The organism is Serratia rhizosphaerae, from assembly GCF_009817885.1.
Classification (GTDB): domain Bacteria; phylum Pseudomonadota; class Gammaproteobacteria; order Enterobacterales; family Enterobacteriaceae; genus Serratia_B; species Serratia_B rhizosphaerae.
Genome location: NZ_CP041764.1, coordinates 2,121,624 through 2,179,294 on the forward strand (window position 1 = coordinate 2,121,624; position 57,671 = coordinate 2,179,294).

Annotated in this window: 51 protein-coding genes, 1 tRNA gene and 2 rRNA genes (2 of these 54 cut by a window edge); 24 read left to right on the forward strand and 30 right to left on the reverse strand. The window is 56.6% G+C overall.

Going from position 1 to position 57,671, the window contains the following annotated elements:
- From gyrB to dnaA, 4 genes are all read right to left on the reverse strand, one after another.
- Positions 1 to 1,418, reverse strand: partial view of a DNA topoisomerase (ATP-hydrolyzing) subunit B gene (gyrB, locus tag FO014_RS09855; protein ID WP_160029328.1) — the 5' portion only. It extends 997 nt beyond the left edge of the window; the window shows 1,418 of its 2,415 coding nt (coding positions 1-1,418); its start codon is at positions 1,416 to 1,418; its stop codon lies off the left edge, out of view.
- 18 nt (positions 1,419 to 1,436) lie between these two features.
- Positions 1,437 to 2,525 carry a DNA replication/repair protein RecF gene (gene recF / locus FO014_RS09860; RefSeq protein ID WP_105229201.1) on the reverse strand — a complete coding sequence of 363 codons (1,089 nt, stop codon included), beginning with the start codon at positions 2,523 to 2,525 and terminating at the stop codon, positions 1,437 to 1,439.
- A gap of 161 nt (positions 2,526 to 2,686) precedes the next feature.
- Positions 2,687 to 3,787, reverse strand: coding sequence for a DNA polymerase III subunit beta (gene dnaN / locus FO014_RS09865; protein ID WP_015344002.1), 1,101 nt, complete (start codon positions 3,785 to 3,787; stop codon positions 2,687 to 2,689).
- Between the two features lie 4 nt (positions 3,788 to 3,791).
- Positions 3,792 to 5,183, reverse strand: a complete 1,392-nt coding sequence (dnaA, locus tag FO014_RS09870) for a chromosomal replication initiator protein DnaA (protein WP_105229200.1) — start codon at positions 5,181 to 5,183, stop codon at positions 3,792 to 3,794.
- A 736-nt stretch (positions 5,184 to 5,919) separates the two neighbouring features.
- Here dnaA and rpmH point away from each other — a divergent pair.
- From rpmH to FO014_RS09925, 11 genes are all read left to right on the forward strand, one after another.
- On the forward strand, positions 5,920 to 6,060 hold the full coding sequence (rpmH, locus tag FO014_RS09875; RefSeq protein WP_015842368.1) for a 50S ribosomal protein L34: 141 nt from the start codon (positions 5,920 to 5,922) through the stop codon (positions 6,058 to 6,060).
- A gap of 18 nt (positions 6,061 to 6,078) precedes the next feature.
- A complete protein-coding gene (rnpA, locus tag FO014_RS09880; protein ID WP_105233168.1) occupies positions 6,079 to 6,438 on the forward strand; it encodes a ribonuclease P protein component in 360 nt (119 codons plus the stop codon).
- Positions 6,402 to 6,659, forward strand: a complete 258-nt coding sequence (yidD, locus tag FO014_RS09885) for a membrane protein insertion efficiency factor YidD (protein ID WP_105233167.1) — start codon at positions 6,402 to 6,404, stop codon at positions 6,657 to 6,659. Before rnpA ends, yidD begins: the two co-directional genes overlap by 37 nt.
- A 2-nt stretch (positions 6,660 to 6,661) precedes the next feature.
- Complete coding sequence (gene yidC / locus FO014_RS09890; protein WP_160029330.1) at positions 6,662 to 8,299, forward strand: membrane protein insertase YidC; 1,638 nt, start codon at positions 6,662 to 6,664, stop codon at positions 8,297 to 8,299.
- Positions 8,300 to 8,431: 132 nt separating this feature from the next.
- Positions 8,432 to 9,796, forward strand: a complete 1,365-nt coding sequence (gene mnmE / locus FO014_RS09895; protein ID WP_105233165.1) for a tRNA uridine-5-carboxymethylaminomethyl(34) synthesis GTPase MnmE — start codon at positions 8,432 to 8,434, stop codon at positions 9,794 to 9,796.
- A gap of 46 nt (positions 9,797 to 9,842) precedes the next feature.
- The gene (locus FO014_RS09900) at positions 9,843 to 10,835 is read left to right on the forward strand and encodes a LacI family DNA-binding transcriptional regulator (RefSeq protein WP_160029332.1); all 993 of its coding nucleotides are present in this window, start codon (positions 9,843 to 9,845) and stop codon (positions 10,833 to 10,835) included.
- A 133-nt stretch (positions 10,836 to 10,968) separates the two neighbouring features.
- Positions 10,969 to 11,778 carry an inositol monophosphatase family protein gene (locus FO014_RS09905; RefSeq protein ID WP_160029334.1) on the forward strand — a complete coding sequence of 270 codons (810 nt, stop codon included), beginning with the start codon at positions 10,969 to 10,971 and terminating at the stop codon, positions 11,776 to 11,778.
- Positions 11,779 to 11,931: 153 nt separating this feature from the next.
- Positions 11,932 to 13,296 (forward strand): MFS transporter, encoded by a 1,365-nt coding sequence (locus FO014_RS09910; RefSeq protein ID WP_160029336.1) that lies wholly within the window; start codon positions 11,932 to 11,934, stop codon positions 13,294 to 13,296.
- Positions 13,297 to 13,344: 48 nt separating this feature from the next.
- Positions 13,345 to 14,625: a histidine-type phosphatase gene (locus tag FO014_RS09915; protein ID WP_160029338.1), complete on the forward strand. Its 1,281-nt coding sequence runs from the start codon at positions 13,345 to 13,347 to the stop codon at positions 14,623 to 14,625.
- Positions 14,626 to 15,040: 415 nt separating this feature from the next.
- The gene (locus FO014_RS09920; RefSeq protein WP_160029340.1) at positions 15,041 to 15,607 is read left to right on the forward strand and encodes an NADPH-dependent FMN reductase; all 567 of its coding nucleotides are present in this window, start codon (positions 15,041 to 15,043) and stop codon (positions 15,605 to 15,607) included.
- 94 nt (positions 15,608 to 15,701) lie between these two features.
- Entirely contained in the window at positions 15,702 to 16,754 is a 1,053-nt protein-coding gene (locus FO014_RS09925) for an alpha/beta hydrolase (protein ID WP_160029342.1), read from the forward strand.
- 40 nt (positions 16,755 to 16,794) lie between these two features.
- Here the strand turns inward: FO014_RS09925 and FO014_RS09930 are convergent, their stop codons facing one another.
- Positions 16,795 to 18,132, reverse strand: a complete 1,338-nt coding sequence (locus FO014_RS09930) for an NCS2 family permease (protein WP_160029344.1) — start codon at positions 18,130 to 18,132, stop codon at positions 16,795 to 16,797.
- Positions 18,133 to 18,327: 195 nt separating this feature from the next.
- Between FO014_RS09930 and yieH the strand changes: the two genes are divergently transcribed.
- Complete coding sequence (yieH, locus tag FO014_RS09935; protein ID WP_160029345.1) at positions 18,328 to 18,993, forward strand: 6-phosphogluconate phosphatase; 666 nt, start codon at positions 18,328 to 18,330, stop codon at positions 18,991 to 18,993.
- Between the two features lie 78 nt (positions 18,994 to 19,071).
- Here yieH and phoU read toward each other — a convergent pair whose 3' ends face one another.
- The 5 genes from phoU to pstS form a co-directional block, all read right to left on the reverse strand.
- Positions 19,072 to 19,815 (reverse strand): phosphate signaling complex protein PhoU, encoded by a 744-nt coding sequence (gene phoU / locus FO014_RS09940; RefSeq protein WP_160029346.1) that lies wholly within the window; start codon positions 19,813 to 19,815, stop codon positions 19,072 to 19,074.
- A 12-nt stretch (positions 19,816 to 19,827) separates the two neighbouring features.
- Positions 19,828 to 20,604 carry a phosphate ABC transporter ATP-binding protein PstB gene (pstB, locus tag FO014_RS09945; protein WP_105233151.1) on the reverse strand — a complete coding sequence of 259 codons (777 nt, stop codon included), beginning with the start codon at positions 20,602 to 20,604 and terminating at the stop codon, positions 19,828 to 19,830.
- A gap of 48 nt (positions 20,605 to 20,652) precedes the next feature.
- Positions 20,653 to 21,543, reverse strand: a complete 891-nt coding sequence (gene pstA, locus FO014_RS09950; protein WP_105233150.1) for a phosphate ABC transporter permease PstA — start codon at positions 21,541 to 21,543, stop codon at positions 20,653 to 20,655.
- Between the two features lies 1 nt (position 21,544).
- Positions 21,545 to 22,501, reverse strand: a complete 957-nt coding sequence (gene pstC, locus FO014_RS09955; RefSeq protein ID WP_105233149.1) for a phosphate ABC transporter permease PstC — start codon at positions 22,499 to 22,501, stop codon at positions 21,545 to 21,547.
- Positions 22,502 to 22,579: 78 nt separating this feature from the next.
- Entirely contained in the window at positions 22,580 to 23,620 is a 1,041-nt protein-coding gene (pstS, locus tag FO014_RS09960) for a phosphate ABC transporter substrate-binding protein PstS (RefSeq protein ID WP_160029347.1), read from the reverse strand.
- Between the two features lie 213 nt (positions 23,621 to 23,833).
- Between pstS and FO014_RS09965 the strand changes: the two genes are divergently transcribed.
- On the forward strand, positions 23,834 to 24,145 hold the full coding sequence (locus tag FO014_RS09965; protein ID WP_105233147.1) for a hypothetical protein: 312 nt from the start codon (positions 23,834 to 23,836) through the stop codon (positions 24,143 to 24,145).
- An 81-nt stretch (positions 24,146 to 24,226) separates the two neighbouring features.
- On the opposite strand, the gene FO014_RS23955 is transcribed toward FO014_RS09965, so the two are convergent.
- The 16 genes from FO014_RS23955 to asnC all read right to left on the reverse strand — a co-directional run bounded on the left by FO014_RS23955 (position 24,227) and on the right by asnC (position 39,908).
- Positions 24,227 to 24,388, reverse strand: coding sequence for a hypothetical protein (locus FO014_RS23955; protein WP_246168112.1), 162 nt, complete (start codon positions 24,386 to 24,388; stop codon positions 24,227 to 24,229).
- Positions 24,389 to 24,562: 174 nt separating this feature from the next.
- Complete coding sequence (gene glmS, locus FO014_RS09975; RefSeq protein ID WP_160029348.1) at positions 24,563 to 26,392, reverse strand: glutamine--fructose-6-phosphate transaminase (isomerizing); 1,830 nt, start codon at positions 26,390 to 26,392, stop codon at positions 24,563 to 24,565.
- A gap of 199 nt (positions 26,393 to 26,591) precedes the next feature.
- On the reverse strand, positions 26,592 to 27,965 hold the full coding sequence (gene glmU, locus FO014_RS09980; RefSeq protein ID WP_160029349.1) for a bifunctional UDP-N-acetylglucosamine diphosphorylase/glucosamine-1-phosphate N-acetyltransferase GlmU: 1,374 nt from the start codon (positions 27,963 to 27,965) through the stop codon (positions 26,592 to 26,594).
- A 278-nt stretch (positions 27,966 to 28,243) separates the two neighbouring features.
- On the reverse strand, positions 28,244 to 28,663 hold the full coding sequence (locus FO014_RS09985; RefSeq protein ID WP_004933814.1) for a F0F1 ATP synthase subunit epsilon: 420 nt from the start codon (positions 28,661 to 28,663) through the stop codon (positions 28,244 to 28,246).
- 20 nt (positions 28,664 to 28,683) lie between these two features.
- Positions 28,684 to 30,066 (reverse strand): F0F1 ATP synthase subunit beta, encoded by a 1,383-nt coding sequence (atpD, locus tag FO014_RS09990; RefSeq protein ID WP_105233143.1) that lies wholly within the window; start codon positions 30,064 to 30,066, stop codon positions 28,684 to 28,686.
- 156 nt (positions 30,067 to 30,222) lie between these two features.
- A complete protein-coding gene (gene atpG, locus FO014_RS09995; protein WP_160029350.1) occupies positions 30,223 to 31,086 on the reverse strand; it encodes a F0F1 ATP synthase subunit gamma in 864 nt (287 codons plus the stop codon).
- 57 nt (positions 31,087 to 31,143) lie between these two features.
- Entirely contained in the window at positions 31,144 to 32,685 is a 1,542-nt protein-coding gene (atpA, locus tag FO014_RS10000) for a F0F1 ATP synthase subunit alpha (RefSeq protein ID WP_111737988.1), read from the reverse strand.
- A gap of 12 nt (positions 32,686 to 32,697) precedes the next feature.
- On the reverse strand, positions 32,698 to 33,231 hold the full coding sequence (atpH, locus tag FO014_RS10005; RefSeq protein WP_160029351.1) for a F0F1 ATP synthase subunit delta: 534 nt from the start codon (positions 33,229 to 33,231) through the stop codon (positions 32,698 to 32,700).
- A gap of 14 nt (positions 33,232 to 33,245) precedes the next feature.
- Positions 33,246 to 33,716, reverse strand: a complete 471-nt coding sequence (gene atpF / locus FO014_RS10010) for a F0F1 ATP synthase subunit B (RefSeq protein ID WP_015962432.1) — start codon at positions 33,714 to 33,716, stop codon at positions 33,246 to 33,248.
- A gap of 59 nt (positions 33,717 to 33,775) precedes the next feature.
- Positions 33,776 to 34,015 carry a F0F1 ATP synthase subunit C gene (gene atpE / locus FO014_RS10015; protein WP_004093904.1) on the reverse strand — a complete coding sequence of 80 codons (240 nt, stop codon included), beginning with the start codon at positions 34,013 to 34,015 and terminating at the stop codon, positions 33,776 to 33,778.
- Between the two features lie 50 nt (positions 34,016 to 34,065).
- Positions 34,066 to 34,845 carry a F0F1 ATP synthase subunit A gene (gene atpB / locus FO014_RS10020; RefSeq protein ID WP_015962431.1) on the reverse strand — a complete coding sequence of 260 codons (780 nt, stop codon included), beginning with the start codon at positions 34,843 to 34,845 and terminating at the stop codon, positions 34,066 to 34,068.
- Positions 34,846 to 34,865: 20 nt separating this feature from the next.
- Positions 34,866 to 35,249, reverse strand: a complete 384-nt coding sequence (atpI, locus tag FO014_RS10025; protein ID WP_160029352.1) for a F0F1 ATP synthase subunit I — start codon at positions 35,247 to 35,249, stop codon at positions 34,866 to 34,868.
- A gap of 642 nt (positions 35,250 to 35,891) precedes the next feature.
- A complete protein-coding gene (gene rsmG, locus FO014_RS10030; protein WP_160029354.1) occupies positions 35,892 to 36,512 on the reverse strand; it encodes a 16S rRNA (guanine(527)-N(7))-methyltransferase RsmG in 621 nt (206 codons plus the stop codon).
- Positions 36,513 to 36,638: 126 nt separating this feature from the next.
- The gene (mnmG, locus tag FO014_RS10035) at positions 36,639 to 38,528 is read right to left on the reverse strand and encodes a tRNA uridine-5-carboxymethylaminomethyl(34) synthesis enzyme MnmG (RefSeq protein ID WP_160029356.1); all 1,890 of its coding nucleotides are present in this window, start codon (positions 38,526 to 38,528) and stop codon (positions 36,639 to 36,641) included.
- A gap of 381 nt (positions 38,529 to 38,909) precedes the next feature.
- The gene (gene mioC, locus FO014_RS10040; RefSeq protein ID WP_160029358.1) at positions 38,910 to 39,350 is read right to left on the reverse strand and encodes an FMN-binding protein MioC; all 441 of its coding nucleotides are present in this window, start codon (positions 39,348 to 39,350) and stop codon (positions 38,910 to 38,912) included.
- Between the two features lie 96 nt (positions 39,351 to 39,446).
- Positions 39,447 to 39,908: a transcriptional regulator AsnC gene (gene asnC / locus FO014_RS10045; RefSeq protein ID WP_015962426.1), complete on the reverse strand. Its 462-nt coding sequence runs from the start codon at positions 39,906 to 39,908 to the stop codon at positions 39,447 to 39,449.
- Positions 39,909 to 40,062: 154 nt separating this feature from the next.
- Between asnC and asnA the strand changes: the two genes are divergently transcribed.
- Positions 40,063 to 41,055, forward strand: coding sequence for an aspartate--ammonia ligase (gene asnA, locus FO014_RS10050; RefSeq protein ID WP_160029360.1), 993 nt, complete (start codon positions 40,063 to 40,065; stop codon positions 41,053 to 41,055).
- Between the two features lie 7 nt (positions 41,056 to 41,062).
- Here the strand turns inward: asnA and viaA are convergent, their stop codons facing one another.
- Together viaA and ravA are read right to left on the reverse strand one after the other, a co-directional pair.
- Positions 41,063 to 42,526, reverse strand: coding sequence for an ATPase RavA stimulator ViaA (gene viaA, locus FO014_RS10055; protein WP_160029362.1), 1,464 nt, complete (start codon positions 42,524 to 42,526; stop codon positions 41,063 to 41,065).
- Between the two features lie 2 nt (positions 42,527 to 42,528).
- On the reverse strand, positions 42,529 to 44,037 hold the full coding sequence (ravA, locus tag FO014_RS10060) for an ATPase RavA (protein WP_160029364.1): 1,509 nt from the start codon (positions 44,035 to 44,037) through the stop codon (positions 42,529 to 42,531).
- A gap of 279 nt (positions 44,038 to 44,316) precedes the next feature.
- On the opposite strand from ravA, the gene kup reads away from it, so the two are divergent.
- The 7 genes from kup to rbsR all read left to right on the forward strand — a co-directional run bounded on the left by kup (position 44,317) and on the right by rbsR (position 52,197).
- Entirely contained in the window at positions 44,317 to 46,185 is a 1,869-nt protein-coding gene (gene kup, locus FO014_RS10065; RefSeq protein ID WP_105233132.1) for a low affinity potassium transporter Kup, read from the forward strand.
- Between the two features lie 194 nt (positions 46,186 to 46,379).
- Positions 46,380 to 46,799: a D-ribose pyranase gene (rbsD, locus tag FO014_RS10070; protein ID WP_160029366.1), complete on the forward strand. Its 420-nt coding sequence runs from the start codon at positions 46,380 to 46,382 to the stop codon at positions 46,797 to 46,799.
- A gap of 7 nt (positions 46,800 to 46,806) precedes the next feature.
- Positions 46,807 to 48,312 carry a ribose ABC transporter ATP-binding protein RbsA gene (gene rbsA, locus FO014_RS10075; RefSeq protein ID WP_160029368.1) on the forward strand — a complete coding sequence of 502 codons (1,506 nt, stop codon included), beginning with the start codon at positions 46,807 to 46,809 and terminating at the stop codon, positions 48,310 to 48,312.
- A 6-nt stretch (positions 48,313 to 48,318) separates the two neighbouring features.
- Complete coding sequence (gene rbsC, locus FO014_RS10080) at positions 48,319 to 49,287, forward strand: ribose ABC transporter permease (RefSeq protein WP_105233129.1); 969 nt, start codon at positions 48,319 to 48,321, stop codon at positions 49,285 to 49,287.
- A 24-nt stretch (positions 49,288 to 49,311) separates the two neighbouring features.
- The gene (rbsB, locus tag FO014_RS10085) at positions 49,312 to 50,199 is read left to right on the forward strand and encodes a ribose ABC transporter substrate-binding protein RbsB (RefSeq protein ID WP_105233128.1); all 888 of its coding nucleotides are present in this window, start codon (positions 49,312 to 49,314) and stop codon (positions 50,197 to 50,199) included.
- A 62-nt stretch (positions 50,200 to 50,261) separates the two neighbouring features.
- Positions 50,262 to 51,188 (forward strand): ribokinase, encoded by a 927-nt coding sequence (gene rbsK / locus FO014_RS10090; RefSeq protein ID WP_160029370.1) that lies wholly within the window; start codon positions 50,262 to 50,264, stop codon positions 51,186 to 51,188.
- Positions 51,189 to 51,192: 4 nt separating this feature from the next.
- On the forward strand, positions 51,193 to 52,197 hold the full coding sequence (rbsR, locus tag FO014_RS10095; RefSeq protein WP_105233126.1) for a ribose operon transcriptional repressor RbsR: 1,005 nt from the start codon (positions 51,193 to 51,195) through the stop codon (positions 52,195 to 52,197).
- Here the strand turns inward: rbsR and mdtD are convergent.
- A complete protein-coding gene (gene mdtD, locus FO014_RS10100; protein ID WP_160029372.1) occupies positions 52,190 to 53,596 on the reverse strand; it encodes a multidrug transporter subunit MdtD in 1,407 nt (468 codons plus the stop codon). The genes rbsR and mdtD overlap by 8 nt on opposite strands.
- Before the next feature lie 35 nt (positions 53,597 to 53,631).
- Positions 53,632 to 54,333, reverse strand: coding sequence for a FadR/GntR family transcriptional regulator (locus FO014_RS10105; RefSeq protein WP_160029374.1), 702 nt, complete (start codon positions 54,331 to 54,333; stop codon positions 53,632 to 53,634).
- A gap of 478 nt (positions 54,334 to 54,811) precedes the next feature.
- Between FO014_RS10105 and FO014_RS10110 the strand changes: the two genes are divergently transcribed.
- From FO014_RS10110 to FO014_RS10120, 3 genes are all read left to right on the forward strand, one after another.
- A 16S ribosomal RNA gene (locus tag FO014_RS10110) occupies positions 54,812 to 56,353 on the forward strand.
- An 87-nt stretch (positions 56,354 to 56,440) separates the two neighbouring features.
- A tRNA-Glu gene (locus FO014_RS10115) sits at positions 56,441 to 56,516 on the forward strand.
- A 221-nt stretch (positions 56,517 to 56,737) separates the two neighbouring features.
- Positions 56,738 to 57,671 (forward strand): 23S ribosomal RNA (locus tag FO014_RS10120) (it continues 1,974 nt past the right edge of the window).
- Together the 16S and 23S rRNA genes with 1 tRNA gene alongside form the textbook arrangement of a ribosomal RNA operon.

The window sequence follows — 57,671 nt, forward strand, 5'->3', positions numbered from 1 at the left end:
GCGGTGATCAGGGTGGCCACTTCCTGCGAAGAGAGCATCTTGTCGAAACGCGCTTTCTCCACGTTGAGGATTTTACCTTTCAGCGGCAAAATCGCCTGGTTCTTGCGGTTACGCCCCTGCTTGGCAGAGCCGCCCGCGGAGTCCCCTTCCACCAGGTACAGTTCGGACAGCGCCGGGTCGCGTTCCTGGCAGTCCGCCAGCTTGCCCGGCAGGCCTGCCAGATCCAGCGCCCCTTTACGACGCGTCATCTCACGCGCCTTGCGCGCCGCTTCACGTGCGCGCGCCGCGTCGATGATTTTACCTACGACGATCTTCGCATCGGACGGGTTTTCCAGCAGGTATTCGCTCAGCAGTTCGTTCATCTGCTGTTCCACCGCCGATTTCACCTCGGAGGAGACCAGTTTGTCTTTGGTCTGGGAGGAGAACTTCGGATCCGGCACCTTCACGGAAACTACGGCGATCAGGCCTTCACGCGCATCGTCGCCGGTGGCGCTGACCTTCGCCTTCTTGCTGTAGCCTTCTTTGTCCATATAGGCGTTCAGCGTACGGGTCATCGCCGCACGGAAGCCCGCCAGGTGGGTACCGCCGTCGCGCTGCGGAATGTTGTTGGTGAAGCAGTAGATGTTTTCCTGGAAACCATCGTTCCACTGCAGCGCCACTTCCACCCCGATATCGTCTTTCACGGTGGAGAAATAGAACACGTTCGGGTGGATCGGGGTTTTGTTCTTGTTCAGGTACTCGACAAACGCCTTGATGCCGCCTTCATAGTGGAAGTGATCTTCCTTGTCGCTACGCTTGTCTTTCAGACGGATGGAAACGCCGGAGTTCAGGAACGACAGTTCACGCAGGCGTTTCGCCAGGATGTCGTACTCGAATTCCACCACGTTGGTGAAGGTCTGATGGCTCGGCCAGAAGCGCACCATGGTGCCGGTCTGCTCGGTCTCGCCGACCACGGTCAGCGGCGCCTGCGGCTCGCCGTGGCTGTAGGTTTGCTCGTGCACCTGGCCGTCGCGGCGGATAGTCAGCTCCAGCTTCTCGGACAGGGCGTTAACCACCGAGACGCCCACGCCGTGCAGGCCGCCGGAAACCTTGTAAGAGTTATCGTCGAACTTACCGCCGGCGTGCAGTACGGTCATGATGACCTGCGCGGCGGAAACGCCTTCCTCCGGGTGGATCCCGGTCGGAATGCCACGGCCGTCATCCTGCACCGACACGGAATTGTCGGCATGGATGGTGACCTGAATATCACTACAGTGGCCAGCGAGTGCTTCGTCGATAGCGTTGTCCACAACCTCGAATACCATGTGGTGCAGACCGGTGCCGTCATCGGTATCGCCGATATACATGCCCGGGCGCTTACGCACCGCATCCAGCCCTTTTAATACCTTGATACTTGAGGAGTCATAAGAATTCGACATCAACGTTTCTCGCTCATTTTAGTCCTGTGGTTGAACCTCTATTTTACCTTGTTCCACGCGGAACATCTTGCCCTTTTCACCGGCCATGTCGATTACTTGTTCAGCGCTCACCGCGCTGACAAAAACCTGGGCCTGGGTGGCTTTCAGGCGATCGGCCAGCAACCGGCGACGGCCGGTGTCCAGCTCGGAGGCAAAATCATCAATCAGATACAGGCAACGCCGCCCGCTCTGCCGGGTGAGAAACTCACCCTGCGCCAAGCGCAACGCGCACATCAGCAGTTTCAGCTGACCGCGCGATAGTAAATCCTCTACCGGCGTACCGTCGGCGCGAATGCGGAAATCCGCCTTATGCGGCCCCGACGCGGTATAGGTCAATGCTCTGTCGCGTTCAAACTGACGCTCCAGCAGTTCGCCATAGCTGCTCTCTTTGTCCCAACCGCGTTGAAACGAAAAACTGAGGGCGAACTCGGGCAGAAACTGCGCGCAGGTCGCGGTGATATCCGCGGCGATTGCGTCGCTGTAAGCCGCCCGCCATTCGCTGATGCGCTCGGCCAGCGGGATCAGTTCCTGATCCCAGGCGCGAATCTGCGCATAGCGGCTCACCTGGCGCAGCGCGGCATTGCGCTGCTTCAGCAACCGCTTCAGGTTGCTCCAGGCGGTGAAAAAACCGGGTTCGTTATGGAAACAGCCCCAGTCAAGGAAAGCGCGCCGGTACTTCGGCCCGCCGTTCAGCAGGGTAAAGCCTTCCGGCGTGATCAGCTGCATCGGCAACAGTTGGGCAAGTTCCGCCACTTTGTGGCCGTCGCTGCCGTCGATGCGCACTTTGCTGTCGCCCTGACGGCTTTTGCTCAGCCCGACCGACAGTTCACGCTCCGCGCCGTTGTCTATGCGGCCATGCAGCACAAACTCCGATTGCTCGTGGCGGATAACCCGTCCGGCCTGCAGGCTGCGAAACGCGCGCCCGTGGCCAAGGGTGTACACCGCCTCCAGCACGCTGGTTTTGCCGCTGCCGTTGGCGCCAACCAGGAAATTAAACCCCGGCGCCGGCGCCAGATCCGCCGCTTCAATATTGCGGAAATCTTTAATCAATAAACGCGTTAATGCCATGCCTATTCTATCACCGGGAAATGACGCTCAATGTGAGGGCGTTATCGGCGCAGGCAGTTTACGTGCGGACAGCGCGCAGCAACCGGAGCGTACGTCGAGTACGTGAGGATTGCGAGCACTGCCCAGACGTAAAATGGCAAGCAAGATAGCCCGGATGTCGATCACAACCGCATTGGCATGACAACGTAGGCCGCCGCCTGGCTCGCCGCGTCTTCAATCTGCACGCTGGATACCGAGTCGGTCAGCAGCAGGCGCACCTCTTCGCACTTGAGCGCGTTCAGTACGTCCAGCACGTAGCTGACGTTGAAGCCGATCTCCATCTCAGTGCCTTCATACGCCACGTCGAGGATCTCTTCAGCTTCTTCCTGCTCCGGATTATTGGCGGTGATCTTCAGCTGGTTATGACTGACATACAGCCGCACGCCGCGGAACTTCTCGTTCGACAAGATGGCCGCCCGGGCGAACGCCTGCTTCAGCAGATCGCAGCCGGCTTCCAGCGTTTTATCCGGATTCTTCGGCAATACGCGGCGATAATCCGGAAAACGGCCGTCAACCAGCTTGGAAGTGAAAATAAAGTCGCCGACGTGGGCGCGGATATTGTTGCTGCCGATCTGCAGCTGCAGCGGCGTATCGCCGCCGTCCAGCAGGCGCACCAGCTCCATCACCCCTTTACGCGGCACGATCACCGAATGCAGCGGCAGCTGCTGCTCGATAGGCATCGCGCAGACCGCCAGCCGGTGGCCGTCGGTCGCTACGGTGCGCAGCTCCGCGCCCTCGGTTTCAAACAGCATGCCGTTCAGGTAATAGCGCACGTCCTGGTGAGCCATGGAGAACTGGGTCGCTTCGATCAGCCGCTTGAGCGTCGCCTGCGGCAGGGTGAACTCCACCTCGCTTTGCCAGTCGTCCAGGTTAGGGAAATCCGCCGCCGGCAGGGTGGACAGCGAGAAGCGGCTGCGCCCGGAGCGCACCAGCATCCGCTCCCCTTCCAGGGTCACGGCGATCTCGGCGCCTTCCGGCAGACCACGGCAGATATCAAAGAATTTACGCGCGGGGACGGTAGTCGCGCCCGCTTCATGGGGTTGAGACAGGGCGACGCGCGCCACCATCTCCATCTCCAGATCGGTACCGGTCAGCAACAGGGAACCTTCCGTCACCTGCAGCAGCAGGTTACCCAGAATCGGCAGCGTTGGGCGGCCGCCCAGCGGGCTGCTCACCTGTTGCAACGGTTTTAGCAGATGCTCACGTTCGACGATAAATTTCATAGCGCTACGAAGATAATGTTCTGATTAAGTTGGAGAAATCTTCTTTGATGTCGTGACTTTCCTCACGCAACTGCTCAATCTTCCGGCAGGCGTGCAACACCGTGGTATGGTCGCGGCCACCAAACGCATCGCCGATTTCTGGCAGGCTGTGGTTGGTGAGCTCTTTCGCCAGCGCCATCGCCATTTGGCGCGGACGGGCGACGGAGCGCGAACGCCGTTTAGACAGCAGATCCGCGACTTTAATCTTATAGTATTCCGCCACCGTCTTTTGAATGTTGTCGATGGTGACCAGTTTTTCCTGCAGCGCCAGCAGATCGCGCAGCGCTTCACGCACGAAATCGATGGTAATGGCGCGGCCGGTAAAGTTGGCGTTGGCGATCACGCGGTTCAGCGCGCCTTCCAGCTCACGCACGTTGGAACGCAGACGCTTGGCGATGAAAAACGCCACTTCGCCCGGCAGGCGAATGTCGTTCTCGTCGGCCTTTTTCATCAGGATCGCGACGCGCGTTTCCAGCTCCGGCGGTTCGATCGCCACCGTCAGCCCCCAGCCGAAGCGAGACTTCAGGCGGTCTTCCACGCCGTTGATCTCCTTCGGGTAGCGGTCCGACGTCAGGATAATCTGTTGATTGCCTTCCAGCAGCGCATTAAAGGTATGGAAGAACTCTTCCTGCGAACGCTCTTTATTGGCAAAAAATTGAATATCATCGATCAGCAGCGCGTCAACCGAGCGGTAGTAACGCTTAAACTCTTCGATCGCGTTGTTCTGCAGGGCTTTGACCATGTCCTGCACAAAACGCTCCGAGTGCATATAGACCACTTTGGCATTGGCCTTGCGCGCCATAATGCCGTTGCCGACCGCGTGCAGCAGGTGAGTTTTACCCAGACCGGTGCCGCCGTACAGGAACAGCGGGTTATAGGCGCCGCCCGGGTTGTCCGCCACCTGACGCGCCGCCGCGCGCGCCAGCTGGTTCGACTTACCTTCAACGAAGTTATCAAACGTGTGCTTGGGATTGACGTTAGAGCGATAGGACAGCTCCGGCTGCGGGGCCGCGTTGTCCCAACTCGGCCGTGAAGGCGCAGCCGTGCGCGCCACCGGCGCCGCAGGGGCGCTGCGGCTTTCGGCCACCGCTTCGCTGACGGTTTGGCTGATGGGCTTGCTGCCGACTTCAAAACGCAGCAAAGGGGCATCCGTACCGCAGAAATCGTTCAGCAGTCCGTTGATATTGTTTAAGTATTTATCTCGTACCCAGTCCAGCACGAAACGATTGGGCGCATACAGCGCCAGGGTGTTGTCACTCAGTTCCGCCTGCAAGGGGCGTATCCACATACTAAATTCTGTGGCAGGTAACTCATCCTGCAATCGGGCAAGACACTGCTGCCAAAGCGAAAGTGACACGGCGGACTCCACTCGAACAAGATCAATAATAAAGAAAAGAATCGGGCTACTTTTTTATAACTCATGGTTTTTGACACAGGCCCGGTATCGGCTGACCGCCTGGGGGCATGCGAACCGCCTTTCACGGTTTATCCCTTCCACGCTGCCGTCGCACCCGGAGGAGGCGCGGCAAATTTCAGGGTCGCCCGGCCACGATCCCGGCATGGGAGATCGCGATCGGAACAACGGATCATAGCGCAAATAAAGCCAGAGATCCTCCCCTTCCTCACAGATTAGATCCATTTTATCCACAGACCCCGGCATGCGGCGATCTTTTCCACAAAATCCGGTCATTCACCGCATTATGTTGCCTGTCAGGGCGCAGTTTTTACATCGGTAACAGGTTATACCCGGTTATCCACCCGCGGATCTTGCGCTTTATCGTCAGGATCGCGCGCGGATCCTTGCGATTTAACCCTGAGTCCGTATAATCTTCGCCCTACGTGTGATGCCTGGTTCCTTCGATGGTGCGTTATTCGCCAGACGGGATTCTGCGTTGACCACGGGCCAAAGCGGATTTTATGCCGTATTGGCAAGCAACCAGGTAGGCTAACGCAATGCTAATTGACTCAGGACTGTACAATTATTACAATCCCGCCTCTTTATGTATTGCGATTGAGGCGTCGGTCGTCTTCACGCCGAGTAGCCAAACGCGTTTACTGATCAGTAATCAATTTAAGTTTAGGTAGAAATCGCCATGAAACGCACTTTCCAACCGTCCGTATTGAAGCGCAACCGTAGCCACGGTTTCCGTGCTCGTATGGCCACTAAAAATGGTCGTCAAGTTCTGGCCCGCCGTCGTGCGAAAGGCCGTGCTCGTCTGTCTGTTTCTAAGTAATAAAAGCTAACCCTCTGAGTGGTTAAGCTCGCTTTTCCCAGGGAGTTACGTTTGTTAACTCCCACTCATTTCACTTTCGTCTTCCAGCAGCCACAACGGGCCGGCACGCCGCAAATCACCATCCTCGGCCGCCTGAACCAGCTGGGGCATCCCCGCATCGGTCTTACCGTCGCCAAAAAACACGTCAAACGCGCCCATGAACGTAACCGAATCAAACGCCTAACCCGCGAAAGTTTCCGTTTACGTCAGCATGAGCTGCCGCCGATGGATTTTGTCGTGGTGGCGAAAAAGGGGATAGCGGATCTGGATAACCGCGCGTTGACGGAAGCTTTGGAAAAATTATGGCGTCGCCACTGTCGCCAGGCTCCCGCATCCTGATCGGGCTGGTGCGAGGCTATCAGCTCGTCATCAGTCCGCTGCTTGGGCCTCGTTGTCGCTTCCAGCCGACATGTTCTCATTACGCAATTGAGGCATTAAGCAGGTTCGGCATGATAAAAGGCAGTTGGTTGACAGTGAAACGCGTATTAAAATGCCACCCTTTGAACCCAGGTGGCGATGATCCCGTGCCGCCGAAAACCGACGATAACAGAGAACACTAACGATGGATTCGCAACGCAATCTTCTTCTCATCGCTTTGCTGTTCGTGTCTTTCATGATCTGGCAGGCCTGGCAGACGGACCACGCTCCGCAACCAGCCGCGCAGACCACGACGCAGACCACGAATTCCGCAACCGGTGATGCCACAAGCTCAGGCGTACCCGCCAGCGGCCAGGGTAAACTGATTACCGTTAATACCGACGTGCTGTCGCTGACTATCAACACCCGCGGTGGCGATATCGAGCAGGCTAAACTGTTGGCTTACCCGGATACCCTGGGTTCATCGACTCCATTCCAGCTGCTGGAAACCACACCGTCATTTGTTTATCAGGCGCAAAGCGGCCTGACCGGCAAAAACGGCCCGGATAACCCGGCCAACGGCGAGCGTCCTCTGTATCAGAGCACACAGGACAGCTATACCCTGGCCGACGGTCAGGACGAGCTGCGCATTCCGCTGACCTTTACCGGTAAAGACGGCGCCGTCTATACCAAGACCTTTGTCCTGAAGCGCAACCACTATGCGGTCGGCGTCGATTACAACATCGACAACAAAGGCTCAACCCCGCTGGAGCTGACCCTGTTCGGCCAGCTGAAGCAGACCACCGAACTGCCTAAGCACCGCGACACCGGCAGCAGCAACTTTGCGCTGCACACCTTCCGCGGCGCGGCGTACTCCAGCAGCGACACCAAGTACGAAAAATACGCGTTTGATAAAGACGAGAATCTGAGCGTCTCCACGCAGGGCGGCTGGGTTGCCATGCTGCAGCAGTACTTCGCTACCGCCTGGGTGCCGGCTACGCAGGGTACCAACACCTTCTATACCGCCAAACTGGGCAATGACCAGTCGGCCATCGGCTTCAAGTCTACGCCGGTAGTGGTGCAGGCCGGCGCACAACAGCAGCTGAACTCGACGCTGTGGGTTGGCCCGGAACTGCAGGACCAAATGGCTGAACTGGCGCCGCATCTCGACCTGACGGTGGATTACGGCTGGCTGTGGTTCATCTCCCAACCGCTGTTCAAGCTGCTGAAGTTCCTGCACAGCTTTATCGGCAACTGGGGCTTCTCGATCATCGTCATCACCTTTATCGTGCGCGGCATCATGTACCCGCTGACCAAAGCGCAGTACACCTCGATGGCGAAAATGCGCATGCTGCAGCCAAAACTGCAGGCGATGCGTGAACGTATCGGCGAAGACAAGCAGCGCATGAGTCAGGAAATGATGGCGCTGTACAAGGCGGAGAAAGTGAACCCGCTGGGCGGCTGCCTGCCTCTGCTGATTCAGATGCCAATCTTCCTGGCGTTGTACTACATGCTGATGGGCTCGGTAGAATTGCGTCACGCGCCTTTCGCGCTGTGGATCCATGACCTGTCGGCGCAGGACCCGTACTACATCCTGCCAATCCTGATGGGCGTGACGATGTTCTTCATCCAGAAGATGTCGCCGACCACCGTGACCGACCCGATGCAGCAGAAGATCATGACCTTCATGCCGGTGATCTTCACCGTGTTCTTCCTGTGGTTCCCGTCCGGTCTGGTGCTGTACTACATCGTCAGTAACCTGGTGACCATCATCCAGCAGCAGCTGATTTATCGCGGCCTGGAAAAACGCGGTCTGCACAGCCGCGACAAGAAAAAGACATAAGCGTATTGTAGGCGTTCGGTTGCCGAACGTTTGCAGTCATCCCAAAAGGCGGTCATGAGACCGCCTTTTTGTATCTGATATGATCAACAACAGGTTTTTAGCAGCGCAGCTGCCCGTTGAAGGATAAAGGCTATGAATACCACCGATACCATCGTCGCCCAAGCCACCCCGCCGGGACGCGGCGGCGTCGGCATTCTGCGTATCTCCGGCCAGAAAGCTGCCGAGGTCGCCCAGACGCTGCTCGGCAAGCTGCCAAAGCCGCGTTACGCCGACTATCTGCCGTTCCGCGACGCCGACGGCGCCACCCTCGATCAGGGCATTGCGCTGTGGTTCCCGGGGCCGAATTCGTTTACCGGCGAAGACGTGCTGGAGCTGCAGGGCCACGGCGGCCCGGTGATCCTTGATTTGCTGCTTAAGCGCGTGCTGGCGCTGCCCGGCGTGCGTATTGCGCAGCCCGGCGAATTCTCCGAGCGCGCCTTCCTGAACGATAAGCTCGATCTGGCGCAGGCGGAGGCGATTGCCGACCTGATCGACGCCAGCTCCGAGCAGGCGGCACGCTCGGCGATGAACTCGCTGCAGGGGGCTTTTTCCAGCCGTATCCACCAGCTTGTGGAAGCACTTACTCACCTGCGAATCTATGTGGAGGCTGCGATCGACTTCCCGGATGAGGAAATCGACTTCCTTTCTGACGGCAAAATCGAAGCCCAGCTGAACGCAGTGATCGGCGACCTTGACGAAGTACGCGGCGAAGCGCGTCAGGGCAGCCTGCTGCGCGAGGGCATGAAGGTGGTGATCGCCGGCCGGCCAAATGCCGGAAAATCAAGCCTGCTCAATGCGTTAGCCGGCCGTGAAGCGGCCATCGTCACCGATATCGCCGGCACCACCCGCGACGTGCTGCGCGAACATATTCATATCGACGGCATGCCGCTGCACATCATCGACACCGCCGGCCTGCGTGAGGCCAGTGATGAGGTGGAACGTATCGGCATCGAACGCGCCTGGAGCGAGATTGAACAGGCGGATCGGGTGCTGTTTATGGTGGACGGCACCACCACCGGCGCCACCGAACCCGCCGAGATCTGGCCGGAATTTATGGCGCGCCTGCCCGGTAAACTGCCGATCACCGTGGTGCGCAACAAGGCAGACATCACCGGCGAATCGCAGGGTATAACGGAAGTGAATGGTCACTCACTTATTCGCCTGTCGGCGCGAACCGGCGACGGTATCGAGGTGCTGCGCGACCACCTGAAGCAGAGCATGGGCTTCACCAGCAATATGGAAGGCGGCTTCCTGGCCCGCCGCCGCCATCTGCAGGCGCTGGAACTGGCGGCACAGCACCTGCTACAGGGCAAGGAACAGTTAGTGAGCGCTTACGCAGGTGAGCTATTGGCGGAAGAACTGCGGCAGGCGCAGCTGGCGCTGAGCGAAATCACCGGCGAATTTACCTCCGACGACCTGCTGGGGCGCATCTTCTCCAGCTTCTGTATCGGGAAATAATCAGCGCGCGCGGTCACGCCGCGCCAACCAGCGGGAAACGGCAGCCATGAGTGATGCAAAAAACAGTTGGGTTACCGCCAGCGACGTTGCGCGCCTGGCGGGCGTTTCACGCTCCGCCGTTTCACGCACCTTCACCCCCGGCGCTTCCGTCTCTGAAAAAACGCGCCAGCGGGTAGAAGCGGCCGCCGCCGAGCTGGGTTATCAGGTCAATATCATCGCCCGCTCGATGATTACCGGCAGCAGTAACTTCATCGGTCTGGTCACCGCCGGCTTTGACAATCCCTTCCGCAGTAAACTGCTGGCGCCGCTGACGCACCACCTGACCTTACAGGGGTTTATGCCGCTGCTGATCAATGCCGACGACCCTCAGCAGCTGGAGCCGCAGCTGCGCGAGCTGTTAAGTTATCACGTCGCAGGCGTGATCCTGACCTCCGGCGCCCCGCCGCTGTCGCTGGCGGAAGCGTATCTGTCACGCAAAATCCCGGTGACGCTGATCAACCGCCAGGCGGAGCTGGACGGCGCCGATCAGGTATGCAGCGATAACGGCGACGGCGCGCAGCAGGCCGCGCAGCGCTTGATGCAACATGGGGTAAAACATCCGGGGTTTATCGGCGAAGACGCCTCCTTCAGCAGCCATCAGCGGCAACAGGCGTTCACCCGTCGGCTCAGCGAGCAACAGTTGACGGTCACCAGCGCGATCTGCCCGCAAGGGGGTTACCAGGCCGGCTGGGAGGCGGCAGCCACGCTGTTGACGCAACAGCCGCAGCTCGACGCCCTGTTTTGCGCCACCGATATGCTGGCCATTGGCGCCATGGATTTTATACGCCGTCATCACCCCGCGCGCACGTTGCCGATTATCGGTTTCGACGATATCCCACAGGCAGATTTTGCCGCCTATCAGCTGACCACCCTGCGTCAGGATACGGAAATGCTGGCGCGTACCGCAGTAGACCTATTGGTCAGCCGCATCCGCCACTTCAATCAGCCGGCGGTGCGCAAAAGCGTCCCCGTCGAGCTTATCGTGCGAGGATCGGCGTAAAACGAAAATTATGTTTTATGCGCGGACGATCACGGAATAAACTTTTCACTTTCGCCATTATCCTGTAGCAATCTCGTAACAACACCGTGTTATCATTCAAATTGCACACGTGTGCAAATGCAGCGGAGGGAAAATGGCATCAACATCTGAACAAGATATCGCAGCGCGCTACCGCTTTGCCTGCGACGTTGCGCAACAGGCCGGCAGGCTGGCGTACGATTTTTACCAGCGGCGCCAGCAGCTGGCCGTTGAGCACAAAGGCGGCGACCTGCAGGACGTGGTCAGCCAGGCCGATCGGGAAGTGGAAGCGCTGACGCGCCGTCTGATCGCCCAGCGCTTTCCTCAGGATGACTTTCTCGGGGAAGAGAGCGGCGGCGGGCATGCCGCCGCGCCCTACACCTGGGTGGTGGATCCGATCGACGGCACCGCCTGCTTTCTCAACGGATTACATACCTGGTGCGTATCGATCGGCGTGATCTTCGACGGCGATCCGGTTATCGGCGTGATTTACGATCCCAACCATCAGGAAATGTTCCACGCCCGGCGCGGCGGCGGCGCCTTTCTCAATCATGCACCCATCAACGTGCATCCGGGCCGCTCGCTGCGCGACGGCGTGATGGGAGTCGGCACCTCGCACCGCGTGACGCCGGAAGAGTTCGTGCCGTTTGTCAGTCTCCTGTTACACGCCGGCGGCATGTTTATCCGCAGCGGTTCCGGCGCGCTGATGACCGCTCAGGTCGCCGCCGGCCGCTTAATCGGCTATTACGAGCCACATATGAACGCCTGGGACAGCCTGCCCGGCATGCTGCTGGTGCAGGAAGCCGGCGGCGTCACCAATGATTTCCTGGCCGATCGGGGATTACAGAAAGGCAACGTGGCGTTAATGGCCAACGCGGAGATTTATTCCCAGCTGCGCGAATTAATTCAGCAACAGGTTAAATAACCGCTTGCTCGAAAAAATAAGTGGAAAGGCAATTTATTCAGGTTATGTGCCCTACAGATTAAAATAGTTAAGGACAGGTTTCTCTGCCAACGGAATAACCGCAGAGCGCTTAATCGGCGTGTATTTTGCTAATCCGCCTTATGGAGTGAAATTATGTCTGGTATCTTCGCTTATTTTAAAGCGGCGCCGGCCACGCCTTCCCATGGCCCGCTGAATGAAAAAAAATTCCGCCTCCTGCGTGGCCGGACTTTTCTGGCGATGACGGCGGCTTACGTGATGTTTTACGTTTGCCGGCTGTCCTTCACCGTGGCGAAAAGCGCCCTGGTCGACATCGGCATCACCCCCGGTGAACTGGGTATGATTGGTTCCGCCCTGTTTTTCTGCTACGCCATCGGCAAGCTGGTGAACGGGTTTCTGGCCGACCATGCCAACGTCGTGCGTTTTATGAGCCTGGGGCTGCTGTTGAGCGCCGGGATGAACGTTATGATGGGCATGACCACCAACGCGCTGCTGCTGACGCTGTTTTGGGGCATCAACGGATGGGCGCAGTCCATGGGGGTCGGGCCGTGCGCCGTCTCACTGGCGCGCTGGTACGGCAGCAAGGAGCGCGGCACCTTCTACGCTATCTGGTCCACGGCGCACAACATCGGCGAAGCGGTAACCTATATGGCCATCGCCGCGGTGATTGCCGCCTTTGGCTGGCATTTCGGTTATTTCACCACGGCAATGCTCGGCGTTGTGGGCGTGGTGTTGATTTTACTGTTTATGTGCGACTCGCCGCAAAGCGCCGGCTATCCGCCGATCGGCGTGATCCGCAATGAACCGGAAGCCCTGTCGGACGATAAAGGTTCGGTGCTGAAAAACCAGCTGTGGTCGCTGCGCAACCCGGCGCTGTGGACGCTGGCGCTGGCCTCGGCCTTTATGTATATCGATCGTTACGCGGTCAATTCCTGGGGCATTTTCTTTTTACAGCAGGCCAAACACTACACCACGCTGGAAGCCTCCGGCATTATCGGTGTCAACGCCATTGCCGGCATCGCCGGCACCATTATCGCCGGTATCCTGTCCGATCGTATCTTCCCGCGTAACCGCAGCATCATGGCAGGGGCGATCGGACTGTTAAATACCGCCGGCTTCGCCTTGATGGTGTGGCTGCCGCGTAACAACTATACCGACGTGCTGTCGATGGTGATTTTCGGCGCGACGATTGGCGCGTTGACCTGTTTCCTCGGCGGCTTAATCGCGGTGGATATCTCTTCGAAGAAAGCGGCCGGTGCCGCGCTCGGCACCATCGGCATTGCCAGCTATGCTGGCGCCGGGTTGGGGGAATATATTACCGGCGTGATTATCGATCGCACCTCAGTGATTGAGGCGGGGAAAACGCTGTATAACTTTGATACCTTATCGCTGTTTTGGATCGGCGCCGGTTTATTTTCCGCCGCGCTGACATTTATTACCGCCGGCATTGTCTCTCACCGTCAGACAATAAATCGGCAAACGCAAATTTCCCGTTCATAAAAATAAATAAATCGATTAACCTTAATTAAAAATAGCGAGGAATAAATCATGTTGCTTTTGCAAAAGGGATGGTCACGTCTGTTATTTGCCGTTGTGCTGGGCGCGGCCTCCTGCGCCAGTCAGGCGGAATCACACTATGTGTTGGAAAAAGTGGTGGAGGTCAGTCGTCATGGCGTCAGGCCGCCGACGCCCGGCAACCGGCAGGCGATGCAGGACGGTACCGATCGCGCCTGGCCGCAATGGACAACCCGCGACGGCGAACTCACCGGCCACGGCTACGCGGCCGCTGTGCTGAAAGGGCGTTACGAGGCCGAATATTATCGGCACCAGGGGCTGCTTGACCGCGGCTGCCCGGCTCCCGGCGCGGTGTACGTCTGGGCCAGCCCGCTGCAACGTACCCGCGCTACTGCTCAGGCGCTGGTGGATGGGGCATTTCCCGGCTGCGGCGTGGCGATCCATGCGGTCAGCGACAAGCAGGATCCGTTATTCCAGGCGGATAAAATGGGGCTGACGCCACTGGACGCGGAAAAAGCCCGGGCGGCGATCCAGCAGGCGATGGGCGGCAGCCCGGAGCTGGCTCAGCAGCGCCTCAGCCGTGACATTGCCCGCCTGCAGGCCGCCGTCTGCCAGCCGAACAAGCCCTGCCCGGCCTTTGAGCAACCCTGGCGCATCGAACGCAAAGAGGACGGCCGCTTCAGCATCACCGGTCTTGGCACCCTGTCTAATATGGCGGAAAGCATTCGCCTGGCATACAGCGAGAACCTGCCCGCCGCGCAGGTGGCCTTCGGCCACGGCGGCAGCGCGTCGGCGATTGCGCCTCTACTGCCCTTGCTCACCGCCCGTTACGATTTTACCAATGACGTACCCTATATCGCCCGGCGCGGCGGTTCGGTATTGCTGAACCAGATAACGCAGGCTTTGGCCTCCGATCGTGCATCGGCTGACGCCCCGCCGCCGGCGCGCTGGCTGTTGTTCGTCGCGCATGACACCAATATCGCCTATCTGCGCACCCTGCTGGGCTTCAGCTGGCAGCAGGATCGGTACCCGCGCGGTAATATTCCGCCGGCCGGCAGTCTGGTGTTTGAGCGCTGGCGCGATAAACAGAGCGGTCAACGCTTTCTGCGCACCTACTTTCAGGCACAGTCGCTCGATCAAATTCGTCGTCTGACGCCGCTGGACGCCCGGACCCCGCCGTTAAAAACCGACCTCAGCCGCCCAGGCTGCCGGCCGTCACCGGTTGGCGTACTGTGCCCCTGGTCTGCATCGTTACACCAACTGCGTGCGGCGGTTGACCCGACGGCATTACCGGCAGTGCACTACACACCGTAATGGCCCGGCGACGTGGCGCACCATGATGCGCCACGTCTTATCGGCCACATCGCACAGAAGAAAGACGATGACCAACGCTGGTCGCGCGCGAACCGCCGCTGAAACGGCCGCCATGCTGGCAGTTTGTCCCGCAGTTCGGGCTGGAAAAAAGCGGTGAAATTGCCGCGCAATCGCCGGCAAACCCCCTACGTTTCATCAAGTTGACCAGCCCGAGCAATTATCACAAAAATAGCAAACTGAAAGAAAAAATGACCTGAAATAATCAAAAACACATGTTCTCTACGCTATTTTTTCTTGTTTTACCGCAAGAAAAGCGCAGATACGACAAAATCTCACTGTTAACCCTCGGTTATTTGCCATACTATTTAACGGTTGTTCTAAGCTGAATCTGTTCATTAGTCAGGGAGGTATCATCATGTCAGACCAAGCATTAAAGATCGTGACCCTGCTAGGCAGCCTGCGTAAAGGCTCTTATAACGCCATCGTGGCCAATGCGCTGCCCAAACTGGCGCCGCCAGGCATGGTTATCGAAGCATTACCCTCCATTCGCGATATCCCGCTTTATGACGCCGACCTACAGCAGGAAGAGGGTTTTCCCGCCACGGTTGAAGCCATTGCCGAGAAAATTCGCCAGGCCGACGGCGTCATTATCGTTACGCCGGAATATAACTACTCTGTACCCGGCGGCCTGAAAAACGCCATTGACTGGATTTCACGCCTGCCGAACCAGCCGCTGGCCGGTAAACCCTTGGCGATCCAGACCAGTTCCATGGGGCCGATTGGCGGCGCACGCTGCCAGTATCACCTGCGACAGATCATGGTGTTCCTGGATGCGATGGTGATGAACCGGCCCGAGTTTATGGGCGGCGTGATTCAAAACAAAGTGGATGAGCAGGCGGGAGAGCTGACCGATCAGGCAACGCTGGATTTTATACGCAGCCAGTTAGCCGCATTCCGCGATTATATCGCCCAGTTGCGATAAGGCTTCCTTTTTGGCGTCTTCAAAAATAAAAAACAGAAGACGCCAACAATGGAATGGATATGCCAAAATATTTTTATCTTTCAAACATATAATCATGTATTTTTTAATTTTAGCCTTATTAATGGCTTTTAACACCAGTCCTGTCAGCGCTACGGAAATGCATTACCCTGCGGGAGAAGAACCGCTCGAACTCCCGGCAGACAGCCCGCTGCATAACAAACTCCCCCGTTCACCACAAAGTAAAGAAGACAAGAAAACGGAGGCGATGTCGCTCTACCTGACGTTGATGCGCGAAGACGAGCACAGCATCTGGGCGCCTTATCAGCTCGCCGTCTCTTCCGCCGAAAAAGGGCAGATCGAGCTGGCGGAGCGTTATCTGCAACTCAGCGCCAAACGCGGCCTGTGGTATTACTACAACCTGCTGGAAGAGGATGCGTTCAACACCATTCAGCACGGCAAAACCTACCGGTCCATCCTGGCGCAAACCAAAGCCCGCTATCAGCAGCGTGCGCAGCGGCATGAAGGCAAAGCCAGCTATACGCTGCCGCAGGGCAAACCGCCAGCCGGCGGCTGGCCGACGGTGGTGTATCTGCACGCCTACGGCAAACAGGCCAATATCAGCGCCGAAGAGAAGCTGTTGTTCGGCGCCATGGGCGTTGCCTACATTGAATTGAACGGCACCCAGATGCTGTCGGAAAACAGTTTCCGCTGGTCAAACTACAGTGATGAAAGCACCCACAATATGGTGCAGCGCGCCCTGCGTGATTTAACGCCACAGCTCAGGCTGAACCCTCAGGCGGTTTATCTTTTCGGCCGCGGTCAGGGCGCCCTGCATGCCGCCAATCTGCTGGCGAAATATCCGCAGAGTTACTCAGGTGGCCTGCTGGTGGCGCCGATGGGGGCAATCAAACCGGCGACTCAGAGCCTGGCCAGCAATAAACGCATCGTCATCGCTTACTACAACCGGCAAAAATTCAGTGAACAGGCGGTGGCGCTGGATTTTTCTGAACTTTTCGGCGCAAAAAATCAGGTGCAGGTACAACATTTTGCTCAGCCGGAAAGTGCTAAACAGGGCTGGATCGCCCGCTTTGCACAACCGCTGGAGTGGATGCTCGGCAAGACGCCAAACGCCGCGGGAGAAGAATAATGACGAGACGGGCCAGGTTCTCCTGGCCCGCCGTTAATCCTCAGTGTCCATCGACAAAAACGATTTTCAGTATAAACAGCAGTGCCACCACCAGCACACAAGGGCTGATTTCACGCCAGCGGCCGGTGCCCAGCTTCATCACGCAGTAAGCAATAAAGCCCAGCGCAATGCCTTCGGTGATCGAGAAGCTAAACGGCATCATTACCGCTGTCACAAAGGCCGGCACCGCTTCGGTCAGATCGCTCCAGGTAACGCGCGCCAGGCTTGAGGTCATCAGCACCCCAACGTAAATCAGCGCACCCGCCGCCGCATACGACGGCACCATCCCCGCCAACGGCGACAGGAAGATCACCAACAGGAACAGAATGCCGGTCACCACCGCGGTCAAACCGGTGCGGCCGCCGACGGAAACGCCGGAGCTGCTTTCAATATAGGCGGTCACGGACGACGTGCCGACAAAGGAGCCGGCTACCGAGCTGATGCTGTCAACGTACAGCGCCTGCTTCATCCGCGGGAACTTGCCTTTTTCATCAGCCAGGCCGGCTTTATCGGTCACGCCAATCAGGGTGCCGGAAGAATCGAACAGGTTTACCAGCATAAAGGAGAAGATCACCCCGGCCAGGCCGATATTCAGCGCCCCGGCCAGATCGACCTGACCAACGACGGAGGTCACGCTCGGCGGCATAGAGAACACGCCGCCGTACTGCACATCCCCCAGCGCCCAGCCTATCAGTGTGGTGATAACAATCGACACCAGCACCGCCGCATGGATATTGCGCGAAGCCAGAATGGCGATGATAAAGAAGCCCAGCGCCCCCAGCAGCACACTGTGGGAAGTCAGGTTGCCGACGGTGACCAGCGTATCGGCGTTACCCACCACGATGCCGGCGTTTTTCAGCCCCATCATGGCGATAAACAGGCCGATGCCGCTGGTGATGCCGACGCGCAGGCTCAAAGGAATATTACCGATCATCCAGTAGCGAATGCGGAAAATGGTCAGCAGCATCAGGCCGACCGCGCCCCAGAAGATGGCGCCCATGCCCACCTGCCATGAGATGCCCATCGCGCCGACCACCACAAAGGCGAAGAAGGCGTTCAGCCCCATTGCCGGCGCCAGCGCCACCGGCAGGTTGGCGAGCAGGCCCATCAAAATACTGCCGAACGCGGCGATCAGGCAGGTGGTGACAAATACCGCCTGCGTATCCATCCCTGCAGCGCCCAATATCTGCGGGTTAACGAACACGATATACACCATGGTCAAGAACGTGGTGAAGCCGGCAATCGTTTCCGTACGCACCGTGGTGTCATGCTGCTTGAGCTTAAACACGCGCCCAAGCAAGCCTTGTTCAGCAACAAGGCCGGTTACTGGTTTGGTCATTATTAAGAATTCCGAAGAAGGGAACAGAACGGTCTGCGGGCTATCCTATAACAAAAATTCGGCAATTTGACGTCGTTCGGCGGTTTTTTTCCGTCTTCAGCGCGCAGAGAATCGCTAATCCGTTGATTTATTCGCCGATAGCGTACCGCTTCGGTTAAAGTGGCAACATTGCTTCCCGATAAGGATATAACGACGATGACCCAGATTGACTGCATCCTATTTGACTGTGACGGTACGCTGGTGGACAGCGAAGTGCTGTGCAGCATGGCCTATGTGCATATGTTCGCCCAACACGGCATCACGCTGTCCCTGGAAGAGGTATTCAAGAAATACAAAGGCATCAAGCTGTATGAAATTATCGATAGGGTAAACGCCGAACACGGCGTCACGCTGGCCAGGGACGTGCTGGAACCGCTGTTCCGTCAGGAAGTGGCGCGGCTGTTCGACAGCGAGCTGCAGGAAATTGCCGGCGCGCGCGAACTGCTGGCGCAGATCACCGTTCCGGTCTGCACCGTCTCCAACGGGCCGGTCAGCAAGATGCAGCACTCGCTCGGCCTGACCGGCATGCTCGGCTATTTTGATGACCGGTTGTACAGCGGCTACGACCTGCAACGCTGGAAGCCGGACCCGGCGGTGATCTACCACGCGGCGCAGCAGATGAACGTGCCGCTGGAACGCTGCATCATGGTGGATGATTCCCCGGCCGGCGCGCAGGCGGGCATCGCCGCCGGCATTCCGGTCTTTTACTTCTGCGCCGATCCGCATAACCCGCCGATCGATCACCCGCTGGTGACCACGTTCGATGCGCTGGCGCAGCTGCCGGCGCTGTGGAAACAGCGCGGCTGGCAGCTGACCCGCTAGCCGGACGCAAAGCAAACAATAAAAAACGTGGTGCTGGCAACACCACGTTTCTTTTACATCTTGGCAGGTAAACGAAGATTATTCGTTTTCATCATCTTCCGCCGGCTTTTTGCCGTCCGCCAGTAGCTCATCCAGCGCATCCCCGCCCAGGTGACGGAAATCCTGCCCCTTGACGAAGTAGAAGATAAATTCGCAGATATTCTGGCAGCGGTCGCCGATGCGCTCAATCGAACGAGCGCAGAACAGCGCGGTCAGCACGCTGGGAATGGTGCGCGAATCTTCCATCATATAGGTCATCAGCTGGCGGACGATGCCTTCATACTCCTGATCGACCTTTTTATCTTCGCGGTAGATGCGTATCGCCTCGTCCAGATCCATACGTGCAAAGGCATCCAGCACGTCGTGCAGCATCTGTACGGTATGGCGTCCCAGCGACTCCAGGCTCACCAGCAGCGGCTGATGCTGCTGCGAAAACTTCTCCAGCGCGGTGCGGCAGATTTTATCCGCCACGTCGCCGATGCGCTCCAGCTCGGAAATGGTCTTGATGATCGCCATCACCAGGCGCAGATCGCTGGCGGTCGGCTGGCGCTTGGCGATGATGCGCACGCAGGCCTCATCAATCGCCACCTCCATCATATTGACCTTTTTATCGCCGTCGATCACCCGCTTGGCCAGCTCGCCGTCCTGGTTATGCATCGCGGTAATGGCGTCGGTCAGCTGCTGTTCCACCAGCCCGCCCATCGTCAGCACCTGAGTGCGGATGTGCTCAAGCTCGGCGTTGAACTGTCCAGAAATGTGCTTGTTTAAATTCAGGTTATCCATGATGCATCCTAATCAACCATAACGACCAGTGATGTAATCTTCGGTCTGTTTCTTCTGCGGCGCAGTAAACAGGGTGTCAGTATCGCTAAACTCCACCAGCTCGCCCAGATACATAAACGCCGTTGAGTCGGAACAGCGCGCCGCCTGTTGCATATTGTGCGTCACGATCACCACGGTGTAATCCGACTTCAGCTCGCTGATCAGCTCTTCAATCTTACCGGTGGAGATCGGATCCAGCGCCGAGCACGGCTCATCCAACAGCAACACGTCCGGGCGAATGGCGATGCCGCGCGCAATGCACAGACGCTGCTGCTGACCGCCGGACAGACTGTAACCGCTCTGGTGCAGCTTGTCTTTGGTTTCATTCCACAGCGCCGCCTTGCTGAGCGCCCACTGTACGCGCTCGTCCATATCGGCGCGCGACAGCTTTTCAAACAGGCGTACGCCGAAGGCGATGTTGTCGTAAATCGACATCGGGAACGGCGTCGGCTTCTGGAACACCATGCCGACCTTGGCGCGCAGCAGCGCGATATCCTGGTTATCGGTCAAAATATTCTGACCATCCAGCAGGATGCCGCCTTCGGCACGCTGCTCCGGATACAGCTGGTACATCTTGTTGAAGGTACGCAGCAGGGTGGATTTACCGCAGCCGGACGGGCCGATAAACGCGGTCACTTTATTTTTGGCGATATCCAGCGTGATGTTTTTCAGCGCGTGGAATTTGCCGTAGTAAAAGTTCAGATCGCGGACCTGAATTTTGCTGCTGGAAGCGAGTTCACTTGTACTCATCAAGACTTCTCTCTTGTTACCGCGCCGCCGTAGCGACGCGTAAAATTTTTATGCATGCTTTTTCTTGGCGAAAACCACACGCGCCAGAATATTCAGTAGCAGTACGCACAGCGTGATTAACAGCACCCCGGCCCAGGCCAGCTGCTGCCATTCGGCAAACGGGCTCATGGCGAACTTGAAGATGGTGACCGGCAGGTTGGCGATCGGCTGCATCAGATCGGTATTCCAGAACTGGTTCGACAGCGACGTAAACAGCAGCGGTGCGGTTTCGCCGGCGATACGCGCGATGGCCAGCAGCACGCCGGTGATAATGCCGGAGACCGACGCCTTCAGCGTGATGGCGGAAATCATGCGCCACTTCGGCGTACCGAGCGCATAGGCCGCCTCGCGCAGCGTATCCGGCACCAGTTTGAGCATATTCTCCGTGGTGCGGATAACGATCGGCACCTGCAGCAGCGCCAGCGCAACAATGCCCGCCCAGCCGGAGAAGTGCTCCATCTTCGCCACCACGATGGTGTAGACGAACAGGCCAACCACAATCGACGGCGCAGACAGCAGAATGTCGTTAATAAAACGGATCACTTCCGCCAGCCAGGATTTACGCCCGTACTCCGCCAGATAAATACCGGCCAGAATACCGAGCGGGGTGCCGAAGATGGTCGCCCACAGGATCAACAGGCCGCTGCCGGCAATGGCGTTGGCCAGCCCGCCGCCGGCGGTATTCGGCGGCGGCGTCATTTCGGTAAACAGCGCCAGCGACATGCCGTCCACGCCTTTGGTGACGGTCGAGAACAGGATCCAAATCAGCCAGAACAGGCCGAACGCCATGGTCGCCATTGATAAAAACAGCGCGATGCGGTTCTTCTGCCGGCGCCAGGCCTGCATTTTGCGGCGGGTTTCCGCCACCGCTTCAGGGTTTTGCATATCCATCGTCGCCATGTTAACGCCCCTCATTCTTGGCCAGACGCATGATCATCAGTTTCGACAGCGCCAGCACGATAAAGGTGATAACAAACAGAATCAGCCCCAGCTCCATCAGCGCCGCGGTGTGCAGCCCGGATTCCGCCTCGGCGAACTCGTTAGCCAGCGCCGAGGTGATGCTGTTGCCCGGCATATACAGCGATGCGCTGTCGAGCTGGTAGGTGTTGCCGATAATAAAGGTCACCGCCATGGTTTCCCCCAACGCGCGCCCCAGCCCCAGCATCACGCCGCCGATCACGCCGTTTTTGGTAAACGGCAGCACGATGCGCCAGATCACTTCCCAGGTGGTGCAGCCGATGCCGTAGGCCGACTCTTTCATCATCACCGGCGTCTGTTCGAACACGTCGCGCATTACCGCAGCGATATACGGGATAATCATAATCGCCAGAATCACCCCGGCGGCCAGAATGCCGATGCCGAAGGCCGGGCCGGCGAACAGTTCGCCGACAATCGGGATGCCGGACAGCACGTTGCCCACCGGCGTCTGGAAGTATTCGGCAAACAGCGGGGCAAAGACGAACAGCCCCCACATGCCGTAAACGATGCTCGGGATCGCCGCCAGCAGCTCAATGGCGACGCCCAGCGGGCGCTTCAGCCAGTTCGGCGCCAGCTCGGTCAGGAACAGCGCAATGCCGAAGCTGACCGGCACGGCGATAATCAGCGCAATCAGCGAGGTAACAATGGTGCCGTAAATCGGCACCAGCGCACCAAACTGCTCCGCCGGCGCATCCCAGTCTTTGGTCCACAAGAAGGCGAAGCCGAATTTCTGGATGCTTGGCCAGGAGGCAAAAATCAGCGAAACGATAATGCCGCCCAGCAGCAATAGGGTAATCAGCGCAGCCAGCTTAACCAGCGCACTGAAGATGACATCGCCGTTTTTGCTCGGCGCTTTGATGGTCGGCTTGTACTCAGCCATAAATTACTCTTCTGTTTAAAGCTTGGAGGGCCCGGCGAAGCGGGCCCCTACAGAAACGGCGCATGCTGCCTCGGCCGTTTAGTACAGAGCCTTACCGGCGCTGTCTTTTACGTTGGTTTTCCATGCGGCGCGCACCTGCTCGATCACTTCATCAGGCAGTACCGCATAATCCAGCGCTTTGGCCTGCTCACCGCCTGACTTGTACGCCCAGTCAAAGAACTTCAGCACTTCGGTGCCCTGGTCAGGCTTCTTCTGTGCCTTGTGCACCAGGATGAAGGTGGTGGAGGTAATCGGCCAGGCGTTATCACCTTTCTGATTGGTCAGATCCTGCGCGAAGGTTTTGCTCCAGTCCGCGCCTTTGGCGGCGGCGCTGAAGGCGTCTTCGGTCGGGCTGACCGGCTTGCCGTCGGCGGAGACCAGCTTGGTGTACGCCAGGTTATTCTGTTTGGCGTAGGCATACTCAACGTAGCCGATAGAACCCGGCAGGCGCTGAACAAAGGCGGCGATGCCGTCGTTGCCTTTACCGCCCAGACCGGTCGGCCAGTTTACCGTCGAGCCGGCGCCCACTTTCTCTTTCCACTTCGCATTCACTTTCGCCAGGTAGCTGGTGAAGACGAAGGAGGTGCCGGAACCGTCAGCGCGGCGCACCACGGCGATATTCTGATCCGGCAATTTCACGCCCGGGTTGAGTTTGGCGATTGCCGGGTCGTTCCATTTTTTGATGTTGCCCAGGTAGATATCACCCAGAGTCTGGCCGTCCAGCGTCAGGTCGCCGGATTTGATACCGGGAATATTCACCGCCAGCACCACGCCGCCAATCACGGTCGGGAACTGGAACAGGCCGTCAGCCGCCAGCTTTTCGTCGGACAGCGGTGCGTCGGAGGCGCCAAAGTCAACGGTATTGGCAACGATCTGCTTCACGCCGCCGGAGGAACCGATCCCCTGATAGTTAACTTTGTTGCCGGTTTCTTTTTGATAGGAATCTGCCCACTTGGCATACACCGGCGCGGGGAATGTCGCACCTGCACCGGTCAGGCTGGCGGCAGCGAACGCGGACACAGAGGCCATGGAGAAAGTCGCTGCTACAATACTGGCGACGGTGGTACGCATCAGTTTCATAATCCCTCCTAAGGGGCATCAAAAATCGATTTCAAATCGTTTTCATCAGAGTAAGTATTGCTGCAGGAGGGAAAATAGGACAGTTTGGTGACAGTAAAATGTATGAAATATGACAGTTATATGACAACCAGCAATAAAACAATATAACTCATTGATTATACTACCTTCCGAATATGACTCCGATTACGTAGTACGAAAACGAAAGGATCTCAAATGAAAAAAGTATTTATCTTATCGGCGCTTGGCCTGTCTCTGCTGGCTTCTGCCAACGTTATGGCGGCAAATAATTTTCCACGCGATTCTAGGTTCTCAGGCACCACAGGCGGCGAAAAAATTCTGTTTGAAGGCGATGACGGTTACCGAACATCCAACTATACGCAGCGGGATCTCGATGAACTTATCAATCAACAGAAAAATCATGAAAGGGAGCTAAAACAGCTGCAGGATGAAAACAGGAATAAAGATCGTCAGATCGATGAGCTAAAACGTTCGTTGCAGGAACTGAGCAATAAGGTGAAAGGCTAGCGAATAAACAAGCCGGCGCTGAGGCCGGCTCTTTTTCCAGCGTCAACCACATGGCCGTCCTCCGGCAACCCGCGGGCAAGATTATTGGGTGCTGTACCCACCCAGCGTACCAATCTCCAATACCCGACGCGCCCCGCTGATTTGCGCCATCAGCGTCAGGAACTGCCCCTGCAGCGGCGACACATCAAACGCCGGTAAGCCGCGCTCGGCGTTCAGCCGCCAAAGTTTGCGCCAAATTATCATCCTGATGTGCTAAACAATGCTCCAGATAAGTATCCACGCCCTGCCACGACTGCTGCATACCTGACTCCTCATCGTTGAACCGCATTCAGTATAGTTCAGCCGTTCTTCCGCCATAAAAAATCCGGCGCGCCGTTTACACAGCACGCCGGATTAATCAGCAAAAAAGCAGCGGTTTTACTCGACGGTTACCGACTTCGCCAGGTTACGCGGCTGATCGACGTCGGTGCCTTTAATCAGCGCCACGTGGTAAGACAGCAGCTGCAGCGGCACGGTGTAGAAGATCGGCGCAACGATCTCTTCCACGTGCGGCAACGGGATAATGGTCATCCCTTCGCTGCTGACGAAACCGGCGTCCTGATCGGCGAACACGTACAGCTGGCCGCCGCGCGCGCGCACCTCTTCGATGTTGGATTTCAGTTTTTCCAACAGCTCGTTGTTCGGCGCCACCACGATCACCGGCATATCGGCGTCAATCAGCGCCAGCGGGCCGTGCTTCAGCTCACCGGCCGCATAGGCCTCGGCGTGAATATAGGAGATCTCCTTCAGCTTCAGCGCCCCTTCCATGGCGATCGGGTACTGATCGCCGCGGCCGAGGAACAGCGCATGATGCTTATCGGAGAAGCCTTCCGCCAGCGCCTCGATGTTTTTATCCAGCGACAGCATCTGTTCAATGCGTGCAGGCAGCGCCTGCAGGCCGTGCACGATATCGTGCTCGACGCTTTCCGTCATACCTTTCAGGCGGCCCAGACGCGCCACCAGCATCAGCAGCACGGTTAACTGAGTGGTAAAGGCCTTGGTGGACGCCACGCCGATTTCGGTACCGGCCTTGGTCATCAGCGCCATGTCGGATTCACGCACCAGCGACGAGCCGGCCACGTTGCACACCGCCAGCGACGCCAGGTAGCCCAGCTGTTTGGACAAACGCAGCGCCGCCAGGGTATCTGCGGTTTCGCCGGACTGCGACAGGGTAATAATCAGGCTGCCTGGGCGCACCGCCGATTTGCGATAACGGAATTCGGACGCAATCTCAACGTCGCACGGCACGCCGGCCAGCGCTTCAAACCAGTAACGCGCCACCATCCCGGAGTGATAGGAGGTGCCGCAGGCGATGATCTGCACGTGCTGCACCTGCGCCAGCAGCGCTTCGCTCTGCGGGCCCAGTTCGCTCAGGTTGATCTGGCCGTTGCTGAAACGCCCCTCCAGGGTGTTCTTCAACGCCAGCGGCTGTTCGAAGATCTCTTTTTGCATGTAGTGGCGATAAGCGCCCTTGTCACCGGCGTCGTACTGCACCTGCGACTCGATTTCCTCGCGCTCGACCGGGTTGCCCTGCTGGTCAAAAATAGCCACGGAACGGCGGGTCACTTCCACCACATCACCCTCTTCCAGGAAGATAAAGCGGCGGGTCACCGGCAGCAGCGCCAGCTGGTCGGAAGCGATAAAGTTCTCGCCGACGCCGCGGCCAATCACCAGCGGGCTGCCGGAACGGGCGGCCACCAGCACACTTGGGTCGCGGCTGTCCATCACCACGGTGCCGTAAGCGCCGCGCAGCTGAGGGATCACGCGCTTGACCACCTCCAGCAGCGTGCCGCCCTGCAGTTGTTCCCAGTGCACCAGATGCGCGATCACCTCGGTATCGGTTTCGGACGCAAAGCGGTAGCCGCGTTCAATCAGCAGCTCGCGCAGCGGCTCGTGGTTTTCAATGATGCCGTTATGCACCACGGAAATGTAATCAGAAACATGCGGGTGAGCGTTAGCTTCGGTCGGCTCGCCGTGGGTCGCCCAACGGGTGTGCGCGATGCCGGTGCCGCCGTGCAAAGGTTGTTGCTCTACCGCTTCCGCCAGCGCGTTGACCTTACCAACGCGACGCACGCGGTTAAGGCGCCCTTCTGCATCAACGACCGCCAAACCGGCCGAGTCATAACCGCGGTATTCAAGACGGCGTAAACCTTCCAACAGAATCTCTGCAATATCACGTTGCGCTACTGCGCCTACAATTCCACACATGGATTTTATTCCTAATTAAGCGTCTTCTTGGACGCTTCGATGCCTGACCTGATTTTTTGCCGGTGATTACCGTGCGCCCCGAGCCTTGTAGAGAGTGGGGGGATGATCCTCTGAAGAGGACTTATATGTTTTGCGCTGCCTTCTGCCGCGAAAAGGCAGTGCAAAACACAGGATGGCCACATAACGGCCATCCTTATCTTTATTTTTTCGCTTTGGTCGGACGCTGCCAGCCCTGGATGTGCACCTGCTTCACCCGGCTCAGCACCAGCTCATCTTCCGCAATGTTGCGCGTGACCGTGGTGCCGGCGGCAATCGTCGCCCCTTTGGCCACCGTGACCGGCGCCACCAGCTGCGTATCGGAACCGACAAACACCCCGTCGCCGATAACGGTCTTATGTTTGTTGGCGCCGTCGTAGTTGCAGGTAATGGTGCCGGCGCCGATATTTACATCGTCGCCGATCTCGGCGTCACCCAGGTAGCTGAGGTGACCCGCTTTGGAGCCCACGCCCAGGCGCGCTTTTTTCATCTCGACAAAGTTGCCGACGTGCGCGCCTTGCGCCAGCTCCGCGCCGGGACGCAGACGGGCAAACGGACCGACGGTGCAATCTGCCGCCAATACCGCGTCTTCAACCACGCTGTAAGGGCTTATTTCGCAGTCATCGCCGATCACGCAGTTTTTCAGCACGCAGCCGGCGCCGATTTTCACCCGGCTGCCCAGCTGTACCTGCCCTTCAACGATGACGTTGGCGTCAATCAGCACGTCGCGCCCGTGCGTCAGCTCGCCGCGCAGGTCGAAACGCGCCGGATCCAGCAGCATCACGCCGGCCAGCAGCAGTTTTTCCGCCTGTTCGGCCTGATAGATGCGCTCAAGAGACGCCAACTGCAGGCGGTTGTTCACACCCTCAACTTCGCTCAGGCGGTCAGGATGCACCGCTTCAATTTTCTTACCATCGGCATGGGCCAGCGCAATGATATCCGTGATGTAGTATTCACCCTGCGCGTTATCGTTGCTCAGCATGCCCAACCAGCGTTTCAGATCGCCGCCGTTGGCCACCAGAATGCCGGTATTGATTTCGTTAATCTGACGCTGCTGTTCACTGGCGTCCTTATGTTCAACAATACCGACCACGTCGCCCTGTTCGCGCACGATGCGGCCATAGCCGGTTGGATCGTTCAGCTTGACGGTCAGCAGGCCGATACCGCCCTGCGGCTTGGCCGCCAGCAGGCGCGTCAACGTTTCGACGGAGATCAGCGGCACGTCGCCGTACAGCATCAGCACGTCTTCATCATCGGCAAAGTGCGGCGCCGCCTGCTGCATCGCATGGCCGGTGCCCAGTTGTTCAGCCTGCAGCACCCAGTTCAGATCTGCGTTATTCAGCGTGCTTTGCAGCAGTTCACCGCCATGACCATAAACCAGGTGGACATTCTGCGCCCCCAGTTTCATCGCGGCATCAATCACGTGCTGCACCATCGGTTTGCCCGCCAGCGGATGCAAAACCTTGGGCAGGTCGGAATACATACGCGTTCCCTTGCCCGCGGCGAGGATCACTACACTCATTGCGCTGTTCGACATAAGCAACCTGATAACTCCAATTTTAATAGACGAAAGTAAAACCGTTTCGCGCCGAAATTACTACATATTTCTCTACGCGAAACCGAGCTAAGCCGCGTGGCTCTAGGCGCGCCGTCATCTGGCGCAATCCGATTCCACCGCCGGTAAACTGTCGGCGTTCGGAGACATAATACCACTACCGCCAGCGCGAATACGCCGTAACGATGAGCAGGGTCAAACGCTTATTTTAAAGCAAAAAAAAAGCGACCGCATGGGTCGCTTTCTTATTTCGGTATTGCTTACATCGCTTTTCTGGTGAGTTCGATGACGCGCAGTTTTGCGATCGCCTTCGCCAGTTCAGCGGATGCCTGAGCATAGTCGACATCACCATGAGAGCTACGGATATGCTCTTCAGCTTTGCGCTTGGCTTCCAGCGCTCTGGCTTCATCGAGGTCCGTTCCACGGATGGCAGTGTCCGCCAGCACGGTCACCACGCTTGGCTGTACCTCAAGGATACCGCCAGACAGGTAGATGAACTCTTCTTCACCGTGCTGTTTAACAATACGCACCATGCCAGGCTTGATGGCAGTCAGCAGCGGCGCATGCCCCGGGAAAATACCCAGTTCGCCTTCGCTGCCTGTCACCTGGATCTTCTGCACCAGGCCGGAAAACATCTGTTTTTCCGCGCTGACAACATCCAGATGGTAAGTCATAGCCATATCACCCTCCTCTCAAGGCGTTACAGTTTCTTGGCTTTTTCCACTGCTTCTTCAATGGTGCCAACCATGTAGAACGCCTGCTCCGGCAGGTGATCGTAGTCGCCGTCCATAATGCCTTTGAAACCACGGATGGTGTCTTTCAGCGATACGAACTTGCCCGGCGCGCCGGTGAAGACTTCTGCCACGAAGAACGGCTGAGACAGGAAGCGCTGGATTTTACGCGCACGGGATACGACCAGTTTGTCTTCTTCAGACAGTTCGTCCATACCCAGAATCGCGATGATGTCCTTCAGTTCCTGGTAGCGCTGCAGGATAGACTGCACGCCACGCGCAACGTCGTAGTGTTCCTGACCCACAACCAGCGGGTCCAGCTGACGGCTGGTGGAATCCAGCGGGTCAACGGCCGGGTAGATACCCAGAGAAGCGATGTTACGGCTCAGTACCACGGTTGCGTCCAAGTGCGCAAAGGTGGTGGCTGGAGACGGGTCAGTCAAGTCATCCGCAGGGACGTAAACGGCCTGTACGGAGGTGATAGAACCGGTCTTGGTCGAGGTGATACGTTCCTGCAGAACGCCCATCTCTTCCGCCAGCGTTGGCTGATAACCTACCGCGGATGGCATACGGCCGAGCAGTGCGGACACTTCGGTACCCGCCAGGGTGTAACGGTAGATGTTATCCACGAACAGCAGAACGTCGCGGCCTTCATCACGGAATTTTTCCGCCATGGTCAGGCCGGTCAGTGCAACGCGCAGACGGTTACCCGGTGGCTCGTTCATCTGGCCGTAAACCAGGGAAACTTTGTCCAGTACGTTGGAGTCGGTCATTTCGTGGTAGAAGTCGTTACCCTCACGAGTACGCTCACCCACGCCCGCAAACACAGAGTAACCGGAGTGCTCGATCGCGATGTTACGGATCAGCTCCATCATGTTTACGGTTTTACCTACGCCCGCACCACCGAACAGACCAACTTTACCACCCTTGGCGAACGGGCAGATCAGGTCCATTACCTTGATACCGGTTTCCAGCAGATCCTGAGAGCTGGACAGTTCTTCGTAGCTTGGCGCCGCGCGGTGAATCGCCCAACGCTCTTCTTCGCCGATGTCGCCTTTCATGTCGATTGGCTGACCCAATACGTTCATGATACGACCCAGCGTTGCTTTACCTACTGGTACTTCGATCGGATGCTGCAGGTCGTTAACTTTCAGACCGCGACGCAGACCATCGGAAGTACCCATGGCGATACAGCGTACAACGCCGCCGCCCAGCTGCTGCTGAACTTCCAGCACCAGTTTTTCGTTACCGTTTTCTACCTCAAGGGCATCGTACACTTTTGGTACGGCATCCTGAGGGAACTCGACGTCCACCACGGCGCCGATTACCTGGATAATCTTTCCAGTAGCCATCTTGAATCCTCTACGTAATTCGTTTACCCGTCGTATTTCAAACTGCAGATGCGTTGACGGCTTTCTTTCCTCCCAGTTGCTTACTCAAGTAAGCGCCTGGGGACTCGCTCAGTTGCCGCCTTCCTGCAATCTGAACTACTTAGGGTAATAACCTGGTTAAACCGCGGAGGCTCCCGAAACGATTTCGGTGAGTTCCTGAGTGATGCTGGCCTGACGTGCCTTGTTGTATACCAACTGCAGCTCTTTGATCAGGCTACCGCCGTTATCGGTCGCGGCTTTCATCGCTACCATTCGCGCGGCCTGCTCACTGGCCAGGTTTTCCACGACGCCCTGATAAACTTGCGATTCCACATAGCGGCGCAGCAAGGTATCAAGCAGCACTTTTGGATCGGGTTCATACAGGTAATCCCAGGCTGTCTTCTTCAGCTCGCCGTCATCGGCAGGCGGCAGCGGCAGCAACTGAAGAACCTGCGGCTCCTGGGACATCGTATTAACAAATTTGTTGCTGACAATGTACAGCTTGTCCAAACGACCTTCGTCGTAGGCCTGCAGCATCACTTTCACCGGCCCGATCAGATCCGACAGGGAAGGGTTATCCCCCATGCCGGTCACCTGGGCAACCACGTTGCCGCCCACGGAACCAAAGAAAGAAACGGCTTTAGAGCCAATCAGCGCCAAATCAGTTTCAACGCCTTTTTCGGACCAGCCTTTCATCTCCGCCAGCAGCTTTTTGAACAGGTTGATGTTCAAGCCGCCGCAGAGACCACGGTCAGTAGACACCACCAGATACCCGACGCGCTTAACATCACGCTCTTCCAGGTACGGGTGTTTATATTCCAGATTCCCCAACGCAAGGTGACCAATCACTTTGCGCATGGTCTCTGCATAAGGACGGCTGGCCGCCATGCGATCCTGCGATTTACGCATTTTGGAGGCGGCGACCATCTCCATCGCTTTAGTGATCTTCTGCGTGTTTTGCACGCTGCCGATCTTACTACGTATCTCTTTTGCGCCGGCCATCTCTGCTTCTCCTCATTGCCAGCGGCCTGCTGTCTTTCAACTGCAGGCCGCTGCGCGTTACCAGGACTGGGTTTTCTTGAAGGTTTCGAGGACGTTTTTCAGTTTGCCCTCGATCTCATCGTTGAAATTACCAGTTTGGTTGATGTGGTTCAGCAGCTCGGCGTGTTCGCGATCCGCGTAAGCAACCAGTGCAGCTTCGAAGCTCACTACCTTGGCGACTTCAACGTCTTCCAGGTAGCCGCGTTCTGCAGCGTACAGCACCAGAGACTGTTGCGCGACGGACATTGGCGCGTACTGTTTCTGCTTCAGCAGTTCAGTCACTTTCTGGCCATGGTTCAGCTGCTTGCGGGTTGCATCATCCAGATCGGAAGCGAACTGGGAGAATGCCGCCAGTTCACGATACTGCGCCAGCGCGGTACGGATGCCGCCGGACAGTTTCTTCATGATCTTGGTCTGCGCTGCACCACCAACACGGGATACGGAGATACCCGGGTTAACTGCCGGACGAATACCGGAGTTGAACAGGTTGGATTCCAGGAAGATCTGACCATCGGTAATCGAGATTACGTTGGTCGGAACGAACGCGGAAACGTCACCCGCCTGAGTTTCGATGATCGGCAGCGCGGTCAGAGAACCGGTCTGGCCTTTCACTTCACCCTTGGTGAAAGCTTCAACATAGTCAGCGCTAACGCGCGCTGCACGCTCCAGCAAACGGGAGTGCAGGTAGAATACGTCACCTGGGTATGCTTCACGACCTGGCGGACGACGCAGCAGCAGGGAGATCTGACGGTAGGCAACGGCCTGTTTGGACAGGTCATCGTATACGATCAGCGCATCTTCACCGCGGTCACGGAAGTATTCGCCCATTGCGCAACCGGCATATGGCGCCAGGTATTGCAGTGCAGCGGATTCAGAAGCGGTAGCCACCACAACGATGGTGTTGGCCAGCGCGCCGTGCTCTTCCAGTTTACGCACCACGTTAGAAATGGTGGACGCTTTCTGGCCGATAGCCACGTATACGCACTTGATGCCGGAATCGCGTTGGTTGATGATCGCATCGATCGCCAGCGCGGTTTTACCGGTCTGACGGTCACCGATCACCAGCTCACGCTGACCACGGCCGATTGGAATCATGGCATCAACGGATTTATAACCGGTCTGTACCGGCTGGTCGACCGACTGACGGTCGATAACGCCCGGTGCAATGGTCTCAACCGGGGAGAAACCGTCGTGCTCAACCGGGCCCTTGCCGTCGATAGGCGCGCCCAGGGTGTTAACCACGCGGCCCAGCAGGCCGCGGCCGACTGGAACTTCCAGGATACGGCCGGTGCATTTTACCTTCATGCCTTCAGCCAGGTCCGCATACGGACCCATGACGACGGCACCAACGGAGTCGCGCTCCAGGTTCAATGCGATTGCGTAACGGTTGCCTGGCAGTGCGATCATCTCGCCCTGCATAACATCGGCCAGGCCGTGTACGCGGATGATTCCGTCGCTGACGGAAACGATAGTACCTTCATTGTGAGCTTCGCTCACTACATTGAACTGAGCAATGCGCTGCTTGATCAGTTCGCTGATTTCGGTGGAATTCAGTTGCATGCTCCAGTCCCCTTAAGACTGCAAGACGTCTGCCAGGCGTTCAAGACGGCCGCGTACGCTGCCATCGATCACCATGTCGCCTGCGCGGATAACCACGCCGGCCAGTACAGACTTGTCAATTTTGCAATTCAGCTTAACTTTGCGTGACAGACGTTTTTCCATCGCAGCGGCAATCTTGGCCTGCTGTTCGTCATTCAGTGCGCTTGAAGAGAGCACCTCGACTTCGACGGTGGATTCCAGCGCGGCGCGCAGTTCAACGAACTGCTGCACAACGTCAGGAAGCGCCAGTAAACGTCCATTTTCGGCCATAACGCGAATAAGGTTTTGGCCATTTTCGTCGAGTTGATCGCCACAAACCGCGGTGAACGTCTTCGACAGCGTTTCCGGTGCAACAGCGCCGGACAGCAGTTCGGAAATCTGTTCGTTGCGAGTGACTTCAGCAGCAAACGCCAGCATCTGCTGCCAGCGTTCTACGCTTTGGTGCTCAACGGCAAAGTCAAAAGCTGCTTTGGCGTAGGGGCGAGCTACAGTAACAAATTCAGACATCAGCCCCTCCCTCCTTACAGTTCAGCGACCAGTTTATCAACGATGTCGCTGTTAGCAGCTTCATCCACGGAACGTTCGATGATCTTCTCGGCGCCGGCGATAGCCAGCATCGCGACTTGCTTACGCAACTCTTCACGAGCGCGTTTACGTTCGGCTTCGATCTCAGCCTGAGCCTGCGCCACGATTTTGTTACGTTCCTGCTCGGCTTCGGCTTTCGCTTCATCCATGATCTGAGCTTTGCGTTTGTTCGCTTGCTCAATGATCACCTGAGCTTCTGCTTTAGCAGTTTTCAGCTGGTCGCTCGCATTGGCTTGCGCCAAGTCCAAATCTTTTTTGGCACGCTCTGCAGAAGCGAGACCGTCAGCAATTTCTTTCTGACGCTTCTCGATGGCAGCCATAATTGGCGGCCATACATACTTCATGCAGAACCAGACAAACAGGACGAACGCGATGGCCTGGCCGAGGATTGTTGCGTTAAGATTCACAGCACAATGCCTCTTTTAAAGTTAATGAGTGTGGGTAAGTCGGCAGAGCGTTTCTCTGCTTACGCGACGGCGAACATCACGTACAGACCCAGACCAACAGCGATCATCGGGATGGCGTCAACCAGACCCATAACGATAAAGAACTGTGTACGCAGCAGAGGAATCAGGTCAGGCTGACGCGCTGCACCTTCCAAGAATTTACCACCCAGGATGCCGATACCGATCGCAGCACCGATTGCCGCTAAGCCCATCATCACAGCGGCAGCCATGTACAGCAGATCCATACTCAGGTTTTCCATGACAGTCTCCAGTTTGTTTCAGTTTATAAATGCAAGTGTTTTAGGAAAAATCAGTGCTCTTCAGACGCCATCGACAGATAGACGATCGTCAGAACCATGAAAATAAAGGCTTGAAGCGTAATGATCAGGATGTGGAAGATAGCCCAAGGCAAGCTCAGGACCCACTGTGACCACCACGGCAACAGGCCGGCAATCAGGATGAAGATCAACTCACCCGCATACATGTTGCCAAACAGTCGCAGGCCCAGTGAAACAGGCTTGGACAGCAGGCTGACACCTTCAAGAATCAGGTTAATCGGAATGAATACAGGGTGGTTGAACGGCTGCATGGTCAACTCTTTAACGAACCCACCAACGCCTTTCATTTTGATGCTGTAGAACAGAATCAGGATAAACACGCCCAGCGCCATAGACAGCGTCACGTTGACATCGGCGGTAGGCACTACGCGCAGCGCAGGCAGGCCGAGAACGTGTTCGCCGATATACGGCAGGAAATCGATAGGCAGCAAATCCATCAGGTTCATCAGGAATACCCAGACGAACACGGTCAACGCCAGCGGAGCAATAACCTTGCTCTTGCCGTGATACATGTCGCGCACGCTGCTGTCGACGAACCCAACCACCAGTTCCACTGCGGTTTGCAGTTTACCCGGCACACCGCTGGTGGCGTTTTTGGCCACTTTGCGGAAGATCACCAGGAAGAGCGCCCCGAGGACGACGGAGAAAAACATCGAGTCGATGTTGATCGACCAGAACCCCGTCCCGACCTGAAGCTGCGTCAGGTGGTGACCGATATACTCCTGTGGAGTCAAGACTTCTCCTGCAGACATGATGCCTCTTACCCTTTTAGTTAAGTTCGGTAACTGTTAATCACGGCTGGTGCCACTATTTGCACCACTAACACCGCTAAATAGGTCAGGCCAAGCGGTATAAACTCCGCTTTGAACACCCCAAGCGCCACGATCAGCAAAAAGATGGTGATCACGACCTTTAGCCCCTCGCCAATGGCGAACGACCAGGCAACCCGACCGGGCGCCGGCGTCTGCGCCTGGTGGCGCAAGGCAAACAGCATAAACATGACGCTCGGCAGCCAGGCGGCAAGTCCGCCCGCCAACGCCGAAGCGCCCCACGCCAGCCCCTTGAAACCGAAGGCGGCGCTGATCAGAACAAAAGTCATAAACTGCAAAAACAGCAGTTTGCGTGCGACTTTCCCGCTGTAAAGGGACACAGACATGACGTTTGTTCTCTCCGTACCCCTAAGGGGGTATGCTGAGTGACGTATGACACTGTCTTTGCTGCATAGAGTCAAGCAGCAAAAAACGAGCAAATTATACGGGCCACTCCAACGAATTCAATCGATAAGTAGCGAAAAGGTGAACAATTATTTAAATTCACCAAATTCAGACTATTTTCGCAAGAAAATAGGCGGAATAATACCTCGATTTTATTGTCCGATTATTCCTCTGTTGCACGCTAAAACGTGCAATTGATCACAACAATAGGGCTAACGTTCGATTTATAACCCATGTGCGCATAAAACGTCTTTAGCGATTAGGGCGATAAAAATATTTTATAAATCAAAACGGTATAATTTAACCGTTCAAAAACAATCTTTATACCCGCTAAAAACCTTTCGTTGACATCCACAGAAAGAATATTGTTATTACGCGTTAACAACAGCAGCAAAAGGCGATCTTATTCACATAATTGCTAACGTGACAATTACTACACGTAATTAGGGTATTTTCGCTAATTAACTGCTGCCTTTGTGTTAAAAAAAAGTAAATTAACTAAAAAAAGCGGCCAGTTAATTAGTCTGCTTATTTTTACATCTGTAGCAAGGTTCAATCTGCCGTCTGTTTGATCAAAAACAAACTCAGTTTGCCTTAAGTACCACCAGATGACGTTCGCCTTCCAATTCCGGCACCTGTAAACGCACCACCTCTTCAAGCGCAATGCCCTCAGGCAATGCATCCAGCTCTTCGTCTGGACGGACACCCTTCAGAGCATAAAAGCGCCCCTGCCCTTGCGCCGGCAAGTGGCGGCACCAGGTCAGCATATCCTGCAGTGAGGCGAATGCGCGACTGATTACGCCGTCAAACGGCGGCTCGGCCGGAAATTCCTCCACCCGGCTCTGTACCGGTTCGATATTGCTCAGGCCCAGCTCGTGCTGCACCTGCCGCAGGAAGCGCACCCGCTTACCCAGGCTGTCGAGCAGCGTAAAATGCGCATCCGGACGCACAATAGCCAGCGGAATGCCCGGCAGACCCGGTCCGGTGCCAACATCGATAAAGCGAGATCCGACAAGATGGGGATTAACCACGATACTGTCGAGGATATGGCGAACCAGCATTTGCTGCGGATCGCGTACGGAGGTCAGATTGTACGCCTTGTTCCACTTATCCAGCATGCCGACATAGCCCAGCAGCTGCTGTTTTTGACGATCGGGAAGCGAAATACCGGCTGCCGCCAGCAGCGAGTCTAACTTTTTGTCCACAATGGAATCCTCTGACCAACGCGAGATCCGCCGAAAATGGCGAAGTGGCTATGATAATGCAGGCTGAAAGTGATGTCAGCGGCCGATTGCCTATCCATTGGGCAGTCGGCCGCTCAAAATGCAGATTTATGCGCTGCGGCGCAGCAGACCTTGCTTCTTCAACCACACCAATAAAATGGATATCGCCGCCGGAGTAATCCCTGAGATACGCGATGCCTGTCCGATAGAGGTAGGTTTATGGTCGTTGAGCTTGGCAATCACTTCGTTCGACAGCCCGGAAACCTGGTGATAATCCAGATCGAGTGGCAGCACCGTGTTCTCGTTGCGCAGCTGGCGTTCGATCTCTTCCTGCTGACGGGCGATATAGCCTTCGTATTTTACCTGAATTTCCACCTGCTCAGCGGCCTGGGTATCGGCCAGCGGTGGCTGGAAAGCGTCGACTGACGTCAGCAGCGCATAATCCATTTCCGGACGACGCAGCAGTTCCTCACCGTTGGCCTCACGCGACAGCGGCGTTTTCAGCAGTGTGTTTATCTGCTCAACATTTTCTGAATGCGGATGCAGCCAAACGTCGCGCAGACGCTGACGTTCGCGCTCAATCTTTTCCAGTTTGTCGTTATAGCGCGCCCAGCGGACGTCATCCACCAGACCCAGCTCACGTCCTTTTTCCGTCAGGCGCAGATCGGCGTTGTCTTCACGCAGCATCAGGCGGTATTCCGCCCGTGAGGTAAACATGCGGTACGGTTCTTTGGTGCCCAAGGTGCACAGATCGTCCACCAGCACGCCAAGGTAGGCCTGATCGCGACGCGGCGCCCAGCCTTCGTCTTCGTTGGCGTAGCGTCCGGCATTCAGACCGGCCAGCAGTCCCTGCGCACCGGCTTCTTCGTAACCGGTAGTGCCGTTAATCTGACCGGCAAAGAACAGACCCTGAATAAATTTGCTTTCCAGCGTCGGTTTCAAGTCGCGCGGATCGAAGAAATCATACTCGATGGCGTAACCCGGGCGAATAATACGGGCATTTTGCATCCCTTCCATCGAACGGACGATCTGCATCTGTACGTCGAACGGCAGACTGGTGGAAATACCGTTCGGGTAGATTTCGTTGCTGGTCAGTCCTTCCGGCTCAAGGAAGATCTGGTGTGCGTTGCGATCGGCAAAGCGCATCACCTTGTCTTCGATCGACGGGCAGTAACGTGGGCCGATCCCTTCGATGATCCCGGCGTACATCGGGCTGCGATCGAGGTTACTGCGGATCACATCATGGGTTTTTTCATTGGTATGGGTGATATAGCACGGCACCTGACGCGGATGCTGATCGGCATGGCCCATAAACGAGAATACCGGCGTCGGCGTGTCGCCGTGCTGTTCAGCCAAAACGCTGAAATCAATGGTGCGGGCGTCAATGCGCGGCGGGGTGCCGGTTTTCAGACGGTCAACCCGCAGCGGCAGTTCACGCAGACGCTGCGACAGTGAAATGGCTGGCGGATCGCCAGCACGACCGCCGCTGTAATTTTCCAGGCCGATATGAATTTTGCCGTCGAGGAATGTCCCTACGGTGAGCACTACCGCTTTAGCGCGGAATTTCAGCCCCATTTGCGTGACGGCTCCGACGACGCGATCGTTCTCAACAATAAGATCTTCTACCGGCTGCTGGAAGATCATCAGGTTGGGCTGGCTCTCCAGGGCTGTGCGTACGGCCTGGCGATAGAGCACGCGGTCGGCCTGAGCGCGAGTAGCGCGTACCGCAGGGCCTTTGCTGGCGTTTAGTATCCTAAACTGAATGCCGGCATGGTCGATTGCCGTTGCCATCAGGCCGCCCAGCGCATCAATTTCTTTAACCAGATGTCCTTTACCAATACCGCCGATCGCCGGGTTGCAAGACATTTGCCCCAGCGTATCAATGTTGTGCGTCAGTAATAAGGTTTGACGCCCCATTCTTGCCGCGGCCATTGCCGCTTCGGTGCCGGCATGGCCGCCGCCGATGATAATGACGTCAAATTGCTCTGGATAAAACATGGAACTGCACCTCGCCGTATTGCGAACGATCGTTGTTTGCCCTGGGGTGGGGGATTCTACTCAAGTTTAGACGATCGACCAAGCGGTACGGATCGTCAGGTAATTAAAAGAAGATCTTTTTATTTAAAGATCTCTTTATTAGATCTCTTATTAGGATCGCGATCCTCTGTGGATAACCGCGTATTCACGATAGAGATCATGAAATTAGGAAGGATCGTTTACTGTGAATGATCGGTGATCCTGACGCTGATAAGCTGGGATCTAAATGGCTACTTATGCACAGGACAAAAAGCATACGGCAGTTGTTATTTGGATAACTACCGCTTTTACCCTGCTTTTAAGCTTAGTTATACACAATCGTTCGCACGATCTTTGAACGAATCAGAGTAAATTAACCCAACTTTTCAGCCATTCTTCCGCCGGATCTTCCGGAATGTCGTGCTGCGTCACGTCGATCTCCAGGCGATCGCCGATCCTTTTTGCGCCGCGAGCCTGTAACAGATCGTCGATCTGTGCGACCGCGCCGCAGAAGGTATCGTATTCCGAACTGCCCAGACCGACGGCGCCGAACTGCACCTGGGATAAATCAGGCTGGCGTTCGTTGATCTCGTCCCACAGCGGTTGCAGATTATCCGGCAGTTCGCCGGCGCCGTGGGTGGAGGTGACCACCAGCCAACGTCCGGACTGCGTCAGTTCATCCAATTCAGGCCCGTGCAGCATCTCGGTGGAAAAACCGGCGTCTTCCAGTTTTTCGGCCAGATGTTCCGCCACATATTCAGCACTGCCAAGCGTACTGCCGCTGATCAGAGTAATGTCTGCCATGAATGAATGATCTCAACCTGCTGCAAAGAGGCTGCATTGTACGCTGTGAATCGCCAGGGATCTACCTGTGGATAATATGGGTATAGTAAAAATCCGTTACGGGACGATGGTGCGCATAATGGGGTTCTGCAGCGAGATCAGCGTTTCCGTCGACTGAATTTCGTCAATCGTTTGGATCTTGTTGATAAGTACCTGTTGCAGCGCATCGATCGAGCGGCACATCACCTTGATAAACACGCTGTAATGGCCGGTGGTGTAGTAGGCCTCGACCACTTCTTCCAGGCTTTCCAGTTTGCTCAGGGCGGAAGGGTAGTCTTTGGCGCTCTTTAATATGATGCCGATAAAGCAGCAGACGTCGTAGCCCAGCTGTTTGGGGTTCACATCGACCCGGGCGCCGGTAATGATGCCCGCCTGCTTCATCTTCTCGACGCGTACGTGAATGGTCCCCGGACTGACGGCAAAGGTTTTTGCCAGTTCGGCATAAGGCGTACGCGCGTTAGCCATCAGCGCGTTGAGAATGCCGCGATCGAGATTATCGATCTGATAAATTTCCGCCATTTTATCCCCCATAAATTATGGTTTATTGAATTATCACCGCTTAAAAATGAACGATTAAAAGTAAAAGCGCAATATTGTTTGATGGATATTGAATTGAGGCGCCTTTGTGTTGCTTAATCATCAGCAACAGAGACAGGATTTAAGAGATACGGCAATGAAAAAACAGTTTATCCAAAAACAACAACAAATCAGCTTCGTAAAATCGTTCTTCTCCCGCCAGCTGGAGCAGCAGCTGGGTCTGATTGAGGTTCAGGCGCCTATTCTCAGCCGTCTGGGCGACGGTACGCAGGATAACCTGTCCGGCAGTGAAAAAGCGGTGCAGGTCAAGGTGAAAACCCTGCCGGACGCGACGTTTGAAGTTGTGCATTCACTGGCTAAATGGAAACGTAAAACCCTGGGCGCCCATGATTTCAGCGCCGGCGAGGGCCTGTATACCCATATGAAGGCACTGCGCCCGGATGAAGATCGCCTGAGCGCCATCCACTCGGTGTATGTCGACCAGTGGGACTGGGAGCGGGTGATGGGGGATGGCGAACGCAACCTGGATCACCTGAAAAGCACCGTACGCAGCCTCTATAGCGCTATCAAGGAAACGGAAGCGGCGGTCAGTCGCGAATATGGACTGGCGCCGTTCCTGCCGGAACAGATTCACTTCGTGCACAGCGAAGCGTTGCTGCAGCGTTTCCCGGAACTGGACGCCAAAGGGCGTGAGCGGGCGATTGCCAAAGAGCTGGGCGCGGTATTCCTGATCGGCATCGGCGGCAAGCTGTCGCATGGCCGCTCTCACGACGTGCGTGCGCCGGATTATGATGACTGGAGCACCACCAGCTCTGAAGGACTGTCCGGCCTCAACGGCGATATTCTGGTGTGGAACCCGGTGCTGGAAGACGCGTTCGAGCTATCTTCAATGGGGATCCGCGTTGACGCCGCCGCATTGCAGCGCCAGCTGGCTCTGACGGAAGATGAAGATCGCCTGCAGCTGGAGTGGCATCAGTCGCTGCTGAAAGGTGAAATGCCGCAGACCATCGGCGGCGGTATTGGTCAGTCGCGTCTGGTGATGCTGCTGCTGCAACTGTCACATATCGGCCAGGTGCAGTGCGGAGTATGGTCGCCGGAAGTGCGTGAAAGCGTGGAAGGTCTGCTGTAACGCCGGGTTAGCGCCGCCAGCGGCGCATTAAGCGGCTTTTTAGCCCGGTATCAAAGCGCCAGATATGGTCGAATATGCGCATGATGCCGGGTTTGCCGTAGGCGGACATCGCCACCGCATGAAAACGCTGCTGATGGCTCTGCTGCTGCTGTTTCACCTTTTTAATCACCTCGTCCGGCAGCCGCTGGGCAATAAAGTCGGAAATAATCACCGCGTCGGCGTCGAACCAGCCGCTCTCCGCCATTTTCCCCACCGTTGCGCTCAGGCAGGCCGCCAGATCGGTGCCGCCGCGGAAATGCTGGCCGAGAAAGCGCACCGCCTGTTCAATACCGCTGGCGGCGGTCAGTTCATAATGGACGATCTGGTTGGCGAACAGCATGATGTAGCAGCGGCGGTTATCCGCCAGCGCAATGCGCAGCAGCGCCAGACAAAACGCCTTGGCGCACTGTTCGTTGAAGCCGCCCATTGAGCCGGAGGTATCAACACAGACGATAAACGGCCCGCGCGGCTGCTGATCCTGCTGCTGATAAGTGACCTGGCGGATCATCAGCTTCTCCTGCCAGGCATCCCCCTGCAGACGGTAGCTCAGCAGCTGTTTTTCCAGCAGGCGGCGGTAAAACTCAAACTCCAGTTCCTCAATGCCGAGCGTCGCCAGCTCCGGCGGCAGCAGGCGTAAAATATCATCGCTTTGATGCACGCCGTTCACTTCTTCCGGCAGTGTGGCGGGCACCCGCACCATGACGTGGTACGGCTCCGGCTGCGCATCCTGCTGCTGAATGGCTTTTGCCTCGTAGCTGCGTCCCAACTGCTGGGCCAGTTTCTTCAGTTCGGGCTGGGTTTGCAGAAAGTTGCCGTATTCCACTAGCCGCTGATAGTCGCCGCGCTGCAACTGCCCTTTGCTCATATCCCACAGCCGGCCGGCGGCGGTATCGTTCTCCGCCAGCACCGGCTCCAGCGCGCCGCTCAGCGCCAGGCGCTCCTGCAATTCCGCCATCAGCTGTTCGCGTTCCTGCTCCAGCAGCTGGTGGTGCAGCATGGTGGCCTGAAGCGTCAGGCTGATGCGCCAACGCTGCAGAAACAGGGTCTGGAAGCTGTCATCCAGCGGATGATTGGGCAGATCGGCGGCGTTCACCAGCTTGCGCGCCTGTTCATAGAAGGGGGAAACCAGCTGGCGCAGCAGTTCCAGGGTATCGTTGAGGTTTTGATAAAACTGCGCGTTGCTTTCCAATTGGCACTGTTGGTAACGATAGAATTCCTGCGCCAACGCCGGTGGAACCATTGCCTCATGGATCCGCTGTTTTAGTTGCAGCTTCCAGCGCGGCAGATCGCGATCCAGCGCACGGCGCAGCGCCGGGAATTTCCTGAAGAATGCGGACAGATGCGGCGCAGCCAGCATGGCGACGATCATATCTTCGATCAGCTCGCCTTCGGTAATGGCCAGCAGCAGGTTGAGCGTCTCCAGGTTCAGCACGGTTACTGGCCCTGCATTTGCTGTTGCTGCTGTTTAATTTGCTCCGCTACCTGCAGCAGGCTGGCTTCTATCTTGGCCAGGCCGGCGGCCGGGGTGAACAGGCAGGGCTGATGCTGGCTGAATAAGCGACGCTGTTCCGCCAGCCGCTGCATCAGGGTCTCCAGTTCCTCCAGCAGCTCCGGCGGCGTGGCGCTGGTCTGTTTACCCGGCAGCGCCAGCAGCGACGGCTGGCGGCTGACGTCCAGCACCGTCAGGTGCAGCTGCTCATCCACCACTAAATCAATCTGCTGCGCGAAACCAATGCCGTTGAGCTTGGCGCGCACCTCGCCGCCTTTTTGCAGCCAGCTTTCCAGCGTGCTGCTGTCGATACTCAAATGGTTAACCTGAATATCATGCAGCTGCAGCGGCTTTTGCAGCAACAGCGTCAGCGTGCCGCTGCCGAGTGATTCACCCAGCGCGTATTGCGGTTTACGGCTGAACATGCCGCCTTTTTTCACCAGGCTGATGGCCCGGCGATCGCTTTGCTGTTGTTGGTGCTGCATCCAGCGGGTATGCAACTGCTGCAGCTGGAGCAGCAACGTCTGTTGCTGATAGGCCTGCTCGCTCAGTAGCTGATCAATCTGCTGCTGCATCAGCTTCATCGAGGCCAGATCGTGCCACAGGCAGTCTTTCAGCAGCATCAGATCGATCGGGGCAATGGTTTCGCGGCCGCTGAAGAAGGCGCAGGCCTGCAGTAAGCGCAGCGCTTTTTTCCAGCGTCGGTCGGAAACATAGGGCGCCTGTTCCAGCGCATCCAGCCGCTGGCGCAGCAGGAATATCAGTTCAAAGCAGTTTTCCGGCAGCTGAATTTTATCGATCTGCGCCTGCCATTGCCGGAACTCCTCATCGCTGACGCTCAGCGCTTCCGGCACCGGGTTTTGGTTTTCACTTTGCCGGTTGGTCAGCAGCGAGCGGAAGTTCTGCTTATCCTGCACCTTGTCCAGCCACAGACGGATTAGCATGCGGTCATACAGCGCCTCCAGGCTGTTGTCGGCCTCCGGCAGTTCATTCGAGGCGGCGACCAGCAGGCGCAGCGGTATCGGCTCTTCGCTGTTGCCGTTGCGGAAGCGGCGTTCGTTAATCGCGGTCAGCAGGGTATTGAGAATGGCGGGGCCAGCCTTCCAGATTTCATCGAGGAACACGATTTCCGCTTCCGGCAGGTAGCCGTCGGTCAGGCGCTGGTAGCGCCCTTCGTCTTTCAGCGCCTGAATGGAGAGCGGGCCGAATACTTCCTCCGGGGTGGAGAAGCGGGTCATCAGGTATTCAAAGGAGCGGGCATGGCGGAAGGCGAATTTGAGGCGGCGGGCTATCAGACTTTTTGCAATACCCGGCGGACCGAGCAGAAACACGCTTTCGCCGCTTAACGCCGCCAGCAGGCAGAGCCGAATGGCTTCCTGACGTTCATAAAGGCCGCTCTCAAGCGCGCTGCTGAGCCGGGAAATTCGTTCTGCCAGTAGTGATGAAGACGCCATAAGATTTTTCGTGTTGTCCGAGATAAATTAGCCAATCTTGTCCGAATGAGCGATGATAAACCACCATCATTTTTAATGGTATAGCTGGTTGATTAACCAAAACTTTCTATTATCAAATGTATTGTTTGCTCACACTTTGTCGTTTTTCTGAGACATTTTATAGAGTAGGCAACCGAAGGAATTCGTGCATACTGTGCGGTTTTTAGTGGACGTAATGGATCTTGGAGCCCGTTTTGGCGGATGCAGCGCTAACGGTTGTTCTAATCAAGAAAACGAATTATGAGCACAGAACGTAAGCAGTCCCTGGCGGCGGTAACCTTGGCGGCTATCGGCGTGGTGTATGGCGATATTGGCACCAGCCCGCTTTATACCCTGAGAGAGTGTTTTTCAGGTCATTATGGTTTTGATGTCCGGCCAGATGTGGTGTTTGGCTTCCTGTCGCTGATTTTCTGGATGCTGGTCATTATTGTCTCGCTGAAATACCTCACCTACGTGATGCGGGCGGACAACGCCGGTGAAGGCGGTATTTTGACGCTGATGTCGCTGGCCGGGCGCAATACCTCGGCGCGCGCCACGGCGGTGTTGGTGATACTCGGCCTGATTGGCGGCAGCTTCTTTTATGGTGAGGTGGTGATCACTCCGGCGATCTCGGTGATGTCGGCGATCGAAGGGTTGGAAATCGCCGCGCCGGCGCTGGATCCCTATATTGTACCGCTGGCAATCCTGGTGCTGACGCTGCTGTTTATTATTCAGAAGCACGGCACCGGCAGCGTGGGCAAACTGTTTGCCCCGGTGATGCTGATCTGGTTCCTGACGCTGGCGCTGCTTGGTGTGCGCAGCATTATCGATAATCCGGAGGTGCTGCAGGCGCTGAACCCGAAATGGGCGCTGAACTTCTTCTTCGAATATAAGAAAGTGTCGTTCTTTGCCCTGGGGGCGGTGGTGCTGTCGATCACCGGCGTTGAGGCGCTGTACGCCGATATGGGCCACTTCGGGAAATTCCCGATTCGTCTGGCCTGGTTCACCGTGGTGTTGCCGTCGCTGGTGCTTAACTATTTCGGCCAGGGTGCGCTGCTTTTGAAGAACCCGGAAGCGATCAAAAACCCGTTCTTTCTGTTGGCGCCGGACTGGGCGCTGATTCCTCTGCTGATTTTGGCCACGTTGGCGACGGTGATCGCCTCGCAGGCGGTGATCTCCGGCGTCTTCTCCTTAACCCGTCAGGCGGTGCGTCTGGGCTACCTGCCGCCGATGCGCATTATCCATACTTCGGAAATGGAGTCCGGCCAAATCTATATCCCGGTGATTAACTGGCTGCTGTATATCTCGGTGGTGCTGGTGATCGTCAGCTTTGAACATTCGAGCAATCTGGCTGCGGCCTACGGCATTGCGGTAACCGGCACCATGGTGCTGACCAGCATTCTGGTGACCTCGGTGGCGATTAAAAACTGGCACCTGAATCGCTTCCTGGCGGTGGGCATATTGATAGCTCTGTTGCTGATTGATGTGCCGATGTTCTCCGCCAACGCGCTGAAGCTGTTCTCCGGCGGCTGGTTGCCGCTGACCATCGGCCTGATGATGTTTATCGTCATGACCACCTGGAAGAGCGAACGTTTTCGCCTGCTGCGCCGCATGCATGAACACGGCAACTCCCTGGAGGCGCTGATCGCCTCGCTGGAGAAGTCGCCGCCGGTGCGGGTACCGGGCACCGCGGTGTTTATGTCGCGCGCCACCAACGTGATCCCGTTTGCGCTGCTGCACAACCTCAAACACAACAAGGTGCTGCATGAGCGCGTGGTGCTGCTGACGCTGCGTACCGAAGATGCGCCGTACGTCCATAATGTCCGGCGGGTCACCATTGAGCAGCTGTCGCCGACCTTCTGGCGCGTGGTCGCCAGCTACGGCTGGCGAGAAACGCCGAACGTCGAGGAGGTGTTCCACCGCTGCGGCCTGGAGGGTTTGCCGTGCCGTATGATGGAAACCTCGTTCTTTATGTCGCATGAATCGCTGCTGTTGAGCAAACGGCCGTGGTATCTGTTCTTGCGCGGTAAGCTGTTTATTGCGCTCAGCCGTAATGCGCTGCGGGCGCCGGATCAGTTTGAAATTCCGCCGAACCGGGTTATCGAGCTGGGAACGCAGGTCGAAATATAAGGTTCCGTTATCTCTCCTCTCGGGGGCGTCGCATGCGGCGCCCCTTCTTTTTTACCGGTGTTGCCGCGCTGATATCGAAACGTTTCGATAACGATCACATTTCCACGCTATGGCGGTTGCCTTCCTTTGTTGTTTTTTTACACTCCACGACAAGCGAAACGTTTCGCTGGTAAAAAATAAGTGGAGCGAAAGAAATGAAAAAAGGCGTGCTGCTTAATGCCGACATCTCCGCGGCGGTTTCCCGTCTCGGCCATACCGACCAGCTCACCCTGTGTGACGCCGGTTTGCCGATCCCGGCCGGCGTTGAACGCATCGATATGGCGCTGATGGCCGGCGTGCCGACTTTTTTACAGCTGTTTACTGCGGTCACGCAGGAAATGCAGGTGGAAAGCGCCATGTTGGCCGAAGAGCTCGTCACGCAAAACCCCTCGCTCCATAGCGCTCTGTTGGCGCAACTGACGCAGTTGGGGCTGCAGCAGGGAAATACCATCAGCGTGCGCTATATCAGCCACGGCGATTTCAAAGCGCAAACCGGGCACAGCCGGGCGGTGATTCGCAGCGGGGAATGTTCGCCCTATGCGAACATTATCCTGTGCGCCGGCGTAACTTTCTGAGGCATTTATGCAACCTTTATTGCAACTGACCGGGATAGATAAGGCGTTTCCCGGTGTGAAGGCGCTTTCCGGGGCAGCGCTTAGCGTGTACCCCGGCAGGGTGATGGCGTTGGTGGGGGAAAACGGTGCCGGCAAGTCCACCATGATGAAAGTGCTGACCGGTATCTACAGCAAAGATGCCGGCAGTATACGTTTCCTCGGTAAAGAGGTGGCGTTTCACGGGCCGAAAGCGTCACAGGATGCGGGGATCGGCATTATTCATCAGGAGCTGAACCTGATCCCGCAGTTGACCATTGCGGAGAACATCTTTCTCGGCCGCGAATTCGTTAACCGCTTTGGCCGTATCGACTGGAAACGCATGTACGCCGAGGCTGACAAGTTGCTTCAGCGTCTTAATCTGCGTTACAGCAGCCACCGTCTGGTGGGGGAACTGTCGATTGGCGATCAGCAGATGGTGGAAATCGCCAAGGTGCTGAGCTTTGAGTCGCAGGTGATCATTATGGATGAGCCTACCGACGCGCTGACCGATACCGAGACTGCCTCCTTATTTAAGGTGATCAATGAACTGAAAGCGGCAGGCTGCGGCATTGTGTATATCTCGCACCGGATGAAAGAGATTTTCGAGGTCTGTGATGACGTTACCATCTTCCGCGACGGCCAGTTTATCGCCGAGCGGCCGGTGAATGAGCTGCAGGAAGAGCGGCTGATTGAAATGATGGTTGGTCGTAAACTGGAAGATCAATACCCGAGGCTGAACCTGCCGCGCGGCAACAAACGGCTGGAAGTCAGCCAGTTGTCTGGCCCCGGCGTGCATGATGTCAGTTTCACCCTGTATCGCGGCGAAATTCTTGGCGTTGCCGGGCTGATGGGCGCCGGCCGTACCGAATTAATGAAAATCCTCTACGGCGCGGCGACGCGCAAGAGCGGCAGCGTGCGGCTGGACGGCCGCGAAGTACTGTGCCGTTCGCCGCAGGACGGGCTGGCAAACGGCATTGTTTATATTTCCGAAGACCGCAAGCGCGACGGTCTGGTGCTAGGCATGTCGGTCAAAGAAAACATGTCATTGACCGCGCTGCGCTATTTCAGCCGCACCGTTGGCAGCCTGAAACAGGCTGAGGAACGGCAGGCGGTAGGGGATTTTATTCGCCTGTTTAACATCAAAACCCCGTCAATGGAGCAGCCGATTGGCCTGCTTTCCGGCGGCAATCAGCAGAAGGTGGCGATTGCCCGCGGGCTGATGACGCGGCCTAAGGTACTGATCCTTGATGAACCGACGCGCGGCGTCGACGTCGGGGCGAAAAAAGAGATTTACCAGCTTATCAACCAGTTCAAGCAAGAAGGGCTCAGCATCATTCTGGTGTCTTCGGAGATGCCGGAAGTGTTAGGAATGAGCGATCGCGTACTGGTGATGCACGAAGGCCACATCAGCGGTGAGTTCTCGATTGAGCAGGCCACTCAGGAAGCGTTGATGGCCGCGGCCGTCGGCAAGCAATACGGCGCAAAGCAGGAGTAATTAACTATGAGTTCTCAGACTATCGCAACCAAGCGCTGGTTCAGTAAAGAATGGCTGTTGGAACAGAAGTCGCTGATTGCGCTGCTGGTGCTGATCGCCGTGGTGTCGTCCATGAGCCCGAACTTTTTCACGCTCAATAACCTGTTTAACATTCTGCAGCAGACCTCGGTCAACGCCATCATGGCGGTAGGGATGACGCTGGTGATCCTGACTTCCGGTATCGATCTGTCGGTGGGATCGCTGCTGGCGCTAACCGGCGCGGTGGCGGCCTCGATCGTTGGCCTGGAAGTCAACGCTCTGGTGGCGGTTGCTGCGGCGCTGGCGCTGGGGGCCGCGGTCGGCGCCTGTACTGGCGTTATCGTCGCCAAAGGTAAGGTGCAGGCGTTTATCGCCACTTTGGTGATGATGCTGCTGCTACGCGGCGTCACCATGGTTTACACCAACGGCAGCCCGGTGAATACCGGCTTTACCGATGTGGCCGACGCGTTTGGCTGGTTCGGCATCGGCCGTCCGCTGGGCGTGCCTACGCCGATCTGGATTATGGCGATGGTGTTTATTGCCGTCTGGTACATACTGCAACATACCCGTCTGGGCCGCTACATCTACGCGCTGGGAGGCAATGAAGCGGCGACGCGCCTGTCCGGTATCAGCGTAGATCGGGTCAAAATCATCGTGTATTCACTGTGCGGCCTGCTGGCGGCGCTGGCCGGGGTGATTGAAGTCGCACGCCTGTCTTCGGCGCAGCCTACCGCCGGCACCGGTTATGAACTGGACGCCATTGCCGCCGTAGTACTGGGCGGCACCAGCCTGGCCGGTGGCAAGGGGCGTATCGTCGGCACTCTGATCGGCGCGCTGATCCTCGGCTTCCTGAATAACGGACTGAATCTGCTGGGTGTTTCTTCCTACTACCAAATGATCGTCAAGGCGGTGGTGATACTGCTGGCGGTACTGGTAGACAATAAAAGCAACAAGTAACCTCCCCCTACAGGAATAATGACCATGAAAATGAAAAAAGTAACGATGCTGGTTTCCGCGGTGGCGCTCAGCGCTACCCTGAGCGCCAATGCGTTGGCGAAAGACACCATCGCGCTGGTGGTCTCTACGCTGAATAACCCGTTCTTCGTGTCGATGAAGGATGGCGCGCAGCAGGAAGCCAACAAGCTGGGTTATAAGTTGGTGGTGCTGGATTCGCAGAATAACCCGGCGAAAGAGTTGGCCAACGTACAGGATCTGATGGTACAGAATCCAAAAATGCTGTTGATCAACCCGACGGATTCCGATGCGGTCGGTAATGCGATTAAAATGGCCAACCAGGCGAAAATTCCGGTCATTACGCTGGATCGCGTGGCGTCCAAAGGCGAGGTGGTCAGCCATATCGCGTCCGATAACCGCGTCGGCGGTAAAATGGCCGGCGACTTTATTGCCGACAAAGTCGGCGCGGACGCCAAAGTGATCCAGCTGGAGGGCATTGCCGGCACCTCTGCCGCCCGTGAGCGCGGCGAAGGCTTCAAACAGTCGCAGGCGCAGCACAAGTTTAAGCTGTTGGGCAGCCAACCGGCGGATTTTGACCGCACCAAGGGGCTGAACGTGATGCAGAACCTGCTTACGGCGCACCCGGACGTGCAGGCGGTGTTCGCCCAGAACGATGAAATGGCGCTGGGCGCACTGCGCGCGCTGCAAACCGCCGGGAAAAGCGACGTGATCGTCGTCGGCTTTGACGGCACCGCCGACGGCGTTAAAGCGGTTGAGAGCGGCAAGCTGGCGGCAACGGTAGCGCAGCGTCCCGATCAAATCGGCGTTATCGGCGTAGAAACCGCCGATAAAGTGCTGAAAGGCGAAAAAGTGGCGGCAACCATTCCGGTTGATTTGAAACTGGTCACCCAATAAGAGTCATACCCGCGCCATCGGAACAGACGTGCCGATGGCGCGCAGTTAAAGGAATCCATGCGATGGAAACAGGAAAACTGGTGGTGCTGGGCAGCATCAATGCCGACCATATCCTTAATATTGAGCAATTTCCCCGTCCGGGCGAAACGGTGATCGGGAAACAGTATAAGGTGGCGTTCGGCGGCAAAGGGGCCAACCAGGCGGTGGCCGCTGGCCGCAGCGGCGCCGATATTGCGTTTATTGCCTGTGTGGGCGCCGACGACGTTGGCGAACGGGTTCGCCGGCAACTGGCGACCGATCGCGTTGATACGCAATCCATCGAAGCCGTTGAAAACTGCACCACCGGCGTGGCGCTTATCTTCGTCAATGGCGAAGGTGAAAACGTGATCGGCATTGATGCCGGAGCCAATGCGGCATTGACGCCGAATTATCTGGCGCGCTATCAGCAGCGGGTGATCGATGCCGACGCCGTGCTGATGCAGCTTGAATCACCGCTCGATACGGTGATCGCCGCTGCGCGTCTGGCCAAACAGCATCAGACGCGGGTGATCCTCAACCCGGCACCGGCGCGTGAATTGCCGGATGAGCTGCTGGCGATGCTGGATATGATCACGCCCAATGAAACCGAAGCCGAGCGCCTGACCGGTATTGCGGTGGGCAATGAACAGGATGCCGCGCGTGCGGCACAGGCGCTGCATCAAAAAGGCATTGATACGGTGCTGATTACACTCGGCAGCCGCGGCGTGTGGTTGAGCGAACGCGGCGAGGGCAAATTGGTACCGGCCTTTAAGGTTGAGGCGGTTGATACCATTGCCGCTGGCGATACTTTTAACGGCGCGTTGCTGACGGCGCTGCTGGAAGGCAAAACGATGCAGGAGGCCGTACGTTTCGGCCATGCCGCCGCGGCGATCGCCGTCACGCGTCCGGGGGCTCAGCCTTCCGTGCCCTGGCGTGAAGAGATAGACGCCTTTTTGCAACGGCAGGAGTAAGTTTTTGGCCACCATGAAAGATGTCGCCCGTCTGGCGGGCGTATCAACCTCTACCGTATCGCACGTCATCAATAACAACCGTTTTGTCAGCGACGCGGTGCGAGACAAAGTGATGGCGGCGGTTGAGCAGTTGAACTACGCGCCGTCGGCGCTGGCGCGCAGCCTGAAGCTCAAACAGACGCATACCATCGGTATGCTGGTGACCGCCAGCAATAACCCGTTTTACGCCGAAGTGGTGCGCGGCGTGGAACGCAGCTGTTACGAACGTGGCTATAGCCTGATTCTGTGTAACACCGAGGAAGATGCGGCGCGGATGAACCGCAGCATGGAAACGCTGTTGCAAAAACGTGTCGACGGCCTGTTGGTCATGTGCACCGAAAACCATCGGCCGTCGCCGGCGAACCTGAGCCGTTATCCGTCACTGCCCATTGTGATGATGGACTGGGCGCCTTTTGAAGGGGCGAATGACATTATTCAGGACAACTCGCTGCTCGGTGGTGAAATGGCTACGCAACATTTGATCGCCCGCGGCTACCGGCAGATTGCCTGCATTGCCGGGCCGCAGGATAAAACCACCGCGCGCAACCGTCTGGAAGGTTACCGCCGCGCGATGCGGCAGGCGGGGTTGCCGATCCCAGCGGGCTATGAAGTGCATTGTGACTTTGAGTTTGAAGGCGGCGTTCGCGCCATGCAGCAACTGCTCGCCTTGCCGGCACCGCCGCATGCGGTGTTTGCCGGTAATGACGCGGTGGCGGTCGGCGTGTATCAGGCGCTGTTCCAGGCCGGACTGCGTGTGCCGCAGGATATGGCGGTGATGGGGTATGACGATATAGAACTGGCGAAATATCTGGCGCCGCCGTTAAGCACCATTCATCAGCCGAAAGACTCTCTGGGAGAGCTGGCGATCGATGCGTTGATCAATCGCCTGCAGAACCCACAGCGCGCGGCACAGGTGATGGTGTTGACCCCGGAGCTGGTGGAGCGCGCCTCGGTCGGCCAACTCAACTGACTTTGGCGCGTTTCTCCTTGCCGGTGATCAAATTGCGGCCGTCTTTTTTGCGCAGCAGCATAAAGACCAGCGCGGAGACGGCGCTGACGATACCCATGGTAATAAAGGTATAGTGGAAGTGGTCGATAATGGTGCCCAGCGACAGTGAATCATAAAAGCGCAAAACCGCCGCGCTGACGGCCACGCCGAAACTGATGGAAAGCTGCTGGGTTACCGCCAGCACGCTGTTGCCTGAGCTGGCGTTGGCGTCGCTAAGATCGCCCAGGCTGATGGTATTCATCGCCGTAAACTGGGTCGACATCGCCATCCCCAGTAAAAATAGCGGAATAATCAGCAGCCACAGCGGCATCCCCGGACTTTGCAGCGCAAACTGCGCAATCAACACGCCGATAATCACCGTAACGCCAACCAGCGTACTGCGGTAACCGAACCAGCGCAGCACCTGAGAAACGGTCGATTTAGCCAGCAGCGAGCCAATGGCGGTCGGCGCCATCATACAGCCGGCAATAATCGCCGAGTAACCGAAGCCAACCTGCAGCATCAGCGGCATCAAAAAGGGAATACAGCCGGTGCCAAGGCGTGAGGCTACGTTGCCGGCAATGCCGACAGAGAAGGTGCGCGTCTTGAATAAGTCCAGGCCAATCAACGGTTGCGCATGGCGGCGGGCATGGGCGATATAGCCTGCCAGCATCACAAACCCGCCCAAAAATACGCCCAGCGAGATATAGCTGGCCAGCACGCGTTCGCCGAACAGCTCCAGGCCGGTCGATATCATCACCAGACTTAATCCGAACAGCATAAAGCCGAGAAAATCAAACGGCCGTTTTGGCGTGGTGAAGTCCGGCATATATTTGCGCGCGTACAGAATGCCGAGCAGGCCGATAGGGATATTAATCAGGAAAATCCAGTGCCAGGTGGCGTAGGTCACCAGCCAACCGCCGAGCATCGGGCCGAGGATCGGCCCCACCAGACCGGGCATGGTGACAAAGTTGAGTACCGGCAGCAGTTGGCTGCGCGGGTAGGCGCGCAGTAGCGCCAGTCGCGCCACCGGCATCATCATCGCTCCGCCGATGCCCTGAATAACGCGGGATATGACCAGGAAACTGAGGTTGGGGGAGAGCGCGCACAGCAGTGACCCCAACGTAAACAGCGAAACGGCAAAGATAAACACCCGCCGCGTGCCGAAGCGGTCGGCCAGCCAGCCGCTCACCGGAATAAGCATGGCGACGGTCAGGGTATAGCTGATGACCGCCGACTGCATGGCCAGCGGCGAACGTTCCAGGCTATGGGCGATCGCCGGTAACGCGGTGTTGAGAATGGTGGCGTCCAGCGCCTGCATAAAGAACGCCATAGCGGCTATCCAGGGCAACCCTGCCATACTGCGCGCGTTTTTCGTCATTATTTTCCTGTTTAATCCTGGGTGAATCCTTTCTTCTATATAGAAGAGGGATTTTTTTTGCTTAACAGTATCTGGCATGCCTTAAAGGAGGCCTGAGCGTCTTTGGCCAATATGGCGTCGACAATATCCTGGTGCTGCTGCAGCTTGATCACTTCATTATTGGTTATCGCCCTGAAATAGCTCTGGTATACGGAACTGAACAGATTAGAGAACGAGATCAGGAAAGGGTTGCCGCTGGAGGCATAAATTAACTGGTGGTATTGCGTGTCCACCTGTATCCAGCGTTCGCGGTCAAAATCATCGTGCAGGGCGCGCATTTCCGCCATCAGCGCCGTCAGCAGTGCTCTTTGTTCACCGTCTGCCTGTATGGCGGCCAGTGAACAGGCCTGCGGCTCCAGCGACGTACGCAGAATAAGGAAGTGCTGCATGACCTGATCGAAGTTTTCCCGCGTCATCCACCAGGTCAGCAGCTCCTGGTCGAGGAAGTTCCAATGGTTTTGCGGCATCACCCGCGTCCCGATGCGCGGTCGCGGCAGCAGCATGCCTTTGGCCGCCAATATTTTTACCGCTTCCCGTACGGCGGTGCGGCTGACGCCAAATGTTTCTCCCAGTTCCATTTCACCGGGCAGAATACTGCCCGCTTTAAATTCGCCGGCCAGAATCTGTTGGCCGAGTTTTTCTGCCAGTAAATAAGAAAGATTGCGTTGTGCGGCCTGTTGTTGAGCATCTAATTGCATGGCTGCGGGTCCTTGGCTTACGTCGTTACTCTTATTTTACTCTACTGAGCGCGGGGTTTTATGGCTGTTTGTCGGAAAAAGTGATGTAAAAATGCGCTTTTTAGCCCCTTTTGCTGAAAAATAACGCAGTTGAAAAGTTTTTTGAAATTAGGGGTTGCGGCGTTCTGAGAACTCCCTATAATGCGCCTCCACTGACCGGGAACAACGACTGACAAGCCGCCGGGTCAGCGAGAAGAAAGCGAAATAAACGCTTGACTCTCCGGGCGAAAAGCGTAGTATACGCAGCCCGCGCCGATGAGAATTATCTCCGGCGATGCTCTTTAACAATTTATCAGACAATCTGTGTGGGCACTCACAAGACGATATCCAGCATCTTCGGATGCAAAAAAAATATCAAGTCTTGAAGAGTGACTAACTGAAGTAAAATTCATGCAGTAAATCTTTGAGCAACAGCTATTAACTTAGCGAATCAAGCTTTTAATTGAAGAGTTTGATCATGGCTCAGATTGAACGCTGGCGGCAGGCCTAACACATGCAAGTCGAGCGGCAGCGGGAAGTAGCTTGCTACTTTGCCGGCGAGCGGCGGACGGGTGAGTAATGTCTGGGAAACTGCCCGATGGAGGGGGATAACCACTGGAAACGGTGGCTAATACCGCATAACGTCTTCGGACCAAAGTGGGGGACCTTCGGGCCTCACACCATCGGATGTGCCCAGATGGGATTAGCTAGTAGGTGGGGTAATGGCTCACCTAGGCGACGATCCCTAGCTGGTCTGAGAGGATGACCAGCCACACTGGAACTGAGACACGGTCCAGACTCCTACGGGAGGCAGCAGTGGGGAATATTGCACAATGGGCGCAAGCCTGATGCAGCCATGCCGCGTGTGTGAAGAAGGCCTTCGGGTTGTAAAGCACTTTCAGCGAGGAGGAAGGGTGGTGTCTTAATACGGCACTACATTGACGTTACTCGCAGAAGAAGCACCGGCTAACTCCGTGCCAGCAGCCGCGGTAATACGGAGGGTGCAAGCGTTAATCGGAATTACTGGGCGTAAAGCGCACGCAGGCGGTTTGTTAAGTCAGATGTGAAATCCCCGAGCTTAACTTGGGAACTGCATTTGAAACTGGCAGACTAGAGTCTCGTAGAGGGGGGTAGAATTCCAGGTGTAGCGGTGAAATGCGTAGAGATCTGGAGGAATACCGGTGGCGAAGGCGGCCCCCTGGACGAAGACTGACGCTCAGGTGCGAAAGCGTGGGGAGCAAACAGGATTAGATACCCTGGTAGTCCACGCCGTAAACGATGTCGATTTGGAGGCTGTGCCCTTGAGGCGTGGCTTCCGGAGCTAACGCGTTAAATCGACCGCCTGGGGAGTACGGCCGCAAGGTTAAAACTCAAATGAATTGACGGGGGCCCGCACAAGCGGTGGAGCATGTGGTTTAATTCGATGCAACGCGAAGAACCTTACCTACTCTTGACATCCAGAGAACTTAGCAGAGATGCTTTGGTGCCTTCGGGAACTCTGAGACAGGTGCTGCATGGCTGTCGTCAGCTCGTGTTGTGAAATGTTGGGTTAAGTCCCGCAACGAGCGCAACCCTTATCCTTTGTTGCCAGCGGTTCGGCCGGGAACTCAAAGGAGACTGCCAGTGATAAACTGGAGGAAGGTGGGGATGACGTCAAGTCATCATGGCCCTTACGAGTAGGGCTACACACGTGCTACAATGGCGTATACAAAGAGAAGCGAACCTGCGAAGGCAAGCGGACCTCATAAAGTACGTCGTAGTCCGGATTGGAGTCTGCAACTCGACTCCATGAAGTCGGAATCGCTAGTAATCGTAGATCAGAATGCTACGGTGAATACGTTCCCGGGCCTTGTACACACCGCCCGTCACACCATGGGAGTGGGTTGCAAAAGAAGTAGGTAGCTTAACCTTCGGGAGGGCGCTTACCACTTTGTGATTCATGACTGGGGTGAAGTCGTAACAAGGTAACCGTAGGGGAACCTGCGGTTGGATCACCTCCTTACCTAAAGATATCCTGACTGTGCAGTGTCCACACAGATTGTCTGATGAAAAGAACGAGCAAAGCGTCTGCGAAGCCGACATATACCGTGTCCCCTTCGTCTAGAGGCCTAGGACACCGCCCTTTCACGGCGGTAACAGGGGTTCGAATCCCCTAGGGGACGCCATTTGCTGATATCGGGTGAAAGACGGTATCAAACGATATCTCAAAACTGACTTGCGAGTCATGTTTGAGATATTTGCTCTTTAACAATCTGGAACAAGCTGAAAATTGAAACATGGCAGCTGAAACTTGTCCCCCGTAGAAGTTCGGGATGAGGAGTAACCTGTCATAGAGTCTCTCAAATGTAGCAATGCGACGATGTCGAAAGACACCTTCGGGTTGTGAGGTTAAGTGACTAAGCGTACACGGTGGATGCCTAGGCAGTCAGAGGCGATGAAGGGCGTGCTAATCTGCGAAAAGCGTCGGTAAGGTGATATGAACCGTTATAACCGACGATACCCGAATGGGGAAACCCAGTGTGTTTCGACACACTATCGTTAAGTGAATACATAGCTTAACGAGGCGAACCGGGGGAACTGAAACATCTAAGTATCCCGAGGAAAAGAAATCAACCGAGATTCCCCCAGTAGCGGCGAGCGAACGGGGAAGAGCCCAGAACCTGAATCGGCTTGTGTGTCAGTGGAAGCGTCTGGAAAGTCGCACAGTAAAGGGTGATAGTCCCGTACACGAAGATGCACAGGTCGTGAGTTCGATGAGTAGGGCGGGACACGTGTTATCCTGTCTGAATATGGGGGGACCATCCTCCAAGGCTAAATACTCCTGACTGACCGATAGTGAACCAGTACCGTGAGGGAAAGGCGAAAAGAACCCCGGCGAGGGGAGTGAAATAGAACCTGAAACCGTGTACGTACAAGCAGTGGGAGCACCTTCGTGGTGTGACTGCGTACCTTTTGTATAATGGGTCAGCGACTTATATTTTGTAGCAAGGTTAACCGAATAGGGGAGCCGTAGGGAAACCGAGTCTTAACTGGGCGTCTAGTTGCAAGGTATAGACCCGAAACCCGGTGATCTAGCCATGGGCAGGTTGAAGGTTGGGTAACACTAACTGGAGGACCGAACCGACTAATGTTGAAAAATTAGCGGATGACTTGTGGCTGGGGGTGAAAGGCCAATCAAACCGGGAGATAGCTGGTTCTCCCCGAAAGCTATTTAGGTAGCGCCTCGTGAACTCATCTTCGGGGGTAGAGCACTGTTTCGGCTAGGGGGCCATCCCGGCTTACCAAACCGATGCAAACTCCGAATACCGAAGAATGTTATC

Coding starts and splice junctions, on each gene's coding strand:
- recF (WP_105229201.1), bottom strand. CDS start 2,525: ATGGCATTAACGCGTTTATTGATTAAAGATTTCCGCAATATTGAAGCG.
- dnaN (WP_015344002.1), bottom strand. CDS start 3,787: ATGAAATTTATCGTCGAACGTGAGCATCTGCTAAAACCGTTGCAACAG.
- rpmH (WP_015842368.1), top strand. CDS start 5,920: ATGAAACGCACTTTCCAACCGTCCGTATTGAAGCGCAACCGTAGCCAC.
- yidD (WP_105233167.1), top strand. CDS start 6,402: ATGGCGTCGCCACTGTCGCCAGGCTCCCGCATCCTGATCGGGCTGGTG.
- yidC (WP_160029330.1), top strand. CDS start 6,662: ATGGATTCGCAACGCAATCTTCTTCTCATCGCTTTGCTGTTCGTGTCT.
- mnmE (WP_105233165.1), top strand. CDS start 8,432: ATGAATACCACCGATACCATCGTCGCCCAAGCCACCCCGCCGGGACGC.
- FO014_RS09900 (WP_160029332.1), top strand. CDS start 9,843: ATGAGTGATGCAAAAAACAGTTGGGTTACCGCCAGCGACGTTGCGCGC.
- FO014_RS09905 (WP_160029334.1), top strand. CDS start 10,969: ATGGCATCAACATCTGAACAAGATATCGCAGCGCGCTACCGCTTTGCC.
- FO014_RS09910 (WP_160029336.1), top strand. CDS start 11,932: ATGTCTGGTATCTTCGCTTATTTTAAAGCGGCGCCGGCCACGCCTTCC.
- FO014_RS09915 (WP_160029338.1), top strand. CDS start 13,345: ATGTTGCTTTTGCAAAAGGGATGGTCACGTCTGTTATTTGCCGTTGTG.
- FO014_RS09920 (WP_160029340.1), top strand. CDS start 15,041: ATGTCAGACCAAGCATTAAAGATCGTGACCCTGCTAGGCAGCCTGCGT.
- FO014_RS09925 (WP_160029342.1), top strand. CDS start 15,702: ATGTATTTTTTAATTTTAGCCTTATTAATGGCTTTTAACACCAGTCCT.
- FO014_RS09930 (WP_160029344.1), bottom strand. CDS start 18,132: ATGACCAAACCAGTAACCGGCCTTGTTGCTGAACAAGGCTTGCTTGGG.
- yieH (WP_160029345.1), top strand. CDS start 18,328: ATGACCCAGATTGACTGCATCCTATTTGACTGTGACGGTACGCTGGTG.
- phoU (WP_160029346.1), bottom strand. CDS start 19,815: ATGGATAACCTGAATTTAAACAAGCACATTTCTGGACAGTTCAACGCC.
- pstB (WP_105233151.1), bottom strand. CDS start 20,604: ATGAGTACAAGTGAACTCGCTTCCAGCAGCAAAATTCAGGTCCGCGAT.
- pstA (WP_105233150.1), bottom strand. CDS start 21,543: ATGGCGACGATGGATATGCAAAACCCTGAAGCGGTGGCGGAAACCCGC.
- pstC (WP_105233149.1), bottom strand. CDS start 22,501: ATGGCTGAGTACAAGCCGACCATCAAAGCGCCGAGCAAAAACGGCGAT.
- pstS (WP_160029347.1), bottom strand. CDS start 23,620: ATGAAACTGATGCGTACCACCGTCGCCAGTATTGTAGCAGCGACTTTC.
- FO014_RS09965 (WP_105233147.1), top strand. CDS start 23,834: ATGAAAAAAGTATTTATCTTATCGGCGCTTGGCCTGTCTCTGCTGGCT.
- FO014_RS23955 (WP_246168112.1), bottom strand. CDS start 24,388: ATGATAATTTGGCGCAAACTTTGGCGGCTGAACGCCGAGCGCGGCTTA.
- glmS (WP_160029348.1), bottom strand. CDS start 26,392: ATGTGTGGAATTGTAGGCGCAGTAGCGCAACGTGATATTGCAGAGATT.
- glmU (WP_160029349.1), bottom strand. CDS start 27,965: ATGTCGAACAGCGCAATGAGTGTAGTGATCCTCGCCGCGGGCAAGGGA.
- FO014_RS09985 (WP_004933814.1), bottom strand. CDS start 28,663: ATGGCTATGACTTACCATCTGGATGTTGTCAGCGCGGAAAAACAGATG.
- atpD (WP_105233143.1), bottom strand. CDS start 30,066: ATGGCTACTGGAAAGATTATCCAGGTAATCGGCGCCGTGGTGGACGTC.
- atpG (WP_160029350.1), bottom strand. CDS start 31,086: ATGGCCGGCGCAAAAGAGATACGTAGTAAGATCGGCAGCGTGCAAAAC.
- atpA (WP_111737988.1), bottom strand. CDS start 32,685: ATGCAACTGAATTCCACCGAAATCAGCGAACTGATCAAGCAGCGCATT.
- atpH (WP_160029351.1), bottom strand. CDS start 33,231: ATGTCTGAATTTGTTACTGTAGCTCGCCCCTACGCCAAAGCAGCTTTT.
- atpE (WP_004093904.1), bottom strand. CDS start 34,015: ATGGAAAACCTGAGTATGGATCTGCTGTACATGGCTGCCGCTGTGATG.
- atpB (WP_015962431.1), bottom strand. CDS start 34,845: ATGTCTGCAGGAGAAGTCTTGACTCCACAGGAGTATATCGGTCACCAC.
- atpI (WP_160029352.1), bottom strand. CDS start 35,249: ATGTCTGTGTCCCTTTACAGCGGGAAAGTCGCACGCAAACTGCTGTTT.
- mnmG (WP_160029356.1), bottom strand. CDS start 38,528: ATGTTTTATCCAGAGCAATTTGACGTCATTATCATCGGCGGCGGCCAT.
- mioC (WP_160029358.1), bottom strand. CDS start 39,350: ATGGCAGACATTACTCTGATCAGCGGCAGTACGCTTGGCAGTGCTGAA.
- asnC (WP_015962426.1), bottom strand. CDS start 39,908: ATGGCGGAAATTTATCAGATCGATAATCTCGATCGCGGCATTCTCAAC.
- asnA (WP_160029360.1), top strand. CDS start 40,063: ATGAAAAAACAGTTTATCCAAAAACAACAACAAATCAGCTTCGTAAAA.
- ravA (WP_160029364.1), bottom strand. CDS start 44,037: ATGGCGTCTTCATCACTACTGGCAGAACGAATTTCCCGGCTCAGCAGC.
- kup (WP_105233132.1), top strand. CDS start 44,317: ATGAGCACAGAACGTAAGCAGTCCCTGGCGGCGGTAACCTTGGCGGCT.
- rbsD (WP_160029366.1), top strand. CDS start 46,380: ATGAAAAAAGGCGTGCTGCTTAATGCCGACATCTCCGCGGCGGTTTCC.
- rbsA (WP_160029368.1), top strand. CDS start 46,807: ATGCAACCTTTATTGCAACTGACCGGGATAGATAAGGCGTTTCCCGGT.
- rbsC (WP_105233129.1), top strand. CDS start 48,319: ATGAGTTCTCAGACTATCGCAACCAAGCGCTGGTTCAGTAAAGAATGG.
- rbsB (WP_105233128.1), top strand. CDS start 49,312: ATGAAAATGAAAAAAGTAACGATGCTGGTTTCCGCGGTGGCGCTCAGC.
- rbsK (WP_160029370.1), top strand. CDS start 50,262: ATGGAAACAGGAAAACTGGTGGTGCTGGGCAGCATCAATGCCGACCAT.
- mdtD (WP_160029372.1), bottom strand. CDS start 53,596: ATGACGAAAAACGCGCGCAGTATGGCAGGGTTGCCCTGGATAGCCGCT.
- FO014_RS10105 (WP_160029374.1), bottom strand. CDS start 54,333: ATGCAATTAGATGCTCAACAACAGGCCGCACAACGCAATCTTTCTTAT.